Genomic DNA, 57,671 nt, shown 5'->3' with positions numbered 1-57,671 from the left:
TGCCGAAATTTTGCTGCGTTGCCACGAGATGTTGCGTGATAAGCAGCACATTCGTGAACATTATCAAGCGCGCTTTAAACACATCTTGGTCGACGAATTTCAAGACACCAATAACATCCAATACGCGTGGCTGCGCATGATGGCTGGGCGCGATTGCCACGTGATGATCGTCGGTGATGATGATCAGTCCATTTATGGCTGGCGTGGTGCCAAAATTGAAAATCTCGAAAAATTCACGCAGGAATTTCCGAGCGTTAATACCATTCGTTTAGAGCAAAACTACCGTTCAACCAAAACCATTTTGCAAGCCTCGAACGCACTGATCGCGAACAACACCGAGCGAATGGGTAAAGAGCTCTGGACCGATGGCAGCGAAGGCGAGCCAATTTCTATCTATTCGGCCTACAACGATCTTGATGAGGCGCGTTTTACCGTCAATAAAATCAAAGAGTGGCGAGATAAAGGTGGCGCATTAGAGGATTGTGCGATGCTTTATCGCAACAACGCCCAATCTCGTGTTTTGGAAGAAGCCTTGATTCAAGCAGGCTTGCCCTATCGCATCTACGGCGGCATGCGCTTCTTCGAGCGCCAAGAGATCAAAGATGCGTTAAGTTACTTGCGTTTGATGTCTAACCGCAATGATGATTCGGCCTTTGAGCGAGTCGTAAATACGCCACCGCGTGGCTTGGGTGATAAAACGCTGGAAACCATTCGTTTTGCGGCGCGAGATCGCGGTTGTACCTTGTGGCAAGCGAGCCTTGTGCTGTTGGAAGAAAAAGTGCTCACAGGACGTGCGGCAAGCGCATTAAGCCGGTTTATTGAGCTGGTCAATGCCCTTGAAGATGATAGCGCTGAGATGCCGTTACACAGTCAAACCGACCATGTAATCAAAACATCAGGTTTGTTTGAGATGTATCAGCTTGAAAAGGGTGAAAAGTCTAAAGCCAGAATTGAAAACTTGGAAGAGCTAGTCACCGCAACACGCCAATTTGAAAAACCAGAAGAAGCGGATGAGATGAGCATGTTGACGGCCTTTTTAACCCACGCAGCGCTGGAAGCGGGCGAAGGGCAGGCTGACGAATTTGATGATGCCGTACAGTTAATGACACTGCACAGCGCGAAAGGGTTAGAGTTCCCGTTGGTGTTTATGGTTGGCGTTGAAGAGGGCATGTTCCCCAGCCAAATGTCGGCCGAAGAAGCGGGGCGATTGGAAGAGGAGCGCCGTTTGTGTTACGTCGGAATGACGCGCGCCATGCAAAAGCTCTACATTACTTACGCTGAAATTCGCCGTTTATACGGTCAGGATAAATACCATAAGCCGTCACGCTTTATCCGTGAGCTGCCAGAAAACTGCCTTGATGAAGTGCGTATGAAAGCGCAAGTGAGCCGACCAAGCAGTGCCGGGCGTTTTAGTCAAACAGCGGTCAAAGAGAACTTTAACGAGACGGGCTTTAGCTTGGGCGCACGCGTGAAACACCCTATTTTTGGTGAAGGCACCATCATTAATTTCGAAGGTAGTGGCCCGCAAAGTCGAGTGCAAGTCGCTTTTAACGGTGAAGGCATTAAATGGCTAGTGACTGCTTATGCCAAGCTAGAGAAACTATGATCTTCCTTGTACAAAGAAAGGGTACTTTTCTTTGCTGAGATGGTTGGATTGTTCTCCTCCCTCTTTGAGAGGGAGGCCGGGAGGGGTGTTTATGGCGTTGTTTAAGCCAAATACCTAACCTAGCCGTTCAAGATATGAAAGCTGGATAACTCATATGCTTATCCGATCCAAAAGAAAAACCCCGAGGGCTTGCGCCCTGCGGGGTTATAGTCTTACTTGCAGCAATCCAGCTACGAAAGTGCTCCATGCATCAAATCCATGATAGTGGCTGAATTCCGTCAGCTTAATCCGTTCTTCGCCTTCCTAGCGGTGTCCTTGGTGACTTCCTAGTCTGCTAACCATCCACGTTAGCGCGCTTCACTTGTTCCTTGAGCGGTGTCCTTTACATCATCCTGATGTTCAGTCCTTGCCTCGTCCAGAGGTGTCCATTGTCTTTCCTTAGTAGTAACCATCCTAGCTACTATTGCGTCCATTCAATGTCCAATTTGCTTTCCGTGCCGACCATTCATCCTGAGCAGTCGTCTCTTCATCCTGAAGATGACCAATCCGTGGTGCTTTCCTGTTCCGTGTCAGAATCCTTCCGACAAGGTTCATATTACCCATCTCTAATTTATCGGCAATGCTAGAGAAACGCTTTTTTCGCAAAGGGTTTCTCTAGTTGGTTGTTATTTTATTTAAAATCAATTAGTTAAGTTTTTTAGTGTTGATTTTCCTACTCAAAAAGCGATATTTGCTCACTCGTTTGTAAGAGATCTCGCACAAAAATGGGCGCGAATCGCTGCATCAATGGCTAAGGCTAAGCAGCGCTTGCAATAAAATAAGTCCACCGATGAGCGTAAAAATGATGCCACATACTGCATCAATATACACAGTGAGTGATTGCAAGCGTTTTTGTAGGCGGGCGGTGGAGAGCATCCACGCCAAGGTTGAGAACCACATAAAAGAGAGCCCCCAAAGAATCAGCAAGGCGATACCTTTACCTGAAAAGGACATCCCCACAGGCACTAAACTCGACATTAAGCTGATAAAAAAGACCAAAGCTTTTGGATTAAAAATATTGGTGATAAAACCGCGGGAAAAGGCTTGGCGTTGATTTTCGATCAGCTTGTAGCGCTCATTGTTGACTCCGACAGCTTGTGGCGATCGCCAGGTGGTGTAGATGGATTTGAGTGCGCCCAAGCCTAAATAGAATAAATACCCCCCGCCGGCCAGTTGCACCATCGCAAACAGTGCGGGTTGTTGATGCACCAAATAGCTTATCCCTGTGAGGCTAAGCAATGAGTGAATGACAATGCCACATGATAACCCTAGCGCAATAAAAACTCCGGTTCTGCGACCGTAACGGGTGGAATTTTGTACCACCAGTGCCACATCTGGGCCGGGGCTTAATAATGCCATAAAATGTACGCCAGCCAATGTGGCCAATATGGAAAGTTCGTTCATGTATTCTCCTCATGTTTTACGGTGAGTATGCGTGGAGAAAACGTGCTTGCCTTGTAAATTTCTGACAGTTTGGTTAGTAAAGTGTGCGATTGATGGCGGAGGGTGGCAGGCCAAAGGTTGCTTTGAACGCCTTACTGAAATGGGCTTGATCATAAAAACCGACTTGATAGGCGACTTCAGTGCTAGAGGTGCCGGTTTTCAACAATTTCATCGCTTGCTCTAAACGTAAACGCAATAACCACGCATAAGGTGTGATGCCCGTTTGCGCCTTGAAATGGCGCTGAAACTGAGTGGGTGAAAGCTGGCAAAGCTGAGCGAGTTGTTCAAGGCGGATTGGTTGGTCGAGTTGACTGAGTACCCACTCTTTCAGCGTGGCGAGGTTGCGCTGGCCGAGCGGTTTAACCTCCGGCAGTTTCAAGTGGCTATAGCGTTCAAGCAAAGGTGTGAACCCTTGGTAGGGTAAGCAATCTTTAGCGAGTTGACTGAGCTTATCCTGCTTCATGGTGTGATGAAGTTGCAGCAGTGAGCAAAAAAGTGGCGCGTCATCGACTATTAACTGCTCAAAACCCAGCACTTGTTCAATCTGCTTGGCTTCTAAGGTTTGCTGTAGCCAAGTAGGTTCAATAGCAAACACTTGCACTTGGTAGCCAGAGCCATTGTGCGCTTGCCCATCGTGCAGCTCATCTGGCGACATCAGAACTACGCCGCCCCGTTGTACCTGATGCCAAGCGCCTTGGTGGTAGAAGCGCTGCGTTCCTTGAGTGATAAGGCCAATATGAATATCAAGATGGTAGTGGCGATCAAACGCAAACTGACGATAGTCTGCATCAATCAGACCGATCGCAGGATAGGCCGTTTGGCTGTAGCTCACTTTATCCATAGAGACCAAAATTTAGGGTTGAATAATGCAAGCTTAGCCAGCCATGTCGCCACTGTCTTGTAAAAAATGATCACAGAGCACTTGATCGCTTTGACGAACGAGGGGGAATAAACAATCCTAATTAAACGGATGCCCGTTGAGCGCGTCGCGCGGTTCGTCCTGTTTTTAAACCATCAAAACTGAACAGCAACAATGCTGCCCAAATAAAGGCAAAGGTAATGGCTTTATCACTAGAGAAGGCTTCACCGTACACCAAGACAGCGAGCAAAAACATCAAGCTTGGGCCGATGTATTGGAAGAAACCCAGCGTTGAAAGTTTTAAACGCGTTGCTGCTCCTGTGAAACAAAGCAAAGGTAAGGTCGTGATGACGCCAGCTGCGATCAGCAGTAGGTTGAGGTTAAGCGGATTGAGCGCCATATCTGAAGTTGGCGAGCTGGCGATAAACAACAGATAAATCAACGCCGCGGGTAACATTACCAAGGTTTCGATAAACAAACCTGTTTGGGCATCAACCGCCACTTTTTTACGCAGTAAGCCATACAAGCCAAAAGTGGTCGCCAAAGCGATGGCGACCACAGGAATCGAACCAAACACAATTAACTGAATGGCCACACCAATGGTGGCTAGCGCTACCGCGACCCACTGCAGTTTGCGTAATCGCTCACCAAGAAAAAGCATGCCGAGCACCACATTGAGCAGTGGGTTAATGTAATAACCTAAACTGGCATCTAACATATGATTAGCATTGATCGCCCAGATGAAAATTAACCAGTTCACCGCAACCAGACAAGCGGTGGTCATTAGATAGATCATCTTTGATTTATGAGTAATCACACTGCGTACACTACGCCAGTTGCGGCCAAAATGAAGTAGTGCTGCTAACAAGAAAAACGACCACACTACGCGGTGAGTGAGGATCTCAAGTGCAGGAACATTGTTGATTGCTTTAAAATAGATCGGTGCGATGCCCCACATAGTGTAAGCACCAATAGCGAGTAAAACGCCTTGTCTGGAGCGTTGTTGTTCTTCTGCGGTCATGATGAATTCTCAAAGGAGTGAAGTGCTGAGCCAGCGAAACGATTCGACAGTATATACTGTTCCTCAAGTAAGTTGCAGCTTTGTTAATCGACCGCCTACTCGGGAGTTTGAGTGGCGAATAATGGCCGAGAATCAAGTGATTCGCTTTACCGCTACATTTTGCGGTTTTATTCACCATCGAACCCCACTACAATAAGACGCTTTGCGGTATAGCGGTTGCTCTACCCCTTTTGTTCACCCTTGGAAATTTCATGACCGCAACGTTAATGGCTCAACAAACCGATCCTCAACCTGAGACACCGCACAGTATTTTACAGACTGTGTTCGGTTATCAGTCGTTTCGTGTCGGCCAGCAAGAGGTGATTGACGCTTCGTTAGCGGGGCAAGATAGCTTAGTTATCATGCCAACGGGTGGGGGGAAATCGCTCTGTTATCAGATCCCTGCGTTAGTCAAAGAGGGCATCACTTTAGTCATCTCGCCGCTCATTTCGTTGATGAAAGACCAAGTGGATCAGCTCAAAGCCAACGGTGTCGCGGCTGAGTGTATTAATTCAAGTATGTCACGTGAGATGCTGATGTCGGTATATAACCGAATGAACGCGGGGCAACTGAAGCTGATTTACGCGTCGCCTGAGCGTGTTTTGATGTCCGATTTCATCGAACGCTTGCAGCAGTTGCCATTGGCGATGATTGCCGTGGATGAAGCACATTGTATTTCTCAATGGGGGCACGATTTTCGCCCTGAGTATGCGGCGTTAGGCCAACTTAAACAGCATTTTTCACACGTGCCTTTTATGGCACTGACGGCAACGGCCGATGACGCCACGCGCGTGGATATTTTGCACCGTTTGCAGTTGCAAGAACCGCATGTCTATCTGGGCAGCTTTGATCGCCCTAATATCCGCTATACCTTGGTCGAAAAGCACAAACCGGTTTCACAGGTGATCCGCTATCTTGATACGCAAAGAGGACATTGCGGCATCATTTACTGTGGCAGTCGCAAAAAAGTAGAAATGCTGACAGAGAAACTGTGCAACAACCATTTACGAGCAGCCAGTTACCATGCGGGTATGGACGCCGATGAGCGCGCTTATGTGCAAGAAGCATTTCAGCGTGATGACATTCAGATAGTGGTTGCTACCGTCGCATTTGGAATGGGGATTAATAAACCCAACGTGCGTTTTGTGGTGCATTTTGATATTCCGCGCAACATCGAATCTTACTATCAAGAGACCGGGCGCGCAGGGCGAGACGGTTTGCCAGCCGAAGCGATGATGCTCTATGATCCGGCCGACATCAGTTGGCTGCGTCGAATGTTAGATGAGAAGCCGGAAGGGCCACAAAAACAGGTGGAAAGCCATAAGTTGGGCGCGATGAGTGCTTTTGCTGAAGCACAAACTTGTCGCCGCCAAGTGTTGCTCAATTATTTTGGTGAATATCGAGACAAACCTTGCGGCAACTGCGATATCTGCCTTGATCCCCCCAAGCATTTCGATGCCACGCAAGATGCGCAAAAAGCATTATCGTGCGTTTATCGCGTCAACCAAAGTTTCGGTATTGGTTATGTGGTGGAAGTGATGCGCGGTATGCAAAATATCCGTATTCGTGAAAATGGCCACGACAAGCTCACAACTTACGGCATTGGTCGCGATCATAGCCATGATTATTGGGTGAGTATTTTCCGTCAGTTGATCCATAAAGGGTTGTTGCAGCAAAACATTACTCGCAATTCGACCTTGCAGTTGACGGAAGAGGCGCGACCGCTGCTGCGTGGAGAAATGCCATTAGAGTTAGCTATTCCACGCTTAGACACAGCCGCTCGTGCGGCGAAATCAGATAAGTTATCCAACAAAAACTACGACAAACCACTGTTTGCCAAATTGCGTAAATTGCGTAAATCGATTGCTGATGAAGATGGCCTGCCGCCTTACGTGGTCTTTAGCGATGCGACCCTAATTGATATGGCGGAAATATTGCCCACTTCGTACGGAGAAATGTTGGCCGTTAACGGCGTTGGGCAACGCAAGCTTGAAAAATACGCCGACCCATTTTTAGACCTGATTCAGGAGCACTTAACCCACCATGGCTGAGTTCGGTTTAGCACACAATTTACAAGATGAAGGGCGACTCGTCTTGAGTACACCGCGTTTTGATGTCGATACTTTTCCTGCACTAGGCGAGCGTTTGGTCAAGCAGCTTTCGGCTACAGTGATAGAAAAACAATGGGATGCGGACATTCACTCATGGTTGATTGATTTTGAAGGTTGCTTACTTTTTCTCAAAGCCGAGCATTACAGCGAGTCGGTTTGGCTTGAAGCACTTGCCATCAAAGAGAGCCAAGAAGAGTTGGCGTTTCTCGCGCAATTATTAGCGCGAGGTTTCTAAGCGTGTAGATCAACTCTGCATATCCGCCTTTTGGTCCTTCATTATTAAGCCGCCATTGCTTATGATGAGGCAAACATCAAGGAGGCTGGCGTGAAATTTGAGTCGATTCATCAAGAAGTTATCTCCGTTGAGCGTTTTACATGGCGCTGCTTACGCTATGCGGTGATCGCTGCGTTACTGCTGTTGACTGGCCTCATTCCCGGAGTGGTGGGTTTTGTCTACCTAGCTGATCTCCCGGCGGCGCAAGCGTGGTTGAATGCGCTTTCGATGGTCAGTGGTCTCGAGCTTCCCTACCCGATAATCAATCTGCATCTTGCGCCGAGCTTGCATCTCTTTTTAGCCTTTTACAGCTTATTTATTGAAACTGTCTTTTTCGTTTCATTGGCCACCCTATTTGCGCCGATCATTCATCGCGTTTTTCATCGCATGCACTGCATTGAAGAGAGCGATTAGTTCCGTTAAAAGATTTGACGAATATCAGATGAAATGTCTTGGATCAATTGACGCGCCGACTCGTCTCTTTGCTGTACAAGAGTAATAAACAACAGGTCGGTTAGAACGTTCTGCGCGGTGCGAGAGGCGATGGATGAGCTGCGATGTTCATTTTCATCGGCAATCGTATCAAAAGAGAGATCGGCTAATTCACGTAGTCGATTTTTCTTCGGAGAGGTGAGCGCGATAACGCTTGCTCCTTGCTGCTTGGCCGCTTCGGCGGCAATCAAAATCTCTTTTCTCTCTCCTGAAAATGAAATCACAATTTGAACATCTTGCGAACCCAGCGTGCGTGCGGTGGCGATTTGTACGTGGCTATCTTGTTCTGTGAGCGCTGTGATGCCTAATTTCAGGAGCTTAAAAGCCAAATCTTTTGCGGTGAGCGCAGAGCCGCCGATACCGATAATTTGCACGCGGTTGGCGAGGTTTATCCACTGTACCGCTTGGTTGAAGTGGGGAAATGAAAGCGCGTTGGTGGTGTGAAACATCGCTTCTGTTTTCGCTTGCACCAATTTTTGCGCGATCACCGCCAGTGGGTCGTCAGCCAGAATATTGCTGTGCAATGGCGTGGTCTGAAACGCCAATTTACGGCCAAGCTCTTCGGCCAGCGCTAACTTAAACTCACTGTAGCCCCTAAAGCCAATTTTCTGGGTAAATTTGACAATGCTCGATTGGCTGACTTTTGCGTGTTCGGCCAATGCTTGGCTGGTGGCGAGCGCGGCTTTTTCTGGATGAGCGATGATCCAATCGGCGATTTGTAATTCACTGCGAGAGAGTTGAGTGCGGCGGCTGACGATTTTATGCATCACAGACATGCGCGATCCTTGTATTTTTTAGAATAAATTATTCCAAATTTAAAATAACGAACATTAGTGTAGTGGCTTGTATTAACTGGCCTTTTGTTCGGAGGCTTAAAAGATATCGGTGCATTGTAGGCCATTATTCCATGTAATGACTGGTCAAAGAATAACCTTTGTTGTGATTTTTGTCACTAAAGTGGAATATTTTATTCCATAGAATCGCCCTCAGTTCCGAATTAAAACCAAGAAATAGACGATGAACCTAGACCTAACCCTGTTGGTTACCGAAAGCCGCAACCCTGCCAGTGCTGACATTGACACCCTTTCCACCTTAGAGATGCTGCAAGTCATTAACCATGAAGATCAACTGGTCGCGTTAGCGGTTGAAAAAACCTTACCGCAGATAGCGCAAGCGGTGGATGCCATTACCTTGGCATTTCAAGCGGGTGGACGTTTGATCTACATGGGAGCGGGAACCTCCGGTCGCTTGGGGATTTTAGATGCTAGCGAGTGCCCACCCACCTACGGCTCTGATCCTAAACAAGTGGTTGGGCTTATTGCGGGCGGACACCCAGCAATTCTTAAAGCGGTTGAAAATGCCGAAGACAATGTTGAGCTTGGGCAAAGCGATCTGAAAAATATTAATTTGACCCGCAACGATGTGGTGGTGGGTATCGCCGCCAGTGGTCGCACACCCTATGCGCTAGGCGGCATGGCTTACGCTAAATCACTGGGTGCAACGGTTGTGGCAGTAGTGTGCAACCCAGATTGCGCGATGCAGCACGCGGCTGACATTGCCATTGTGCCTGTGGTGGGCGCGGAAGTGGTCACGGGATCTTCACGTATGAAAGCGGGCACGGCGCAAAAACTGGTGCTTAACATGTTAACCAGCGGCGCGATGATTCGTTGCGGTAAAGTGTTTGGCAACCTTATGGTCGATGTCGAGGCAACCAATGCTAAGTTGATTCAGCGCCAAAATAACATTGTGGTCGAAGCGACAGGTTGCAGTAAAGAGGAAGCAGAACAAGCACTGAGCGCCTGCCATCGTCACTGTAAAACCGCCATTGTAATGATTCTTGCGGGGCTAAGCGCCGAGCAAGCGACGCAAAAACTGGCCAAGCATAATGGTTTTATTCGCGCGGCACTGAATGATCAATAACCCGACTGGATCTATCCAAGGATGTCCCAATGGCAAAAATAACCTCCAATATGATCGCCAAGCTGCTTAGTGCAGTCGGTGGTAGTGGCAATATCGGTAAGTGTGGTAACTGCATGACGCGCTTACGTTTAACATTAAATAATACGGCATTGGCCGATCAGGCTCTGCTGAAAACCCTTCCCGGCGTAATGGGCGTGGTGGAGAGTGACCAACAACTGCAGATCATTTTAGGCCCAGGCAAAGCGCAAACGGCGGCCGATATGATGAATGAGATGATCGCCAACGGTGACGGTGCTGAGACGGATGTGGCCGTAACTGCCGATCTATCCGCGATTGCTGCTGAGCAGAAAAAGCAGATGAAGAGCAAACAGACCAGCGGCGTACAACGTTTTTTAAGCAAATTTGCGACCATTTTTACGCCGCTGATCCCCGGTTTCATTGCTGCGGGTTTGTTGCTTGGTTTTGCCACTTTGCTGGAGCAAATGTTCGTTATCGATCAATCGCCTAGCCAGTTTATGCTCGATCTCATTACTTATATGAAAGTGTTTGGTAAAGGGCTATTTGCTTTCTTGAGTATTTTAATTGGTTATAACGCGCAGCAAGCTTTCGGTGGCTCGGGTGTTAATGGTGCCATTTTAGCTTCGCTGTTTGTGCTGGGGTATAACCCAGAGGCGACAACGGGTATCTACTCGGGTATGAGTGAATTCTTTGGCTTCGCCATTGACCCGCGCGGCAACATCATCGGGGTACTTTTAGCCTCTATTTTGGGCGCGCAAGTAGAACGTAAAGTGCGCCAATACATGCCTGATGATTTGGATATGATCTTAACCTCTGTGGTGACGTTACTCATCATGGGCGCGGTGACTTTCTTGGTGATCATGCCGATTGGTGGTGAGCTGTTTAAAGGCATGTCATGGTTGTTTTTGAACCTCAATGATAACCCGTTGGGCGCGGCGTTACTGTCGGGTTTGTTCTTAATTTCGGTGGTGTTTGGTATTCACCAAGGGTTTGTGCCAGTCTATTTTGCGCTGATGGATGTACAAGGGTTTAACTCTCTGTTTCCTATTTTGGCGATGGCGGGCGGCGGCCAAGTGGGCGCTTCGCTGGCACTCTATTTCAAAGCGAATAAGGATGCGTTGCTGCGCACGCAAGTGAAAGGGGCGATCATTCCCGGTATTTTGGGAATTGGCGAACCATTGATTTATGGCGTGACCTTGCCGCGGGTTAAACCGTTTGTCACCGCTTGCATTGGTGGGGCGGCGGGCGGTTTCTTTGTCGGCTTAGTTTCTTACCTTGGTTTGCCAGTAGGATTAAATACGGTGTTTGGCCCGTCAGGCATTGTCGCCATTCCATTGATGACTTCCGAGCAAGGAATTTTTGCTGGGATGATGGTGTTTGTTGGCGGTCTTTTAATTTCCTACACCGTTGGCTTTCTCGCGACCTACTTTTTTGGCTGCAAAGATGTCGATTTAAGCTAATTCACCCCCCCCTATGTATGGTATGCAAAATACCCAAACTCGGTCAAGTGAGGGTATTGGGTGAAATAGCGCGGCCTTTAGCACATCTTCTTTCTCTGTTGGATGTGTCTAAAGGCCTTTTATTTGGCCTAAAGAGCATCCACTACGCAAGTTCGCCTATAAACCCACCCGTTTGATGCGCCCATAGCTGAGCATAAACGCCTTGTTGTTGCAGCAACTCTTGGTGTGAGCCTTGTTCAATGATTCGTCCTTCATCCAGCACAATTAAGCGATCCATGGCGGCAATGGTTGATAAACGGTGCGCAATGGCGATCACGGTTTTGTTTTCCATCAGCGTTTCAAAATTTTCTTGAATAGCCGCTTCTACTTCTGAATCTAGGGCCGAGGTGGCTTCATCCATGATCAGAATCGGCGCATTTTTTAATAGCACTCTGGCAATCGCAATGCGTTGGCGTTGGCCGCCAGAGAGTTTGACACCGCGTTCTCCCACTTGAACATCGTAGCCAAGGTTGCCATTCTCATCCTGCAACTGCGCGATAAAATCATGAGCATGCGCTTGACGGCTTGCTTCTATCAGCGCTTCTTCCCCGGCATCTGGGTTGCCATAGAGAATGTTGTCGCGGATTGAGCGGTGCAACAGCGAAGTATCTTGCGTGATCATACCAATGTGTTGGCGCAGTGAATCTTGGCTGACCTGCGAAATATCTTGCCCATCAATGCAGATTTTGCCGCCATTCAAATCGTAAAATCGCAGCAGCAAGTTAACCAGTGTTGATTTACCCGCGCCCGAACGACCCACTAACCCCACTTTTTCGCCCGCTTTTAACTCAAAGTTAAGCGCCTCAAACACAGTGTTCTCTTGTCCATAGTGAAAGTGAACGTTATGGAAGCTGATTTGCCCTTGCGTTACTTGCAGCGGCGGCGCATTGGCTACATCCGTTATGGTCACTGGTTGCGACAAGGTATTCATTCCATCCACCACAGTACCTATATTTTCAAATAGTGCGCTCACTTCCCACATGATCCATTTCGACATGCCTTGTACGCGCAGCGCAATGCTAATCGCAATCGCAATGACACCGACAGTCACTGAGGCATCGAGCCACAAATTGATTGATAAAGCGGCGATAGAAAACAGCAGTAAATAGTTGATGGCGTCAACACTCCACAACAGGCACGTCACCATGCGCATCTGTTGGTACACGGTGTTCAAAAACCGTTTCATGCTGCTTTTGGCGTACTGCATTTCTCGTTGCGAATGGGAAAACAGTTTCACGGTGGCAATGTTGGTGTAACTGTCGACTATGCTGCCCGTCATAGTTGAGCGAGCATCGGCTTGATCGGTCGCCACTTTTTTCATCTTGGGAATGAAATACAATTGAATGATGATGTAGGCCACGAGCCAAATCAGAATCGGGATCATCAAGATGCGGTCAGATTCGCCCATCATCCAAATCATCGAGACGAAGTAGACCGCGATGTAAACCAGTACATCGACCAGTTTCATTACTGTTTCTCGCACGGCGAGGGAGCTTTGCATCACTTTGGTGGCAATTCGCCCCGCGAAATCGCGTTGGAAAAAACTGACGCTCTGTTTGAGTAAGTAGCGGTGGATCATCCAACGCATCGACATCGGGTAATTACCCAGTAGCGTTTGGTGCATGATCATGGAGTGGAAGAAAGCCAGCAGCGGCATAATGACCACCACCAGCGCGGCCATTACCCACAAGCGGTCACTCTGATCAGCCCAGAATGTGGCACGTTGTTGGCTGCCAAGCATATCAACCAATTCACCCATATAGCGAATGAGGGTGACTTCGGCAATCGCCACACAAGCACTGAGCAGTGACATGACCAATAACGGTACTTCAAAACCCCGCGTGTAATGACGGCAGAAGGCTAATAAGGAGTTAGGCGGTTGTTGCGGCTCTTCTTTAGGAAACGCCGTCGTGAGATTTTCAAACCATTGAAACATAGGTGATCAACTTATGGTGATGTGCGAGTGAGATTCATTCTTATTTTTATCTGTTAAATATTGAATTTATCAGTAAAATGACAGGCAATAATAATGATAATAAAAACGTTTCTCAAACTAATTAAAGCAGGAGGTATCCTTTAATGGATCTCATTCGCCCAAGCTTGCTGGGGACAGCAATTCACAACATATTAAAAATCAGCGCATTACCTTGTCTGTTCATGGTTTCGGCTACGGCACAAGCTGAGCAAACACCGCCACCAGTTTTAGACACGATCGTGGTGACGGCATCGGCATTGAAAGTCGATACCCCGACACAAGAAACTGCAAAGTCGGTCACTGTCATTGAACGTGATGAACTGGACCAGCATAACGTACAAAAACTGGATGAAGCATTGCGCTATACGCCGGGATACACCTCACCTTATGGCGCGGATAACGACGCCGAATGGATGTTTGTGCGTGGTTTTGAACCGAGTGTCTATCTCGATGGTAACCGTCTTTATAAAGAAGGTTTCTTTGCTTGGACGGTTGAACCCTTTGGTTTAGAGCAAGTTGAATTGGTGAAAGGCCCATCTTCTGTGCTGTATGGTGAGTCCATGCCGGGCGGTATTGCCAACGTGGTGCAGAAAAAGCCGACTGATGGCGCGCAGCATTCCGTATCTCTGTCGGTGGGGAATAAAAATTACCAGCAGTTGGGTGTCGATATTGCCGATTGGGCCAACCAAGATGGCAGCCAGCGCTACCGCCTCGTGGCGATGGTTAATCAAAAAGAGGGTGAACTGGATGGCATTGAGAGCCAGCGCGTTTATGTTGCGCCAAGCTACGCTATCGATTTATCAGATCAAACCACGCTAACGCTGATGGCCACTTTCTTGAAAGATAACGGCGTGCCACAAAACGGTTTCTTCCCAAGCGATGGCACATTAGTGGCGCTGCCCAATGGCGAGACGATTGCGCCTAACCGCAACTTTGGCGAGCCGGATCACGATGATTTCGATAAAACACAACTGTCGTTCGGCTACCAACTCTCTCATCAACTGAACGACACTTGGAGCCTCAAGCAAAACTTCAACTACGCCTATGTTGATCTGTACCTACGAAGCTCTTCGGCCTATCAAAATGCTTGGCAAGACAGCGACCCATACACATTGGCACGTTATACCTTGATCAATGATGGCGATGCACACAGCGTAACCTTAGATAACAACGCCCAAGCACAATGGCAAAGTAGCCAATTTGAACATCGCTTACTGACCGGGTTTGACATTCAGTATCACCAAAATAAATGGCTGGGTAATGGCACTGGTTCACAGGTGGGCGTGATCAACAGCCTTAATCCGACCTACGGCAATGTGCCTGATCTCTCAAGCAGCTTGTATGACAATGAGATTGTCAAACAGCAACTGGGTGTGTACGCGCAATATCAAACGAAATGGCAACAGAAATGGGTGCTGAATTTAGGTGGCCGCTACGACAAAATTGATGTTGAAAGCAAAGGTTTGAATAAAGATGAGCTTGATGATGGCCAACTGTCATTAAACAGCGGTTTGATCTATTTAGCCGATAACGGTTTGTCACCTTATGTGAGCTACTCAGAATCTTTCTATGTGATCAGCAGCTTAGATTTCACCACCAACAAACTCTACAAACCCGTTGAGAGCAACCAAACCGAGGTGGGTGTGAAATACATGCCAAGCTGGCTCGATGGCTATGTCAATCTGGCGTGGTTTGATATCGACCAGAAAAACGCAACCGCCTCTACCGTCGGCAGCAATGGCGCGTTAACCACCAGTCAATCGGGCACAAAAACCAATACGCAAGGGTTCGAAGTGGAAGCTCGCATGGCTGTGACAGAGAATCTGATGCTGAATGCCAGCTACACCTATCTCGATGCTCATACGGGTGAAGGAACGAGCCAGAAGCGCAAGTCGATGATTCCGCGCCACTTAGCGACAGGTTGGGCGAGCTATGATTTTGCAGGCCTTGGGATTGAGGGGCTGACGTTGGGCTCTGGCGTGCGTTATACCGGAACGTCTGTGGATGCCTCGCTCGATAAAAAGGTGCCTGCTTATATGCTGTGGGATGCAATGGCAAGCTACGCCATCAATACACAGTGGGATGTGCAGGTTAACCTCAATAATATTTTGGATGACGAGTCCCTTGCTGGTTGTGATTTCGGAACCTGCTATTACGGCGAATCACGTCGTATGGTGGCAAGCGTGAATTACCGCTGGTAAGCCAGCATGAACTCACCTTCGCTGAAGGTGAGTTTGACGGTTTTTGAACATTCCCGCGCCGGCGGGGATGTGTGTTTTAGGTGGTTCGATTTTTGGGGGAGAGTGATGTTTACCTTATCAAATGTTCAAGTGGTGCGCGGTGGACGAAGCATTTTATCCATTGAATCACTGAATATTCCCACCACAGAGTTAACTGTGGTACTCGGCCATAATGGCTCTGGTAAATCCACGCTGGTGAGTTTGATTTCTGGTCAGCAAGCACCTGACCGTGGCGACGTGTTACTTAACCAGCAGCCGATTGCCGAGCTCAGCGCCAGAGCGCTGGCTAAAGCGGTGGCGTTTTTGCCACAAAAATTGCCAACTTCAGCGGGGTTAACGGTACGAGAGTTAGTGCGCCTTGGGCGTTTTCCGTGGCGTGGTCCTTTTGGTCGCTGGCAAAATCAGGATGAAGTGATCATCGATCAAGCGATCGCCCAAACCGGCGTCACTGAATTTGCCTATACCTTGGCAGATGAATTGTCTGGCGGTGAAAGGCAACGCGCTTGGGTGGCGATGCTGTTGGCGCAGCAGTCTCCGGTGCTGATTTTAGATGAGCCAACTTCAGCGTTAGATGTGCAGCACCAATATCAGTTAATGGCTCTGCTTGCGCAATTAAACCAAACACAAGGCTGCGGAATTATCGTTATTTTGCATGATCTGAACCTTGCGCTGCGTTACGCGACCCACATTGTCGCGCTCAAGCAGGGCAAGGTTGCTTTTGAAGGCGATGCCTCTTTATTGGCCGATGAAGCACGTTTATCGGCGCTTTATCAAACGCCGATCCAACTGCTGGATCACCCAATGTCCAATTCAGATTCTCACACGCATAAGGTCGCGATTGTATGTGCTTAAACCTTGTAAAGCGCTGGCTGATTGCTGGCTTACTCTCTGTTTTTTCGAGTGTCGCTTTTAGCGCGCCATTGACCGTACACGACAGCCGCGGAGAGCAAACTCTACAGCAGCTGCCACAACGTGTGGTGGTGCTCAATTGGGATTTACTTGAGCAAGTGATTGAACTGGGTATCACACCGGTTGGCGCGCCAGAGCTTGCCAGTTATCAAGATTGGGTTGTCAAACCGCAAGTGCCGCAAGGGGTAGAAGATATCGGCACGCGCGTTGAACCTAATTTGGAAAAAATTGCTGCACTGCAACCAGATCTCATTCTCGCCGCTGCGCCGCAGCAAGATTTAATCACACCGTTAGAGCGCATTGCTCCGGTGCTCTATTTCTCTAATTTTCAAGCCAGTGATGACAGTGGCGCAGTCGCGATTGACCATTTTCGCCAATTAGCGCAGCTCTTTGGCAAGCAAGCGTTCGCCGAGCAAAAACTGACCACAATGACGGAACGTTTTGCGCAGTTAAGAGCACAAATTGACATCGCATTTTCTCATCAAACACCCGCAGTGGTGGCGATGCGTTTTGCTAATCCAACCTCGGTGTTCCTTTACGGTGAAAACTCCACCACTCATTATGTGTTAAAGCAATTGGGCTTGCATGAAGCGTTGCCTCAGCCCGCCAAAGAGTGGGGGATTGTGCAACATCGGTTAACGGATCTGCAGTATGTTGAGCAAGGTTATGTGCTCTATTTTTTGCCATTTGCCCAGCAAGCACAGCTAAAAAAATCAATGCTTTGGCAAGCGATGCCGTTTGTGCGTCAAGCGCGAGTGAACTCGGTTGAGAGTGTCTGGAACTACGGCGGCGCGATGTCACTACAATACATTGCAGAAGCGCTGACACGCAGTTTGCTTGAGGTTGCGCCTAAGTCATGAACGGAAAAGTGTTTCTCGCACTGAGTAGTGCGCTGCTGCTTGCGGCGATGCTCAGTGTGCAAATTGGCAATGGCGTTGATCTAGTCACGCAATGGCAACTGTTGTGCGCGCAACGTGAAGCGAGCTCTTTTGCTGAGTTCAATTTCCTATATGGTCAATTGCCCCGTTTGGTGATGACGCTGCTGGTGGGCGCGATGTTGGGTTTGGTCGGCAGTGTGATGCAACAACTGACGCAGAATAATCTCACTTCACCATTGACGCTGGGCACCTCATCTGGAGCTTGGCTGGCGCTGATTATTCTCAACATTGGTTTTCCAAGCCTAGTTGCCAGTTACAGCGCGTTGGCGGCAATGAGTGGTGCTTTGCTCGCATTTGCGTTGATCGTGGTGATTGCGGGTGTGCGTAACATGACGGGCTTGCCGTTGATTGTGGCAGGCATGGTGGTGAACCTGCTACTTGGCGCGATTGCGACGGCACTGATTCTACTCAATGAACAATACGCCAAAAACGTCTTCATGTGGGGCGCGGGCGATCTGGCGCAAAATGGCTGGGATTGGGTGCAGTGGTTGCTGCCGCGGTTATCGGTCTCCTTATTGATTTTACTGTTTGCGCCAAGGGTTCTGACGTTATTGCGTTTAGGTCATCAAGGTGCTGCGGCTCGTGGTCTGCCTGTCATTCCTGCATTTTTAATCTTAATGGTGCTCGGGATTTGGTTGGTTTCAGCCTCGATTACCGCGGTGGGCGTCATCAGTTTTATCGGGCTACTCACACCAAACATCGCCCGTGCTATGGGGGCAAGAACGCCCAAACAAGAGCTCTATTCGAGCTTACTGCTTGGCGCGTTACTGCTTTTATTAACCGATATGCTCGCAATGTGGTTGAGCCTATGGACTACGCAAGTCATCGCCAGCGGTATCACAGCCGCGGCGATTGGCGCGCCCGCATTGATCTGGTTTAGTCGCCGTCAGCTCAAGGCGCAAGATACATTGACTATCTCACTGCCTCAGTCGCGCGCATCATTAAGCCGTGTCGCACTATTGGGGTTGTTGCTAATGATGCTGGCAGCACTTGGGTTGCATACGTTGTTTCAAATGAACGAACTCAGTTGGCAATTGGCGCTGCCAAGCAGCTATCAGTGGTCATTACGCTGGCCGCGCATGCTCACCGCATTGTGTGCCGGTATTGGTCTTGCACTAGCAGGTAGCATTTTGCAACGTTTGATATACAACCCGTTAGCCAGCCCAGATATTTTAGGGGTCTCGTCAGGGGCGACGTTTGCGTTGGTGTTTGCCAATCTCTTTTTAGGTCAAAGCTTGTTAGCCGCTCATTGGGTGACAGCATTGTTGGGTAGTTTGCTGGTGTTGGCGGCATTAGTTGTGCTGGGTAAGCGCCATCAATACGCCGCGTCGAGTTTGATTTTAACCGGGATAGCCATCACCGCATTGCTTGAATCCTTAGTGCAATTTTGCTTGGCTAAAGGGTCAGAAGACAGTTATCGAATTTTACAGTGGTTGGCAGGCTCAACCTATCGCGTTACGCCTGACCAAGCGCTGTTGCTGGCCGTTTTGGTGCTGTTGCTGGCCGCGGCCACCATCGCGCTGTCGCGTTGGCTGACTTTAATCTCCATTGGTCGTCGTTTTGCCAGTGCGCGCGGCGTTAATGCGCAAAGCACCAGTTTGATTTTATTGACCATTGTGGCGCTGTTATGTGCGCTGGTGACGGCGACGATGGGGCCAGTGTCGTTTGTGGGTTTGATTGCGCCACACATGGCGATGATGCTAGGCGCGCAGCAAAGTAAAACCCAACTGCTGGTGGCAAGTTTAGTCGGTGCATCATTAATGTTGTGGGCGGATTGGCTCGGACAGGTGATCGTTTATCCGATGCAAATTGCGGCTGGCACGCTGGTGGCGATTCTCGGTGGGAGCTATTTCTTGCTGTTACTGTTGGTCAACCGTTCAAAATAAGCTCAGTCTATTTATCATTGGCATCGATAGTGTTAACGAATAGCCCTGTGTATACAGGGCTTGCGGCTATTTTTTGGTGATTTTATCTAAATAACCCATCGCAAAGGCCGATAAGACAAAGGTAATGTGCAGCAGTAAGTACCACTTGATTTTTTCACTGTCGATATTTTCAGTGTTCATGAAGACTTTCAGCAAATGAATTGAGGAGATGGCGACAATCGATGCCGAAACCTTATTTTTCAACGATCCTGTGTCTAATTTTCCGAGCCAGCCGAGCTTATCATCCTCTTCGGCGATATCAATTTTAGAGACAAAATTCTCATAGCCTGAAAACATCACCATCACAATCAACCCACCAACCAATGAAATATCAATCAAAGAAAGTGTCACTAAAATCAGGCTGACTTCATCGGTGCTCAAGATGTTAGGTAACAGATGAAACACTTCTTGGAAAAATTTAATGCCTAATGCCAGCAGCACTAAACTTAACCCCAAATAGATAGGGGCCATAATCCAGCGCGCTGAATAGAGTAGTTTTTCGACGATATTTTCCATAATTATTCCGTTTATGATCTCCACGAAGTATGTGGAATAAGGGGTGATAATACTGTGTTTTCTTGTGATTTGGCTACGTTATTGCACAAAGTTTTTGTAGAGCAATATAAGCCAGCTAAGCTGATATTCAAGGGGGCGTGGTGCGCGTTTGATCACTATGGCATGATGTTGAAAATATTGTACGGTTTTGTATGGAATTGTCTTGATGTATTTATAAGTTCAATAAATGGGTGATAATAAGCGCTCAATTCGAATGAGTGTCGTCCCATACATACTGAGAATCTTAATTTGCGTAATATTCTATTTTTTCACCCATTGAGCTTATTATTGCTGCTTGTCATATCGGCCAGTTCGCTATCGACGGAGTTACCTAAAAGTCATCGCATTCACGAAGGTCAGCTTGAAAACGGCTTAAGGTACCAATTAGTCCATAACACGACACCTGCTCATGCTGTCATTATGCGTATGCGCATTGCGGGTGGTTCTTTAGTCGAGTCAGATCAAGAACAAGGCTTGATGCATCTTTTAGAACACATGGCGTTTAAAGGTTCGGACTCTGTAGCCGAAGGGGAGATGATTCGCCAACTTGAACGCTTAGGATTAAGTTTTGGATCCGATACCAATGCGGTGACTCAATTCAATCAAACCGTGTATGAGTTCAATATTGCTCAAGGAGACTCACAAAAAGTAGCAACTGGTTTGTGGCTTATGAGAGAGATTGCGGATCGCCTTAAGCTTGAGCCAAAGGCGTTGGAGCAAGAAAAACCGGTTGTTGTGGCGGAATGGAAAGAGAGAAATTCCGCTGATGTTGAGAATTATCGTCAACAGCTGAGCTTCTTATATCCGAGGAGCCCTTTGTCAAAACGTTTGCCAATTGGTGATCTCGATGTAGTAAAACATGCTAGCTCAGAGCAGTTACGTTCACTCTATCAACGCTTTTATACGCCAGAACGTACCACGATCATTGTGGTGGGAGACCTTGATGTTGCTCAGGCCGAAGAGCAGATCAAACGACTTTTTTCTAACTGGGTACCTCACCGGGATGCGGTACCGCTACGGGCTGACCATTTGATGTTGCCTGCAGTAAGGACGCACTTGCAAGCCGATGTTTTCTTTGATGCTCGCTTACCGACCCAAATTTCGCTTGGTGTGATTGCACCACAAGAGCGACAAGCAGATAGCGTTGAAAGTCGCCATGAAATGATCCTTGAATCAATATTGTCGAACTTACTCTACCAACGGTTACTTCCCCATCTGATAGACCAAGAGGGGATAACGAATGCTTTTGTTCATATTGAACAAGATTTCGGTATCGCATCACGGATGGAATTGTCACTGGTAACCTTGCCCGAGCAGTGGCAGCATGGGCTGACATTACTTGAACAGACGGTGCGACAAGCGATTCGATACGGCTTTAATCAGAACGAAATTGATCAAGCGATCAAGGCAATGCATGCTGATTATCAGCAAAGAGAAGCAAGTAGCGATACCTTGCATAGTTTTTCGATTGCGCAAGGCCTAGTGACAAGTGATGCTCAGCAATTTGTCCCGATTGAACCGACGTTCGCGCTTGCTCTTTTTGAAGCTTATCAACCTCAAATCACCGCAGCTCGATTGCACGACCTGCTTACAGAGCGTTGGCAAGGTAAGCCGTGGATTTATCTTTCTGGGCCATACAAGGTTGAGAAAATCAATCAAACGCTACTCGATGTATATGAACAAAGCCAAAAACAGCCAGTAGAGCCTTATCAAATATCATCGGTCGAGGCATTTGCCTACCGTGAATTTGGTGAGGCGGGCACGCTCGTTCACGACAAGCGAGATCCCGAAACGGGGATTCGGATGTTGAAATTTGCCAATGGCGTTAAGCTCAACATCAAGCCAACCGAGTTAGAGAAAAACGTCATCTACCTCAATCTTGCATTAGGTTTTGGCGAATATCCGTTACCTAGAAAAGAGGGCATTCAGGCACTGTTTAATGATGGCTTTGTTGCTGGTGGGTTAGAGCAGCATTCGTTTCAGCAGTTAATTCATCTCTTTTCTGCTGCCAATGTGACGACGGGGTTCAATGTCGGAACGCTTGGTTTTGCGAGTCAGGATTTCACCAATCAAGCGTCGCTTGACCAACAGTTAGCACTGCAAACGGCATTTTTAACGAGCCCGGGCTGGCGAGAAGAGGGGATGAACCAATTTCGTCAACGAGTACTGGCAGCGAGTAACAGCCAGAACACGACGCCAGAAGAGGCATTTTGGACGGTGTTACCTGAATTATTGCACCCTGACGACCCACGATTTCGTAGCCATGACGAGGAACTGTTAAAGCGTCATTTTTCAGAATTAGTTCCAGTGTTTGCCTCGGCGGTAGATAAAGGCCTTTTAGAAATAGCCATTGTGGGTGATCTTGACGAAGAGAAAACGATTCGATCGGTTGCTAAAACACTGGGCGCTTTGCCGCGTCATCCAGAAAAAGAGCTGCAAGTTGAGCGCGTTGAGTTTCCACCAGTGCCTGCATCACATATTGTTGAGCATCAAGGTTCAGCCAATGCCGCGGCATTGGCTTGGCTGTGGCCAACGACTGATAAGGTGAATGCCGAACACTACGCAAAACTGATGCTGCTTGAAGAGGTTCTCAGTATTTTGTTGACGGAAGAAGTGAGAGAAAAGGCTGGCGCGAGTTACTCACCTTACCCATTTAGCAGCAATGATTTTCTTCCCACAGGATTTGGTTATTTGGGGCTGTTCAGTGTGACAGACACAACGCAACTTAAATTAGTGGAAGAGAGTTTCGATGCGGTATTGTCTCGAGTGAAAGCTGATCATGGCATTGATGCTGATATGTTGCAACGAGCGAAACAACCGCTTCTACAATGGTTAGATAGCCTGCCAGAAAAGAATGTATTTTGGCTTGATGTCGCATCGTTAACTCAAACTTATCCGCATCGCTATAGTCGTTGGCAGGAGGTTCGTCACGCCATCAATCAGGTGAGTACGAATGATCTGCGTCATGTTGCTAATCAATATTTACAAGCAGACAAACGACTGAGTGTTAAAATATTACCCAGCACTACCTCTGCAATCTCAAAATAAAATGAGCCTCCTATTGGGGGCTCATTTTTATGATGAAACTTATCACTTTGTTATATTTTTCTTGGACTAATGTCACTTATTTAAATATGGATAATATAATATTTATTTTTACATTTAATTAGAATAAAAAATCAGGTTTTTTCATGTTTTTAATTTATCTTAAAATGTAATCAATATAATTTAATGCATTCATGCTGATTATTTAGATTTTAAATAAATATTGATTGTCATTCCAAAAATTATTTTAAGCGAAAATTGTTGATGTTAATTATTAACGGTGGTGCTAATAAATATACTGAATATTATAAATTTAATATGAGGGTATAAAATAATGTTTAATCAAAAAAACACGCCAGTCTCAATGGCCGACAAAAACTATTACCGGGTCTTAGGCCTAACCATGCTTTTTTCGGGTCTATTGCTAAACCCAATATCTCAGGCTATTGCTGTTGAGTTTAGCGCGGATGCGGTAGCTGAGTCAGAGGGGCAGTGGTGGAGCACTTACACCTTAGCGATTAAAAATACAGGAGCAGAGTCAGCGGATATGCGCGATGCGGTAATCGAATTTGTATTACCCGTTGCGATTAACGATATAGGTTGGCAATCATCGGCGCTATCCCATCCTACGTGGAGTCTATCTCATACCGCTCAAGCGGGCGGTATTCTCCATTCAGTGGCGCTTAAATTCCCTGAAGGTGCTTGGGTTGACAGCGTTCTGAATTCCTCAGAATCACTCTCCTTGACGATCGCTTTTGCTGGTTCATTGGAAAACCTGAGTGCTTTTGAAGATTCTGTTATTGTGAAAATGGAAGGGGGCATCACACCACCGCCCGATTTTTCACTAGATATTCTTTCTCCAGCGCCAAATTCAGTGGTATACACGGGCACAGACGTTAGCATTATGGCTCGTGTTGATGGTGAGAGTGCCGGTAAGCTTGAGTTTTGGGCTAACCAAGACAAAATTGCTCAACAACCATTGAAGCAAGGTGTCACCGAGTATCAGCAAGTGTGGCAACCGAAAGAAATAGGAGCCGCTTCCATTTCAGTTATCGCGTTCAATGAGGAAGGCGATAAGCTCTCTGAGCAAAGCGTGCCTGTTTCTGTCGAGTCAGAATCGACGGCGCCTAATCCTCCGGTCGTTGAGTTCATTTCCCCAGAAGCGGGATCATCCCACCCACAAGGTACAAGTTTGACGATCTCTGCTGAAGTGACCGATGCTGATAATGATCTGGCTACCGTTAAATTTTTTGCTAATGACACCGAAGTTTGCAGTATCGATGCCAAAACAGAGCAAGTGTTCTCTTGTGACTGGACCCCTCAAACGGCCGGAAGCGCTGCATTACGTGTTGAAGCGCAAGATGATGAACGGCATGTAACACAAAAAAATCTGACGATTACGGTTACTGATGTGAGTGGTAGTTGCGGTGACGTTGCTCAGTACCAAGATGGCGTGAGCTATCAAGTGGGAGATGAGGTAACCAATATTGGCCATATCTACGCATGTAAAATCGCAGGTTGGTGTGGTAACCCAGTATGGACACCGGGTACTGGGCATCCAAATTATCCAGATGCATGGAAAGATGCATGGAATGACGTTGGTGAGTGCGATCCTAACCCTGTTCCTGAAGTGCATGTTCAATCGCCAGAAAATGGACAAAAAATAGCACCCAATCAGCCATTTGAGGTGGTCGTTGAGGCGAGCGACGATACCCAAGTGGCGCGTGTCGATGTTCAATTGAATGGCGAAGTCGTTGCAACATCCACCTCTTCTTCGGGCGATCTCTATACCATCACTGTGCCTGCTCAAGTTGAAGGACAATACACACTTACGGTTGCCGCGTATGACGATCAAGGCGCAAGTGCTCAAACTGCACCGATTTCGATTGCCATTACTGATAAAGATCTGCTGGTGTCACTCTCTTCCCCTGTAGACGGTTCAAGCTTCTTTGAAGGCCGAGCGATCTCAATCAAAGCGGATGCTAAGAGCTATGAAGGCGAGGTGGCGTCCGTGACGTTTATTGCCAACGGTAAGGTGCTGAATCAAGACACCGAAGCACCTTATGAATATGAGTGGATTGGAGCGCAAGCAGGCAACTACGCTATTTACGCAAAGGCGCTCAACAGTGCCAATCAAGAGCAAATGTCATCCCCATCCAATATTACAGTGAAAGAGAGTACCGGTGGTGGTGGCCTTGCCGATAACCCAGACCGTGCCATTAGTTATCTCACTTCTTGGGGATTAAATGATTATGAAAAACTGTTTAATTCTGAAGGTGACGGTTATTTATTATCGTTTGGTAAATGGGATGCTAGCGGTAACATTACGATTTCTGATGACATGGTAACCCCACCAAGTTACAACCCAGATTGGATGCCATCTCAGTACTTAGCGTGGTCAACCTTAAAACACGATAATAGCAATGTCACCATGATGGTCGCGTTTGGTGGTCAAACCTATGAAAGTATTTGGTCTGCGATTGGTAGCGATGCAAATCGGGAGGCGGTGGCCAATGGCCTCGTTGAATTGGTCAACAAACCTTTCCCTGTCTATAAGAAGAACCTAAAACCAGAAGAGGTAGTGGGTGACTGCCTTGCGACGGGTGGTGATGGCCAATGTGATTACAGCAAGTACCAATTAGCGGGTTATGTGCAAATCGATGGTCTTGACTTCGACTTCGAGAAAGCAGCGCGCATTACCGATAAAGAGAACCAAGACCTAACCGCATTGATTAAACTGATACGCCAAAAAGTGGGAGACAATAAAGTGTTGTCGCTGACCACATACCATGTCGGTGCTGATCCTGTGGCATGCATGGATTCAAGTGTGTTTGAAAATTGTTCTTACGTTGAGCCATCAGGTCGCTCGTCTCACCATGGTGAAGTGATCGATCTGTTACAAGCAACCAAGAACGATTTCGACTTCTTCAACGTCATGACCTATGACGCCGGCCAAAACTTCCTCTATGATGTCGCGATGGCCAATTACGCTCAATACATTGGAGATAAGTCGAAAATTGTTTTGGGCAATACGATCAATAGCCAGTGGGGGCCAAACGGCAATTTTGTGGAGAGCCGTGAAAACAACCTCAACCGTGCCAAGTGGCAAAAAGAGAATGGTTACGGTGGTTTCTTTATCTGGGCGTTGGGTTCAAATAATCAAAGTCTGAGCATGGAACAGCAAGTCGAGTACTTCAACGAAATGATCAGTGTCAGTAAGTAGCCTGCATGGTTACTTTGTGAGTTAACTAGATAACGGAAGGCCATGGTGCCTTCCGTGTTTTTATCCATCGTCATCAACTTAATCTGAATCGCCGAAGCTGAAAAACTATTCGATGTTTTGGATCTGCTCTCTCATTTGCTCAATCAGAACCTTAAGTTCAACGCCGGAGGCCGTGATGTCGGTGCTGATTGATTTCGAGGCTAACGTGTTCGATTCGCGGTTAAATTCTTGCATCATGAAATCGAGCTTACGGCCGCATGAACCGCCTTTTTTGAGCACATTACGTGCTTCTTTGACGTGAGAATCGAGGCGGTCTAACTCTTCGGCAACGTCTGATTTTTGTGCAAGTAAAATCAGCTCTTGCTCGACGCGTGTCGCATCAAGCTCAATCTTTGCTTCTTCAAACTTAGTCAGTAGACGTTCACGTTGCCATTGCAGGATTTCTGGCATGCGTGCGCGCACTTTTACCACTTCTTCACTGATCGCCGTCAGGCGTTGTTCGATTAACGCCTTCATGTTGTCACCTTCACGGCCACGTGCGTCAATGAATTCAATGATTGCATCATCAAAGCCTGCTAATAAGGCTTTATTAATGCTGTCCATGTCTTGTTCTGGCGTTTCCATTACGCCGGGCCACTGCATGATTTGAAACGGATTAATGCGGCTTAGCTCGCCTGTCATGTGCATTACTTGGTTGGCGGCTTTAATCACTTGATTGGCGAGTGCTTCATTGATATTCAGCTCACTTTTAGCCGCAGGGTTTGCTTCATAACGTAAGTGACATTCTACTTTGCCGCGCGCTAAACGTTGGCGAAAGCGTTCACGCAGTACAGGCTCAAGACCACGAAATTGTTCCGGCAGGCGGAAGTAGGTTTCAAGATAACGTTGGTTTACCGAGCGAATTTCCCATACCGCAGTACCCCAATCACCTTTAACTTCTTTACGCGCGTACGCGGTCATGCTGTAAATCATTGATTTGTCCTTTGCTCACGAAGATGAAATATCAAACGAGAGGTATGTTAGCACTAGCTTCACGCGTGTACTAGGTTCACGCCAATGCAAAGGGTGACCAACCTAGCGTCAAGGCGGCTAATCCGCTATAATATCGCCCCAATCGATTCCGTCTCACCCGATAAAAGGTAGATGCACTATGCGTCCAAATGACCGCGCGGCCGATCAAATTCGCCCAATTAAAATCACTCGCAACTACACTGCTTATGCTGAAGGGTCAGTATTGGTGGAATTTGGTAATACCAAAGTATTGTGTAATGCCACTGTCGAAGAGGGTGTTCCTCGCTGGTTGAAAGGTCAGGGCAAAGGTTGGGTTACTGCCGAATACGGCATGCTGCCACGTGCAACCCATTCACGGACTCGTCGTGAAGCGACCAACGGTAAACAAGGTGGCCGCACCATGGAGATTCAACGTCTCATCGCTCGCAGCTTACGTGCTGTGGTGGATTTAGAGGCAATGCCAGAGGTGATGATCACGGTTGACTGTGACGTTATTCAAGCGGACGGCGGTACTCGCACTGCATCAATTACGGGCGCAAGTGTGGCACTGGCGGATGCGTTTGCTCATCTGGTTGCTAGCGGTAAATTGAAGAAGAATCCAATGAAAGGCCATGTTGCTGCTGTCTCAGTTGGCATCTTGGGTGAAAACATTTTATGTGATTTGGAATACGTGGAAGATTCTGCCGCCGACACTGATATGAATGTGGTGATGACTGAAAACGGTAAGATGATTGAAATTCAAGGTACCGCAGAGGGTGAACCGTTTAGCCATGAAGAGCTGATGGATTTACTGGCCGTTGCCAAGAAAGGCATCGCTGATATTGTTGAAGCGCAGAAAGCATCGTTATTAGATTGATCAAGTAGCTCCCAGTTGGGGGCTATTTTTTTGCCCGTTTTATTCATTGTATTGTTGTACGTGATGACCCCACCCTAACCCTCCCCTATAAGGGGAGGGAATAAAGGAAGTGTTCCTAATATTGCCCTTGAGTGGAGGGAATTCATCATCTTACTACCTCCCCTTTTAGGGGAGGCAAGCATTATCTTAGTACCTCTCTTTTTCGGGGAGGTGAGCATTATCTTAGTACCTCTCTTTTTTCGGGGAGGTGAGCACCACTTTAGTACCTCCCCCTTTTAGGGGGAGGCTAGGAGGGGGTTGTTCTTGTTGAGAAAGCGAAATAAACCAAAGTGTATGAGTTAAGAGAGAGAAAATCATGAAAGCATACCAGCGTGAATTTATTGAATTTGCACTAGAAAAAGAAGTCTTGAAGTTTGGCGAGTTTACTTTGAAGTCTGGCCGAAAAAGCCCTTATTTCTTTAACGCTGGCTTGTTTAATACTGGCCGTGATTTAGCGCGCTTAGGGCGTTTTTATGCCGCTGCTTTAGTCGATTCTGGGATTGAGTTTGATGTGCTATTTGGACCTGCGTACAAAGGGATCCCCATTGCGACTACAACTGCAGTAGCGTTGGCTGATCATCATGATGTTGATACGCCGTATTGCTTTAACCGTAAAGAAGCGAAAGACCACGGTGAAGGCGGTAACTTGGTCGGTAGCGCATTAGAAGGGCGCATTATGCTGGTGGATGATGTCATTACAGCTGGTACTGCCATTCGTGAGTCGATGGAAATCATTCAAGCTAACGGTGCGGATCTTGCTGGTGTTTTGGTAGCAATTGACCGCCAAGAAAAAGGCAAAGGAGAGCTTTCTGCAATTCAAGAAGTCGAGCGTGATTTTGGTTGCGCGATCATCTCAATTGTTAGCCTGACCGATCTGGTTACTTACCTTGAAGAGAAAGGGGCAGATGCTAAGCACCTTGAGGCGGTAAAAGCGTATCGTGCTCAGTACGGAATTTAAGCATCAACTTATTTGCGAATCGTAAAGCCACTTATTGAAAAGTAAAAGCCCCGAGTTTGTCGCTCGGGGCTTGTTTGTTATGAGTTTAGTTATTCTAGCGATTAACTTTGATCGCCATGGTGCGAGTTATCGTAAATTTCCGAGCCATCACGCTGCGTTTTCAACAGTGATAAATTCCACATGTACTGTTCTGGGCGTGGTGTGACTAAATCTTCAATCGCCTTATTCATAGCGCGTGCATCTTGCTCTTCATCGCCCGTTGGAAAGTTTTCTAATGCAGGCAAAATATGCACTTCGTACTTACAGGTTTTATCGTTATAAGCAGGCAAAATTGGCACGACTTTCGCCTTTGATAGGCGCGCCATTTTACCAAAACCTTTTAACGTGGCTTTTTCAGTGCCAAAGAATGGAACAAAGACCGAGTTGGCCGGGCCAAAGTCTTCATCGGGCAGCCAGTAGCCTAAGTATCCATCTTTAATTGAACGTACAAACGGTTTTACCCCTGCATCACGTGCAAAAATACGCCCGCCATATTGCATGCGTTGGACGTGCATTAACCAATCACCGATAGGATTGCGCTGTGGCTTCATGATGGTGGTTACTTTATAGCCTTTTGCAGCAAGCATTACCGCAGGGTAATCGACCGCCCAAGCGTGAGGGGCGAGGATGATCACGTTCTCGCCAGCATCTAACAATGGCAATAAGTTCTCTTCACCAATCATGATGCCGCGTTGCTGATTGTGTTTCGTGGAACGAACCAAAAACTCCGAATAACCGAGCATGTATTGTGCTGCTTTGACAAAGGTTTCTTCCAAAATAGCCTGGCGTTCTTGCGGGGATTTTTCAGGAAAGCATTTTTCCAGATTCACTCGCGTGCGGCGTACAACACGGCCGTTTTTACGTACCGCAAAGGTGGATAATTTGCGTGCTAGCCTATCTCGCCATACGGGTGGCATAAAGGCGAACAGAGCGGCAAAGAAGATCCCAATCCAAGTTCCCCAATGTTTTGGGTGTAAAAAAGACCATTGGAATGTGGGGTTGTGCAAGTGTTTGTCTGTGCTGTTTTCGTTGTTGCTCATTGAAAGCAAAACCTTTTTCTAGTTATAAATAGCGAGAGTTAGTTAACGTTTCATCTGGCAAAGATTTAAAACGCTTATGCAGCCACATCCACTGTTCTGGTGCGCGTAGAATCACTTCTTCAACGTATTTATTCATGTAAGCGGCGGCGGCGGTCATGTCATCTTTTGGATAGTCGCCATCAATGGTTTTATCGGCGATGATTTCGTATTTTCCGTTGGCGTTTCGAAACCCTGAACCGGGGACAATCGCACATTGGCTAGTATAAGCCAGAATACTGGTGCCTGTGGTGGTACACGCTTCTTTGACCGCAAAGAAGGGAACAAACACCGATTTGTTATGGCCGTAATCTTGATCGGGTAGATAAAATAGGCGTTCGCCCTTTTTGAGTACGCGGATCATCTGTTTAATGTCGGTGCGGTAGATTAGTTTATTGCCATTGCGTGTGCGACCACGGTATTGGATAAATTCATACGCTGGGTTGCTGTGTGGGCGGTAAACGCCATAGCCTTCAAGGCCTATTACACCAAAAGCGCGTGCTGTAATTTCTAAATTTAACGCATGTACGCAACACAGCAGTGCGCCACGTTTTTCTTGTTTGAGTTGCAAAAGGGCACTGACATCTTTCACATCAAGCAGGCGAGCAAAACGCCAAGTCGGCCAAAACCAAGTAATTCCGGTTTCTATCAGCGCCATGCCAGTGTTTTTAAAGTTTTCGTTAACAATTTGCTCAATCTCACCTGCACTTTTCTCTGGAAAAGATAGCTGTAGATTACGCGTGGCAATGTGTACTCGCTTGTTAGCAAAGCGCATTCCAAACGCGCCCATGCTGCGTCCTATTTTTAGTAACGCAGAATAAGGAAGCAGGTTGACCATTAAAGCGAGTAGCCCAAAGCTAAGCCACACGCCCCAATATTTAGGGTGCAGTAGCGAGAGGGAAAACTCAGGTTTACCGTATTTTTCTTTGCTCATTACTCTTGATTCTTTCACTGATGATGATTCTTTGTCACGACGGTGGTGGTTTGTTTTTACTGAATCTGAGCGCTTAATAATGCCCAATACTCTTCAAAATTTGCCGTCGGTTGGTATTTAAAGTCAGATCGCACAAAGCGATTTAGGCTTCCTTCCACTTGGCCAAGCAGTTGAGCGGCTAAAATGCTTTCGTCGACGGGGAAGGATTTACCTTCACGCAGTTTACGTTCGCGAAGGATCTGACGTAGTGACGTTTCTATGCGTTCGAACAGTTGGTTGATCCGTTCACGCAGTCGCTCATTTTCAAACATTAGAGCATGGCCGGATAAAATTCGTGTCAAGCCCGGGTTACGTTCCGAAAAAGCCAAGATAAGCTGTAGCACTAAGCGGATGCGGTTGAGTGTATCTTTCTCTTCATCCAAAATGCGATTAATCCGCGACATTAAAGACTCTTCAATAAACTCAATCAAGCCTTCAAACATCCGTGCTTTACTCGGGAAATGACGGTACAAAGCCGCTTCAGAAACGCCCACTTGTTTGGCTAGCTTTGCTGTGGTGATGCGTGATGCACCATCGTTAGATTCCAGCATTTCAGCGAGTGCTTGTAGAATCTCTTCACGACGATTGATTTTCTTATTGACGGCCATGACCCGATTTCCTTTTAGTTACCACATGCTTGTGAGCAAATATTTATACCCTTCAGATGGTTTGGGTATTGTCCATTAAGCGCAGTAGTTTAACGGACAGTTTTCGGACTGCGTAGCGTAAAAATGAAAATGATTGAACTGGGTGGTGATTTTACCACCCAATAAACGCTATGAACCCTAAAAGAAGCTTAGAACGTCTGTTTGTAGCCTACAGTTGACTCGCGATCAGTTGCATCAGCGCGTGAGCTAATGCAGATTTTGAACTCAAAGGTAATGCTTGCTCTCCGCCTTGCCAATAAACGGTCAGCGCATTGTCGTTACTATTAAAGCCTTGGCCCGCAACAGAAACATCATTGGCGCAGATCATATCCAGTTTTTTGTTGAGCAGTTTAGCGCGGGCATATTTTTCAACTTGCTGCGTTTCAGCCGCAAAGCCTACCGTGAACGGGCGGTTTTCTTTCAGTGCAGCTACGCTGGCGACGATGTCGGGATTTTTGACCATGGTGATGAGCATGTGATCGCTCGCATCGGTTTTTTTGATCTTTTGATCGGCGACGATCTCAGGGCGATAGTCGGCTACGGCGGCGCAACTGATGAACACATCATGTGATTGCGCTTGCGCCATCACTTGCTGATGCATATCGCAGGCACTTTCCACATCAATACGTTGTACTTGTGGCGGTGTGAGCAAATTGACCGGGCCACTGATCAGAGTCACTTTCGCGCCCAATTGAGCGGCGGCCTGCGCAATCGCATACCCCATTTTGCCTGAACTGTGGTTACTGATATAGCGGACTGGATCGAGTGCTTCACGGGTTGGGCCTGCGCTAATCAACAGTGACTTACCGGCGAGCAGTGTGTTGTTTGCCACCTCTGTTTGGAAAAAAAACTCGCAGCGCTCAACCAATTGCATTGGCTCAAGCATGCGGCCTGGGCCAACATCGCCACACGCCTGTTCACCAGCTGCAGGGCCCCAAATCATCATGCTTCGACGTTTAAGCGTGGCAATATTCTCTTGTGTGGCGATATTGCGATACATCTGCTGATTCATTGCCGGCGAGACGGCCACTGGCGCATTGGTGGCTAAAATCAAAGTGGTGAGTAAATCATTACCCATCCCTGCGGCGACGCGCGCGATGAGATCCGCAGTCGCGGGAGCCAGTAGGACTAAGTCTGCCCATTTGGCAAGTTCAATATGGCCCATAGACGCTTCGGCGGCTGGGTCTAATAAGCTATCTGAAACTGGCCTGCCAGAGACGGCTTGCATGGTCAGTGGCGTTATAAACTCTTTTGCAGCGTGGGTCATCACCACTTGTACTTGAGCGCCTCGTTCAATCAAGCGACGCGTTAGCTCAGCACATTTATACGCAGCAATACCGCCGCTAATGCCGAGCAGAATCTTTTTTCCTGCCAGTGTTTGCATTGTCTTTTCCTCAAAAATTCTGCGCATTATGTTAGCACAACTCTCGCATCGAGTGACCTTATGATCCGCTCAATCCTTTCATATTGGACGAGTGTTTCTGCGTCTTTCATCACTTATCAATTACAAAAAACCATGAATTAAGCCTAAATAAAGAGAAGAAAAGTTGCAGGCTTGGCTATTTCTCTATGTTGTCTGAGTACCTTTAGCCCTAGGAGTGCTTAATGAGCCTCAAATCACTGCCCATAGAATCAATGCCACGCGAAAAATTGCTTGCTCGCGGTCCTCAGGCATTATCTGATGCTGAACTGCTGGCGATTTTTCTTCGTACTGGTACTCAAGGAATGAATGTGCTCGCTCTCTCGGATCTGCTGCTGCGCGAGTTTGGATCACTTAGAGCGCTTTTTTCGGCCAACCAGCAAGAGTTTTGCCGCCATAAAGGGTTGGGCGAAGCCAAATACGTTCAATTGCAGGCGGTGCTTGAAATGACGCAGCGCTATTTGGCCGAAACGCTCAAACGAGGTGGCGCTTTGACTAGCCCAGAGCAAACCAAGCTTTATTTATCGAGTGTGCTACGCGATCGCCATCGAGAAGCCTTCTATATTCTGTTTTTGGATAATCAACACCGAGTGATCAGCGATGAAGTGCTGTTTGAGGGGACGATTGACGCGGCCAGCGTTTACCCTCGTGAGGTGGTTAAAAGAGCACTCCACCATAATGCAGCGACATTAATATTGGCCCATAATCATCCGTCAGGCGTTGCTGAGCCTAGCCAAGCCGATCGCAGAATCACACGTCGATTAACCGATGCACTAGCGTTAGTGGACATCCGTATTTTGGACCATTTTGTGGTGGGCGATGGCGAGGTAATTTCTTTTGCAGAAAGAGGGTGGATTTGAATCACATTTTAGGTTGTGACTTAAGATTATTCTGGTATGATTCGCGCACTAAATTATCAACCTAAATCAGCTCTGCTTAAAAAAAGATCGCCAAATCCGTAAAAAGGATCTGTTCGGGTCTTGAGCAATGCATGTCAAGTTAGTATAATACGCGACCTTTGATAGCCTTGTATGGATTTTCCATAACGGTTTTTAACCTCAAACTTCTTAATACATCGAGAACGAGGTTCGGCCACCAAGGTTGATATCGAGCTGAAACGATTTGGAGAAGACATTCATGTCCCGAGTATGCCAAGTAACTGGTAAGCGTCCAATAACGGGTAACAACCGTTCACACGCACGAAATGCTACTAAGCGTCGTTTTCTGCCGAACCTACAAACTCATCGTTTCTGGGTAGAGAGCGAAAAACGTTTTGTTAAACTACGTCTAACTGCTAAAGGCATGCGTATCATCGATAAGAAAGGCATTGATGCTGTTCTTGTTGATATCCGTGCACGTGGCGAAAACGTTTAAGAGGAATTGAGCAATGGCTAAAGGCATTCGTGAGAAAATTCGACTAATATCTTCTGCAGGTACTGGTCACTTCTACACAACTGACAAGAACAAACGCAACATGCCAGGCAAATTTGAGATCAAGAAATTTGATCCAGTAGTTCGCCAGCACGTTCTTTACAAAGAAGGCAAAATCAAGTAATTGATTTTACGCTTTGTAAGCATTGAAAGACCCAGCTTTGGCTGGGTTTTTTATTATCTGGAATTTGTACCCTGCAATGTCAGCTCTCACTATAATGTGCTAAGTTACTCAAAGATCAACTCTTAGGGATCACTTATGCGTATCAATCGCCGCCGTTGGAATAATATTCTTATCTTGGCTGTTATTGCTTTTATTGCCATTTTGAATTTACCCACAGTCATCAAAACTTATCTTATTGAACCGCCTGCTAGCCCTTATCCTTATGTGATTAATCCAAATGCACAGCTGCAAGCACTGCATTTTACTGACTGGTCACTTGAACTGAATCAAAACCGTTGGCGATCAAGCAAAGCAATTTCAGTTGCTCCTGAAATATTGGCACAACGCTGGCAGAGTTTAGTTGGTACAGAAGTAGATGATGCCACTTACGAGTCGCTTGCGTCTCTACTACGCAACCCACAAACCGTGGAGGTGTGGTATCAGGATCGCGAAGAGCCGCAAAGGATCACCTACTACCAAACCCCCCAGTTTTGGTTATTGAAAAATTGGCAAGAGAAATGGGTGGCACTTTCGGTAGAAGAAGCTTTTCTTTTTCCGAACTGAGTCATTATTTCTCTTTGAGCGTTGAACAAACCAAGAACGAATAACCAATACCCTATAATGACGAACGACGAATGAAGAATTGAGATGTATCATGCCTGAGTTACCCGAAGTTGAAGTAAGTAAAATGGGGATTAGCCCGCATCTAGTTGGACAAACGATCCAACAACTGACATTCCGCACGCCCAAATTACGTTGGGCCATCCCTCAAGAGCTGAAACAGTTAGAAGGGCAAGTGATCCGCAATATATCCCGCCGGGCCAAATATTTACTGATAGAGACCGATATTGGCAGTGCGATTGTTCACTTGGGAATGTCAGGTTCATTGCGAGTATTGGAGTGTGATTTTCCGGCAGGTAAGCATGATCACGTTGATCTGCGATTAACCAATGGCAAGGTACTGCGCTACCACGATCCACGTCGATTTGGCGCTTGGCTATGGTGCGAACAAGGAGAAAGCCACTCGGTGTTGAGTAATATCGGTCCTGAGCCATTAACCGATGATTTTGATGCAGATTACATTGCGCAAAAAGCGAACAACAAACGTATCGCCGTTAAGCAATTTATTATGGAAAATAAAGTGGTGGTTGGCGTAGGCAATATCTACGCGAGTGAATCACTGTTTAATGCGCGAATTCTCCCCACTCGGCCCGCTCATTCGCTGACACTGCCTGAGTGGAATTGCCTCGTGCGAGAAATTAAATCAGTCTTAGCAACGGCGATTCAACAAGGTGGCACAACCTTAAAAGATTTTGCACAAGCGGATGGCAAACCGGGCTATTTTGCTCAAGAGCTTAATGTGTATGGCAAAGCGCAGCAGCCTTGCCCAGCGTGTGGGCAAGCGATTGAAGCGCTGAAAATTGGTCAGCGTAACACCTTTTTCTGCTCTGCTTGCCAAAAATAAGGTACGTCCTAAAGGCTATATTTTCTTGCCATGCAAGGCGTTAGCGACAATGTCAGGAACAAATTGATCAACTTCTCCACCATGAATCGCCACTTCTCGCACAATGGTGGAGGAGATAAACGCATGCTCCTCTGATGGCGTAAGAAACACACTTTCCAGCCCTGGCATCAAACGGCGGTACATGTTGGTCAAACCAAATTCATACTCGAAGTCAACCGTAGTACGCAAACCGCGGATCAGCACATTGGCTTTTTCATCACGCGCAAAATCGACCATTAACCCAGCAAATCCTTTGGCAGTGACATTCTCTAAATGTTGAGTGACGGCGCTGGCAAAGGCGACCCGTTCTTGCAGAGTAAACATGGTGTTTTTGCTTGGGCTGGCGGCGACGGCGATGATAACTTCATCAAACATATTGGCGGCGCGTTCGATCAGATCCAAATGACCATTGGTGATGGGGTCAAAAGTGCCGGGATAAATCACACGCGAAATTCTTTTTTGGCTCACATTGGAAGGCTCATATTGGTTAACTGGCACTGATATTAACAAAAAGACTCAAAATTACCTATTGAACTCGGTATGATGTAGCCCGCATTAAACTGTGACACTTAGCGAGTGAGAGAAGAGACGATGAACAATTTGTTGGTGATCCGTAACGATAAAATTGGTGATTTCATGCTGGCTTGGCCAAGTTTTGCGATGCTAAAAGCCTCGTTGCCAGATTGCCATATTACCGCGTTAGTCCCCAGCTATACCGTCGCGCTGGCCGAGCTTTGCCCGTGGATTGATGCGGTGATGGTCGACCCAACGGAACACGCGTCCTCTGCGCAGAAAAAACAATGTATTCAAGCGATTAAACAGCAACACTTTGATGCCTCGATCAACCTCTTCTCGACCACTTACAATGCACTATTAGTTTGGAAATCTCGTATTCCTTATCGTTTAGCGCCGGCGACTAAATTCGCTCAAATTTTTTACAACAAACGAATTAAGCAAAAACGCTCTCAATCAGCCAAACCAGAATATGAGTATAACTTAGATTTGGTACGCGCTTTTTTGCATGATACTGGCAAAGAGGTTGTCGAACCGAGCGCACCTTATCTGCAATTTGATCAAGCGAAGCTTGTTGAACAAAAAAGCAAACTGGCTGCGCAACTTCATCTCGATACCAGTAAACCGTGGGTGTTTGTTCATGCCGGAAGCGGCGGTTCAGCGAATAATTTGTCGCTAGAGCAATACACGCAGTTAGTGATGGGGATTGATAGTAAGCAAGAAATTATCCTCACCGCCGGGCCGGGAGAAGAGGCGAAAGCCGCGCAGTTAAAAGCTTTGATTGAAGAAAAGGGCGGGCGAGCGGCACTGTATGATAAAAATGAAGGGCTTGTTGATTTCTCACGCTCGATTGCTTGCGCTGATATTTTTATCGCAGGTTCAACTGGGCCTTTGCATATTGCCGCTGCGATTGATGTGCCCACAGTTGGCTTTTTCCCCGCCAAACGTTCAGCCACGCCACTGCGTTGGCGACCATTGAATTCACAAGGTCGCCATATCGCTTTTTGTCCACCACAAGCAAAAGACAAAGAAACTCAGGCCGATATGAGCCGCATTGATATTAATGCGGTGTTAGCCGAACTTAACCCTTGGGTGGCTCAGTACTGGTTCTAACCCATAAATCGGCGTATTTAACAAAGGTGGAATGCGCCGATAATAAAGAAAGCAAGAAGCCTTGCTTACCATCTAAAAAGCCTGCTTTTAAAACGTACATTTTCAAAAAGCAGCCAAACGCATGCAAAATACCTTGGCTAATACTGCTTTTCTTACCACGTTTTTCTCGTTGCTCTGCCCATGCCTTGGCATAACCTGCTGATTTAACTAAATAATGATGAATATCGTTATAGGTGTAGTGAATCGCATCACCTACAAGATTCTCGACTTTCATGCCATCTGCGACTTCGACTTTTTCATGCACCAAAGCCTCGTTATATTGCGTTAATTGAGTCGGGTAGAGGCGCAACACGCGATCAGGATACCAACCGCAGTGGCGAATATAGCGGCCAAAAACCCAACTTAAACGGGCAAATTGATACAGTGTATTGGGTTTATTAGCCGCGACCGCTTGCTGAATGCTATCTTTTAACTCTTTGGTCACGCGTTCATCGGCATCTAGCCACAACACATAATCAGACTTGACATACGACTGCGCTAAGCGGCGCTGTGGGCCAAACCCAGGCCACTGCGAATTAACAAAAAACTTGTGAGTATAACGGCGCGCAATCTCTTCGGTATTATCACTGCTACCTGAATCTAAGACGATGATTTCATCTACCCATTGGTGAACGGTTTCCAAGCAAGCTTGCAGATGTTGCGCTTCATTTTTAACGATCAGCGCAACGGCTAAAGTAGGTTTGCTCACATTCATTCCTCGGATATTGGGTTTAGCTGAAAATCAGCCGTTATCTTATCAAACATTTGGATAACATGGCTTGCTTGAATGCGCTGCATCGCTTGTTCATCTTTGACGCGAGTACGCCAACTGACTTGCTCTTTCGTTTTTCCTGTTTCGGCAAACAGTGCTTCTTCATAAGCCGACACCACATAATCACGATATTGATAAGGCCCTGTGCGCTGCGGATTATGGTGGGCGTACAAGCCGATAACGGGAGTATTCATTGCATTGGCCATGTGCGCTGGGCCTGTATCTGGCGCTATCACTAAATCGGCTAAGTCGAGCAGTGCCAACATCTCTTTAAGCCGGCTTTTACCAACGACATTGAGTACTGGCTGAGTCAGTTTACTCGCTATTTCGGCTGCTAGATCGACTTCAATTTGCGCAGGGCTACCGGCCAAAATGATATGCCAACCAAGTTGTTGAGCATGCGTTATCACTTCTACATAACCTTCAGCGGTCCAATTTTTATAAGCCTTACTCGCGGCAGGAACCACGACTAAATTACGCTTTGAATGTGCAAGTTGCTGCTTGGCCCATTGATGATCGGAATCTGAATAAGTAAGTGACCACTTAGGTTCTAGCTCTTTTACTCCAAGGCATTCAGCAAACGCGAGTAAGCCATCTAATACATGAGGCGCTTGAGGCGATATCACTTTTACATTGGTAAATAGGTGCTGGAAATCTTGGCTGCGGGCGGCATCAAAACCGAGTTTATATTTAGCTTTAATACCCAGAGTGGCAATACTGGCACGAAAGGCATACTGCATATGCAAAAGCGCATCGAAGGATTGCCCTTTAAGCTCTGCCCACAGTTTTTGATATGCTTTCCATCCCTGCGTTTTGTCGAATATAACCACGTTTACATTAATAACCACGTTTACATTAGGAAAATCAGTGAGTAACTGCGCTTCCAGTTTTCCAGTGATCCACGTGATATGAGTTTCAGGCCATTGGTGTTGAATTGCTTGCACGGCGGCCACTGCATTGCACACATCGCCAATCGCCGACAGACGCAACACACAAATTGAGCGTGGAGCAGAAGAAAAGAGAGCCATAAGTGACATCGATATAGAGAAAGTTAGTAAGAATTATGCAGATAGCGTCGATAAATGTAAAATGCCAAACAAGCACGATGAAGCACATTCAATCTCGTCATTAAAAAGTGAAACGATGAAAACGCTGAAAAAAGAGAATCAAACAATTTGGTATGACGAGCATTTACTAGTTGAAGATCCGCTCCGCTGTTTTAACCCTGAGTTTTGGCAGCAGGCTGGTAGCGTCACAGGTTGTGCTACTGGGCGCGGTACGACATGGTTTGTAAAAGCTGAAAAAATAGAAGCAGCACTACGCCACTATAAGCGTGGTGGATTGTTCGGTAAGTTAGTGAGTGATCACTACTTTTTTTCCGGTTGGAAGAAAACGCGCAGTTTCCAAGAATTCGAATTGCTCAATACTCTGAGAGAGTCTGGGGTAAATGTTCCACGCCCGATTGCCGCGCGAGCAGTAAAGCGCACTTTTTGTTATCAGGCAGATTTACTCAGCGAAAAAATCCCGAATGCCCGCGATCTGGTGTCTATTTTACAAGAACGTCCATTACCGACTGAAATGTATGAGAAAATCGGCCTAGAAATTCGCAAAATGCATGATGCGCAAGTCAATCACACCGATCTCAATATCCATAACATCTTGATTGATGACCAAGAGAAGGTATGGATTATTGATTTTGATAAGTGTTGCCAGCAACAAGGCGAGAGCTGGAAGAAAGGAAATTTAGATAGATTGAAGCGATCGTTTGAGAAAGAAGTTGTTAAAAGTAGTATCATCACAAAGTATGGTAGTGTTGATATTCTGTGTAATACAGCACGGCAATAGAATAATCACATTGAGTAAAAAAATGTTAAAAGCTTCCGTTATTATATCAATGTATAAAGATGTCGAGGCGTTGAACTCGATATTATATGCACTTAGTAAACAGTCTATTTCTGAATTTGAGGTAATTATCGCAGAAGATGGAGATGATCCTCAAGTCGCCGAATTCTTGAATTCGGTACCTTACAGTAATCTTCAACTTGTACATATTACTCAAGATGACCTCGGATGGCGTAAGATGACGGCTGTAAATAAAGCTGTTGCAAAGGCGAAATCTGACTATGTCATTTTCTTGGATGGTGACTGTATTCCGCACTTCAAACATATCGAGATCCATTTAGAGCAAAGAAGTAAAGGAAGTGTACTGATTGGCCGTCGGGTGTTTTTAGGTGAAAGGTATTCTAAATTAGTCCGTCAAGAACCCAAAAATATTGGTCCTCTACAAAACCCACTCATTTATTTAAGTAAAATAGTTTCTTTGCATAAAGATAAAATTCGTAATTATGAGGTTGGTTTTATCAATCCTTTATTGCATATGATCTATAAGAAGAAATATCTTAATTTGGTTGGTTGTAATTTTTCATGTTTTGCCACTGATTTTAAGTTAGTCAATGGGTACAATGAAGAATTACCTGGTGTTGGTGCTGAAGATGATGATTTAAGCCACCGAATGATAGCTATAGGATTAGAGATGAGAAATATAAAATTCCTGTCTCCTGTGTATCACTTGGATCATCCCACGCGTCGCTCACTTGCTGATGTCAATAAAAAAATCACCAAAGAGAATATGGATAAAGGGATATATTACTGCAAGAAGGGTATAGACCAGTATTTATAAATTTAAGTGGTAAGAGCAAATTAGTTTTTACCACTTTTACTACTTTTACTTATAATTGAAAGTAATCTAAAGCTTCTTTTATAAAGTCTTTCACGCATTGCTCTGAGCGTCGATGTTCATTCTCAACATGTTCTTTTACTAAGGATTGAGTATCTTTGGCCCACCGAAGTTGTTCCTCATCAAAGCCATAAGCTATACCATAACGATCCGTTATATTTGGGTACCATTGCTCAATAGTTGTGTTTGAATCAGGTACAACAATAGATTCACATCCACATAAATTTGCGAAAATAGAGTAAGCAGTATAATCGTCATAGCTAATAAAGCGTTTAGCTTGTTTAAATAAGTGTGCCACTTCCTCATGGCTTAATGAATCGATGAGAATCGATTCTTCAGAGTGTACTTTGGGTTTATGCTTTCCTTTACGAATGGCGTGGCAAGTCAGAGTTCTCTCTTGATATGGTTGAACGCCTTCCTCATTGTACAAATCCGTTGGATAATAGATAACTTTTAGCTCTTGTTCTGATGTCTTCGAATTAGGTAGTGAAAAATCTTTGATAGCTGAATTAAATTTAAAAATTAACTCATTTTTACCATATTTAGCTTGTCCACTAAAATGAGTAGGTTGGTGAAGTAACCATCTAACTACATTTTTTGCATTTAATGGATTACCAGAAGTAATTTCAGGGTAAACAACAATCACCTGTGACAAGTCTATTTCTTGTAGAGATTCGAGAACAGGAGTTGACCACTGCGATTTATTGGTATATTGCTTTACCTTTTTATTATGTTTAAGTTTCAGCTTCATACCGGCTATAGAATACTTGCTAACGGCTAGATTTAAACTGTTAGGTACTAAAAAAGCTTCATGTTCCGTAGTCGTATTGATAAGGTGCACTAAGCGATGTAACACCACAACACCGCCATTTTTACTATCAAAGTTTTGCGAATAAACTAATATTTTCATTTATCTTTTCTCAAACTAATTTGTCGAAAAAATCACACGCGGCTCGAATTACTCTATAGATTTCTTCTTCTTTTAGGTTAAAAAATAGAGGTAGTCTCACAAGCTTTTCGCTTTCTTGTGTGGTGTACTCATCTTCGCCATAAAAATAACTAAACTGTTTGCCAGCTAAGGTGCTATGTAGTGGTAGGTAGTGAAATACAGCAAGAATGCTTTGATTCTTCATGTGATTGATGAATTGATCCCTTACATCAACATTGCTTAGTTTTATATAAAACATATGAGCATTATGTTGACAACCTCTAGGGACAGAAGGAAGTTTGATTAATCCGTCAGCTTGGTATTTAGAAAAGGCATTTAGATAGCTATTCCAAATATTTAGGCGAGTGTGGTTAATTTCCTTAGCTTGTTCTATCTGAGCATAAAGGTAGGCGGCTTGTATTTCGCTCGGTAACATACTACTACCGACATCAACCCATGTGTACTTATCTACCATACCTTTGAAGAATAAGCTGCGATTTGTTCCTTTTTCTCGTAAAATTTCTGCGCGTTGAATAAAACGTTGGTCATTGATAAGTAGTGCACCACCTTCTCCACCGGATGTGTAATTTTTGGTCTCATGAAAGCTCAAAGTTGCCATGTGACCGATCGCACCTAAAGACTGTCCTTTATAAGTAGACATCATGCCTTGGGCTGCATCTTCAATTACAAATAACTTGTACTTATTAGCTACTGCCATAATGGTATCCATTTCACAACTGACTCCGGCATAATGAACTGGTACTATGGCTTTGGTATTTGTTGTAATGGCGGCTTCAATTTTTGTCTCATCAATGTTCATTGTATCTGGACGAATATCGACAAATACAATTTTGGCACCACGTAAGACAAAAGCATTGGCAGTGCTAACGAAAGTGAAGCTTGGCATAATTACTTCGTCACCAGGCTGGATGTCAATAAGCAGAGCGGCAAGTTCAAGCGCGTGAGTGCAAGACGGCGTCAGTAAAGCTTTTTTAGAGTGAGTATGCTCTTCAAGCCATTGTTCACATTGTTTTGCAAATGGTCCATCTCCAGACAATTTAGGGCTAGAGATTGCTTGAGCAATATAAGTTAGTTCATTGCCTGTGACAGGAGGCTTGTTGAATGGAATGAAGTTCATAAAGTTAGTATCACTTAATTTTATACTGTGAATGAAGAAAAGAGCAATGCTAATAATCAGTAGCTAGGTGATGAGTTTTATAAATTCGAACCCAAATATTCCTGTTCAAGAGTTAAAAGATCTCTTCGTCTATTTTTAATCTTCTTTGCTGGAGACCCAAAGTAAATTGACCACTCTTGAGTATTTTTTGTTACCATAGACTGAGCTCCTATAGCTGTCCCTTCGGCTAGTTCAATTCCGGGTAAGATTATAGAACAAGCACCGACGATAGAATGCTTATGGATAGTAACTTTTTTCTTGGTTTCATGTTTGAATTTTGTTGGGACTGTTGGGTTCGTCATAGTTTTACCACTGTAGTCATCACTTTGGCTAAAGACGTGGCAACCATATGCTAGGCCTGAGAAGTCTTTAAGTTCCACTCCTTTTTCTCCGCCTGCTATGTTACAAAAAACAGCAATGTGGACATTTTTACCTAAGATAATATTGCCTGATAAAACACAAAAATCGTCAACTCGAGAGTTATCCCCGATTACTATTTGTTCGGCATTATATATTGCTGCTTTATCACTAATTTTTACGTTATTACCAAGACTTTTAAAGCCTAAAGCCATTAACTGATCTTCTGTAAGAAATGCCATAATGGAACCTTTTAATTGTTGATAATATTAAGAGAAAAGTAATAACTGTATTGTCTTATTAATAGCATTTGAGTTTTCTTTAAATACAGTAAAAGCATTATTGCCAGCTATTGATAGTTTGGTTTTGTCTGAAAAAAACTCAATCAATTTCATATGAAGGCAGTGCTTGTTCTTCACAAATTGTAAAGCATTACTTCCAAAAAGTTTATCACCGATTATTTGAAAATTATAATAACTAGGGCCAGTGAGTAATGGTTTACCAAGAGCTGCCGGCTCAAGTATATTATGCCCTCCAACTTTGTCTCCTAGCAAGCTTCCACCCATAAAACAAATGTCAGCAGCTCCCATTAGTACTAGCATTTCTCCCATTGTATCACCTAGGTACACCTGCACTTCTGGATCAAGTTCAGCCTCTGTTTCAGTTCGTCGCACACTAATAAATTGTGTTTTAGACAACTCAAAAACAGCATTAAATCGCTCTGGATGGCGTGGGACAAGAATAAGCAATGCGTTAGGGTGCTCTTTAAGTACTTCAGCATGGGCTGCTAATACCTGTTCATCCTCACCTTTATGGGTGCTTGCCGCAATCCAAATTGGACGATTTCTCCCCAGATTAGATCTTAACTGCTGGCCTTTTTGTATGGTTGTTTGGTCTATATCTATATCAAACTTAATTGATCCGGTGACAAAAATTTTTTCTTTTGCTACACCCAATCGAATAAAGCGCTGTGCATCGTCGGGATATTGACATAGTACTCGAGTTAAATTTTTCGCTAGCATGTTAAATATTGGCTGAACTTTTGCGTACCGTTGGCATGAACGCTCAGATAAACGAGCATTAATAACAGTGATAGGAATACCCGATCTTGCGACAGTATGTAGCGTATTCGGCCATAATTCCGTTTCCATGATCAGCATCTGGCTCGGTTTTATACGCTTGATGAAAGCGTGCACGGCAAAAGAGAAGTCAAATGGCATATAGCGATGTTCGGCAATGCCTTGTAATTTAGCCGCTTGTTCTGCACCAGTAGGCGTTGTGGTGGTAATAACAATCGGCTGATCAGGATATTGTGATTTGAGTTTTTTTATCAGTGGAGAAACGGAAAGTGTTTCTCCAACCGATACCGCATGGATCCAAATCGGTGATTTATTAGTTTCAAGTGGCGGTGTGAAACCAAAATGTTCTTTCCAGCGAGCACCCACGGATGGCTTGCCATCTCGTTTTCTGTACAGACTCCACATCAAAAATGGAGAAACAATAGTAAGTAGGAGCGTATACAGCCAACGAATGAGCACAATGACCTCGTTTACTTCTTGATTAGATCTTCAGGTTTCTGGTGAGTCCATTTACCACGAGGCTTGTCTAAATATTGAAAATACTCATTGGTAAATGTGCCTTGGATACAAACATGACGGCGACGACGATATTGAATGGATTCATCTTTTAAAACATCATTGAATACCGCAGGCCCTGTTGTCCCGTAAACTCCTTTTTTAACATCATAGTTCTGGATGTTATACACAATCGTATCTATCACTTTCTGGAAATGAGGGTTTTGTGGCGATGTCGCTAAAAAATAATTAGTAATTTCGGTCCCATTTTTGATCTTGATATATAACGCGTCATTGATACCTTTTAGTAGTCGACTAAGCGGCCAAACCAATGTGGCATCAATATCCATATAGACACCGCCTTGTTGATATAAAGTTGTCACACGCCATAAATCGGCTTGAGCAGCACCATCGGTCAGCTTCATATACGCATCATAAATTTCTTGTGATGCATTTTCGCGTAAATATTCTTCTCGTGCTTCGGTGCTGACATAGCGATAATCATAGCTTAGTGACATTAGACGATTGAATAGATAATTCAAATAGATAGGCAGACTACTACGGTTTGAATAGTTGGTTTGCCAAATAACTTTAGATATACCGCTGCTATTTTTTGTTTGAATTTTGGCTGGAGAATATTCAGGAATAGTGAATCGTACTTTAGGAAAAACAAAGTGGAATGGGTATGAAAGCACTTTAAAAATATTACCAATCAACTTGATGGTGCGGTTTGCAATCATAATAGGGAAGTTATTCATACTGTCTCTTTATTTTGTTCTAATGCAGTAGCCATCTCTGCAATAATTTGTTCGTTACTAGGAATCTCACCGTTCGCATTCATGACAATGCGGTGATCACCTTCTAATGGAGTGTATCTAAATGGCACGGTTGAGTAGAAAATACCAACGGTCGGTGTATGAGTTGACACCGCAATATTTCTCACTCCCGTATCAGGAGCCACCACTAAGCGCGCCTTGGCAATGTATTCGACTAGTTCATCTAATGACAGACAAGGCTGAATCGTGAAATTATGGTTAACTTCCAAATGACGAAGAAAATCACCTTTTTCAAAATCATTTTTTCCTTCTAGATAGACATGTTGATGGTTTGGAAAAGTTGTAATTGCGAGCTCAATGAAACTCTTCATTTGTTCTTGAGTCAGAATTTTTGATTGAGTTGATGCGCCATTAAAATAGAGAATGTTAGGTTTGCTTTGCTCTTTATCGTAGAGTTCCAGGTGACTTGGGTACCCAAAATCTAATGGTCTTTGTGGGTTATGTCCGAGCATTTTCAGCATATCGAGCATGCATTCAAGCTCTGGCTGAAAATCAGATCGAAATACCGCAATATTGTACAGACTTCCACATAGGTAAGGTTTATATGGGAAGCCAAATTTTAGTTTTGCTTTACTGAGCAACGTCATCCAATAAGAACGGCTTGTGCCGGCTACATCAAAGATGATGTCTTGTTCTTCTAATTGCGTAAATTGCTGGATCTTCTGCTTCCAGTTCAGTTCATGTTTGCGGTGTCGACCAATCATAAAAATGGTTTCATCAGCGAGATCTGAAGGTGCTCCATACTGATAGCTAGAGTCTCCAACTAACGTGATTTTCGCGTTAGGAAAAAACTTTCTCGCTTCAATAATAAAGGGGCGGACAATGACCTGATCACCTAATGCAGCGTGACGAAAAATCGCAATCTTTTTCACCTTCTCTGGTGAAAACTCATGAGTTAAGTATTTTTTTGCTTGCTTGGATGCATAAGCACCGCGTTCAAACCAAAGATGTTGCATCAAGTTTATCCAATAAATTTGTTTACGGCAGCCATTACCAAGTCTGGTGATAGCTTGTTCAAACAGTCAAGGTGCTTAAGTGGACACTCGCGTTTAAAGCAAGGGCGGCATTCTATGTCAGTGTGTATAATTTCGACATTATCTGCCAATGGTGGTGTGTATTTTGGTGAGCTTGAGCCATATATTGCAACAATATTACACCCAACAGCGGCTGATACATGCATCAGCCCAGAATCGTTGCAGACGACAGTATGGCAAGCTGCAAGTAAATCAACTGCCTCAATTAAGGATGTCTCACCGGCTAGATCAAAGCATGAATTTTGTAATTCCTTCGGAAGCGCATTGCGGATAGCGCTTGTCACCACTTTATCTTTGGCTGAACCAAATAACCAAATTTGTTGGCCTTTTTCAATCAAAGCTTTCGCAACTTCAGCATAGTATTTATCTGGCCATCTTTTAGCTGGGCCAAATTCTGCTCCTGGGCATAAACCGATAATCGGTTTTAGGGTCGATAAGCCTAACCTTGACATTACATACTGTTGAGCTGTGGTATCAATTGAGAGAGAGGGACGAGGGCAGGTTTCTAGCTGAACTTCGCTAAGCATGTTTTCCTTAGCATAAGCAAGAGCAACATAACGCTCCACCATAAACTGAAAAACTTTACGATTTGGGCGAAGATCATTGAGCAAACCATAACGAAATTCACCTTTCCAGCCCGTACGATATGGAATGCCTGCAAACAGAGGAATTAAAGCTGATTTAGCTGAATTAGCTAAAACGTATGCGTGCGTATAGTCATTGCGCTTTAATTCTTTAGCCAGAGCCCAACGGCCAGCAAGGTTGAATGCGCCATGCCCTATTGGCATTTCAATCGCACAGTTGATCTCTGGCATTCGTTCTAAAATCGGTTTACACCAAGCGGGGGCTAGAACATCAATCGTCGCTACGGGGTAGTTTTGCTTCAATGTGGTGTAGAGGCTTTGCGACATTACCATGTCGCCAACCCAAGAAGGGCCGATAATCAGAATCTTCATGTCCTGCTGCTCATCAGTTTGGCTATTGAACGGCATTGTACTTTTCTATACGAATAAGAGCAAAGAAGGTTGCAAGCATAAAGCCATAGAATGCGCTGATTAAGTTAGCTTGCAGTGGTGCTTCTGTTAAGCAAAAGAGCATAAACCCAGCTACAAATACCGCACCTGTGTAACCCCAGAGGCTACTGGTTTTCCTGTAGTGTTGAGTAAAGACCGCAAAAGGCACTACAAGCATCATAATAATGGCAACTATACCTAATATTCCATTACTCGCCAGCATTTCGAAATATTGGCTATGGGCATGGCCGCGATTAAGATCCCGCGTATATTCATTTACTTTACCTTCTGCATAAAGCTGCTTATTGAGAGTTTCCCGTTCATCATAAGGCAAACCAATAAGTGGACTTTGCATAAATGCTTCAGTTGCAGCCCTCCACAAGAAGAGGCGAGTACCTACTGATTCAGATGCTTTTACATCCCCAGAGAAAATATGGGATACTTCATTGCTTGTAAAGTCGATTCGTTGTTTTACTGCATCGGAATACCAGTAAGCGCCTAACGACAGTGCGATAAATCCTACAATTAAAACTGATGTCAAATTTAAGCTTAATTTCTTCCAATTTAGTACGGCACACAATATTAGAAGTAGTGGAATAGCAAATATGGCACCACGAGTTAAAGTTAATACTGTTGAAATAATTGAGGCCATAAATGCGATCAATAACAAGTGTTTATATTTAGACTTTATACTTAAGCACAGGGCGAGAAAAGCTAATGAACAGGCTAAATAACCAAAATTGATACTAAAGAGAAAACCGTCGACACGGGGCATATGGAGTATAACGAACTGATAAAGAGCAAGAACCAGCGCACCAAAAGAACCAGCTATGACGCCAATAGATAACCATTCATAGGCTTGTGCCGAGCGGAGGATGAAAGCTTTTCTGAACATTAAATAAATAGGAATACATAACAATAAACGACTACCGCCTTGAAAGTACCTGAAGGTACTACCATCGGCTATTGTGATTGGTAAATTGGCAAAGAAATAGGCACCAAGACAACAAGTGATCAGTAAGTCATATTTATTAAAATAACAATGAGTTCTATTCTTAACTAGGTAGTGAATTGAGAATATAACGATAAAGGCGACAATGACAACACTAAAATTATTAGTCGATAGAAGGAGTGCTGGAACTAAGAATAATGATGATAGCGCAAAATTATTCATGTTAATAAGTTTGTTCATTCGTGATTCCATTCTTATTATTTCGCCGATTTTCTGAATGTATAATTACCGCGCACTTTACGCCATAGGCCAAATACATCGGTTTTAGGGAAAATAGCAATACGTCGAATTTGATATGGGTCTTGATGCATTAATAATGGGCCGCTGTTGGTTGCAACCGCAAATTGATAGCCACATTGATGCACGATCTGTTTTGAGAGCGCATCATGATCGCCATAGGGGTATGCAAAAGAAACTAGTTGTTCGCCTAGTAGCTCTTCGAGTTCAAGCTTATTACGTGAGATCTCTTTACGCTGTTCAGATTCACTGAGTTTGCTGAGAAATGGATGAGTCATTGTATGGCCGCCAATTTCAACTAGCCCTGAATCGTGTAATGCTTTGACTTGCTGACGAGACATTAAAGGCACTGGTTTTTCTGGGTTGCTCGGTACTTCAACATCCCAACGGTTAAAATCCTCCCCCGTTACTACATAGACAACCGCTTTAAAACCGTATTTTCGTAATAGCGGCAACATCAATTCGTAGTTATCTTGATAGCCGTCATCAACCGTTAAGATGATATAGCGCCTGCCTGATTCAAGGCGGTGAATAAGCCCTTTATCCGCTAAATCTTTAAAGGTTAGCGTTTCAAACCCCATTTTTTTTAGCAGGTTGAAGTGCTTTCCAAGCATGTCAATATGCAGATAGGTACCATGTACGCCCTTTTCACTTTCATCCTTAATAAAGCGATGATACATAATAATCGGCATCTCTTTACGCAGCTTTTCAACATAAACCGTTTGATAAATATCTTCTATTTGATCGACCACATTGGTTAAGCTGTAGCTGTTGTGGATTATCTCACTGACTTGTGGTGAACAGTGCGGCGTTTTTAACCCTTGTTCTACATATTGACTAACTTTTGAAAAATCAATATCGAGATCTTTAGGCCCGATGTCACCGAAGTTGCTTGCCATGGCTGCAGCGATATTATTGTCATCGACAATACCAATTGCATTTGCTTCCCCGATTGCCAGTGTAGGCCGTCCACACAGCAAAGATTCCATTGCCACTCTGCCAGCCCCAATGATTAAGTCTGATTGAGCAAGTATCGAGACGACATCTTGTGAATAACCAAGAAAGTGAACGTCAGAAGTAAACTTATTAAAACGCGCTTCAATTTTAGATCCAGATATGACCTGAATGTGGTATTTCGCTGAGTCTAAACACTCATCGAGCAACCGATAGCAAAGCTCCCCTTTGGGGCCGGTTAACCTACCAATAATACTGATAACAGGTTTGCTATTTTGAGGAGCGTTTTGCCAAGCGAACTCTTGAGTTTCAATACCATTTCGACTAACAATTAGCGAATTTTGTGGAACATCCAATTCAGTAATGAGTTGTTGTTCAATGGCTTCACAAACCGGTAGGGCTTTGTCGCCCATTGCGTGAAATTTCTTGCGAGATGCGTGCACTGGCTGACGACCATGTACTGTGGTGACCATAGGCGTATTTGTTAATTTGCAAGCAATGTGACAACTCCAGCTGGAGGCGCGAGAGTGTGCATGCACTAGCTGGATATGGTGTTTCTTAATCAGATAAATAAGATAACCCACATGCCAAAAGCGGCGAGGAATACTGCGTTTATTAAAACGAAGTTTATAAAATAGACCTTGGTGAGGCTTTGTTAGCGTATCGGAAACATAAAATATCTGATGTCCACGCTTTGCCAGTACATCGCCAACGGTTGTGGCATAAACCTCTGCCCCAGTGACCTCAAGTTGAGATAAGGCCATTAATATGTTCATCAATACTCCACGAGTTAGCAGCCAGTGCTTTTCATATGTCTAAGAAACATGATCAATTTTTCATTTCTCCCCTTCCAATGGTTACTCCATATTAGTCTTCCAGTCATAGGAGAGCAGCCTTTTAGGGAGATATGTTTACTAGTTCCTCCCCTTTTAGGGGGAGGTTAGGAGGGGGTGATTACAGCCATCACTACTTATTAATCAACGCCATATACTCAGCCACACCTTCAGCCACCGTCTTAAATTGATGCTGGCAACCTGCGGCGCGCAATTTCGTCAGATCAGCCTCAGTAAACTCTTGGTAAGCACCTTTCAAGTGATCTGGGAATGGAATGGTTTCAACCTCACCTTTACCATGGTGCTTGATAACGGCTTTGGCCACTTCTTGGAAAGATTCAGCATTGCCAGTACCCAAGTTATAAATACCGGATACTCCGCTGTTCATAAACCATAAATTCACAGCCGCAACGTCGCCCACATAAACGAAATCACGCTGGAAGGTTTCACTACCTGCAAACAGTTTCGGGTTTTCACCCGCATTCATTTGATTATTTAAATGAAAAGCAACAGAAGCCATTGAGCCTTTGTGCTGTTCGCGCGGGCCATAGACATTGAAATAACGAAAACCGGTAATTTGGGAAAGGGTCTCACCGTGTGCTTGTGCTTCTTGCCAAATGCGGCGCACATAGTTATCAAATTGCTGCTTGGAATAGCCGTATACATTCAGCGCACCTTCATACTTTTTTTCTTCGATGAAGGTATCGGTATCGCCATAGGTTGCGGCTGATGAAGCATACAAAAATGGAATGTCGCGCTCTAAGCAGTAGTGCAGTAGCTCTTTAGAATATTCATAGTTATTAAGCATCACATACTTGCCATCCCATTCGGTGGTGGCAGAGCAAGCGCCTTCATGGAATACCGCTTCAATAGGGCCGAAATCCTCACCAGACATGATCTGCACCAAGAAATCGTCTCGGTCCATGTAATCGGCAATGTCCAGATCAACTAGGTTTTTGAATTTACGTCCATTTTTTAAGTTATCGACAACAAGAATATCAGTAATGCCTTGTTCATTTAGCGCTTTGATAATGTTGCTACCAATCATGCCAGCGCCACCAGTTACGATGATCATACAAAATTCCTATGGTTATAATACGAACAATTATGCGCATTATAGCGGCTTAGCTAGTGGCTGTAATCACAAAATCTAACCTAGGCTAGCGACAGTCTCGCGCTATGTATTGTTTTGATGTAGTATTTCTGCCCAATAGCCCTTCCTGATTTTATAAAGGAAGAGTCCACTTAAGAGAGAGCCGCTTGTAGGAGTTAGACCTAAGGGCGGTAGCGTGCCTAAAACGTAGAATATTAATACTATTCTGGGTGAAAATATGAAAATTTTAGTTACTGGTGGTGCTGGTTTTATCGGCTCTGCAGTTGTTCGCCATATTATTCAAAACACACAAGATAGTGTGATAAATGTTGATAAGTTGACCTATGCGGGGAACTTGGAATCATTACAAGATATTGAAAGTAGTAGCCGTTATACTTTTGAACCAGTCGATATCTGTAACCGTTCAGAATTAGATCGTGTTTTTTCTGTGCATCAACCAGATGCGATTATGCACCTGGCTGCTGAATCGCATGTTGATCGCTCTATTGATGGTCCGGCCGCCTTTATCGAAACCAATATTATTGGTACATACACGCTACTCGAAGCGGCGCGTCACTATTGGAATAGGTTGGTCAGTGAGCGCAAAGTGTCTTTTCGCTTCCACCATATATCAACTGATGAAGTGTATGGTGATTTGGAAGGTACAGATGACCTCTTTATCGAAGAGACTCCATATTCACCTTCTTCACCTTATTCTGCATCAAAAGCTTCCAGTGACCACTTAGTACGCGCTTGGTTACGTACCTATGGTTTTCCTACCATAGTGACTAACTGCTCTAACAATTATGGACCATACCACTTTCCTGAAAAGCTGATCCCATTAATGATTCTGAACGCTCTGGACGGTAAACCACTTCCTGTCTATGGCGATGGAATGCAAATTCGCGATTGGTTGTTTGTCGAAGATCACGCTCGAGCGCTTTATAAAGTGGTGACAGAAGGCCAAGTGGGTGAAACCTACAACATTGGTGGTCATAACGAAAAAGCTAACATTGAAGTGGTGAACACACTCTGTGCATTACTTGAAGACTTAGTTCCGAATAAACCTGCCGGCATTACCCATTACGCAGACCTTATTACTTACGTTAAAGACCGCCCTGGACATGATGTGCGTTACGCGATTGATGCCTCTAAAATCGAGCAAGAGCTAGGCTGGAAACCAGAAGAGACGTTTGAATCAGGTATTCGTAAAACCGTGGAATGGTATTTGAGTAACCGTGAATGGTGGAGCCGAGTATTAGATGGTTCGTACAGCCGTGAGCGTTTAGGCTCAGGACAATAACACTCAATTCAGTTGGCGATTTCATGAAAGGCATTATCTTAGCGGGTGGCTCTGGCACTCGTCTTTACCCGATTACTCGTGGTGTATCAAAACAACTTCTTCCCATTTACGACAAGCCGATGATCTACTATCCGCTTTCGACATTAATGTTGGCGGGGATTCGCGATATTCTGATTATCACCACTCTTGAAGATAACGAAAGCTTTAAACGTTTATTGGGGGATGGCAGTGACTTCGGTATTCATCTGCAATACGAGATTCAACCAAGCCCAGATGGCCTCGCACAAGCTTTTCTGATCGGTGAAGAGTTTATTGGCAATGATTCTGTCTGCTTGGTGTTAGGTGATAACATTTTCTATGGTCAGTCATTTAGTAAAACGCTGAAGAACGCGGCTTCACGTGATCACGGCGCGACCGTGTTTGGTTATCAAGTCAAAGACCCTGAGCGCTTTGGTGTGGTGGAGTTTGATGAGCAGATGCGCGCTATCTCGATTGAAGAAAAGCCTCTTAAGCCCAAGTCAAACTATGCCGTCACTGGGCTATATTTTTATGACAACCGAGTAGTGGAGCTTGCCAAGCAGGTCAAACCGTCAGCGCGTGGTGAATTAGAAATCACCACGCTTAACGAGATGTACTTAAACGATGGTTCACTCAATGTGGAGCTGCTTGGTCGTGGGTTTGCTTGGTTAGATACGGGTACCCATGAAAGCCTGCATGAAGCCTCTTCTTTTGTTGAAACCGTACAGCATATTCAAGGCTTGAAGATAGCGTGTTTAGAAGAGATTGCGTGGCGAAATGGCTGGCTCTCTTCAGGGCAACTCCTTGAGTGCGCCAAACCTATGTTCAAAAATGACTATGGTCAATATTTGGCGGGATTAGCTAAAGAGGAATTCCATTCATGATACGTGTTTTAGTGACGGGTAGTCATGGACAAGTAGGCTATTGCTTAACCCAGCAACTCAATGCCATGGTCGATGTTGAGTTTTTAGCGGTAGATCGTGAGCAACTGGATATTACCAATCCGTGTCACGTCAATTCGGTGGTAAACGAGTTCAAACCAAACATCATCATCAATGCTGCGGCGCATACAGCGGTTGACAGAGCGGAGCAAGAGGTTGAACTTTCCTATGCGATTAACCGTGATGGCCCTCATTACCTTGCCCAAGCGGCGCATAACGTTGGAGCTGCGATACTGCATGTCTCTACTGACTATGTGTTTGCCGGTGATAAACCGAGCGCATATATAGAAACCGATCCTACCTCACCTCAAGGGGTTTATGGTAAAAGCAAATTAGCGGGAGAAATCGCGGTTGCACAAGCTTGCCCTCGGCACATTATCTTGCGCACGGCTTGGGTGTTTGGTGAGCATGGCAATAACTTTGTGAAAACCATGCTCCGTTTGGCACAAACCCGTGATGTATTAGGCGTTGTGTCAGACCAGTATGGTGGCCCGACCTATGCGGGAGATATTGCTAACGCACTACTGATGATGGCGAAAGCGATAGTTGCCGGTCAGTCTACCGCCTTTGGCGTATATCATTTTTCAGGGTCACCCCATGTCAGTTGGTATGACTTTGCTTGTGCTATTTTTGATAAAGCCCGTGAACAAGGATTATTAAATAAACCCTTGCAAGTCAATGCAATAACCACCCAAGAGTACCCGACTCCGGCGAAGAGGCCTGCTAACTCCAAGTTAGAGACCCAGAAAATTAATCAGCACTTTGGTGTGATGGCCAGTGATTGGCAGGCTGCATTGAACCATCTCATAGATTATAAGAGTGTATAAAATGAAAGTGATAGCGACAGACATTCCTGATGTCAAAATCATTGAGCCGACCGTGTTTGGTGATGAGCGTGGTTTTTTTATGGAAACGTGGAATCAAAAGCGCTTTGAAGAACTGGTAACAGGTAAGCCAACTCAATTTGTGCAAGACAACCACTCAAAATCCAAAAAAGGGATTTTACGTGGCTTACATTACCAAACAGAAAACACTCAAGGAAAGTTAGTCAGAGTTATATCTGGTGAAGTGTTTGATGTTGCGGTGGATATTCGTAAAGACTCATCAACGTTTGGACAATGGGTCGGTGTATATCTATCTGCCGAAAACAAGCGACAACTTTGGATTCCTGAAGGGTTTGCGCATGGTTTTTATGTGATCAGTGATGACGCGGAGTTTGTTTATAAATGTACTGATTATTATAATCCTAGAGTTGAACACTCTATATTCTGGAACGATTCAGAGGTTCAGATAGAGTGGCCTATAGCTGAATCTGGCCTCATGATTATGTCAGAAAAAGATAAAAATGGTGTTCTGTTTAAGGATGCGTTGTATTTATAATATAAAAAGTTGGGTAGTATAAAAATTATCTATTTGATTATTTGCACAATAAAAATTTATAATTGAAACTTGAGGAAAATATGTTTATTCCTGTCATTATGGCTGGTGGCTCAGGCTCAAGGCTTTGGCCTCTCTCTCGCTCTGCTTTTCCTAAGCAGTTTTTGTCACTCGACAATCAACATTCACTTACAATGCTGCAATCAACTATAGAGCGTTTGAATGGTTTACAAACAGCAGAACCCATCATCATTTCCAATGAAGATCACCGTTTTATCGTTGCTGAACAAATCCGTAGTTATGGGAAAAAGTCGCGAATTATTCTTGAGCCGGCAGGTAGAAACACGGCTCCAGCCATAGCTTTAGCTGCTTTGACCGCAATACAGCAGGGCGATGATCCTATACTGCTTGTTTTAGCTGCCGATCACTTTGTAAAAAACAAAGCAGCATTCCAAGCGGCAATTATTCAGGCTGCGCATCAAGCAGAGTCTGGTAAACTCGCTACTTTTGGTATTGTTCCTACGGCTCCTGAAACAGGATATGGCTATATTCATCGTGGTGAAGAAGTGACATCCGGGATTTATGGAATCAATGCCTTTGTCGAAAAGCCTCAACTGGAAGTTGCTGAACAATATTTGTCCACTGGTGAGTACTATTGGAACAGTGGCTGTTTTATGTTTAAAGCCTCGGTTTTCCTAAATGAACTGAAGCAGCATTCGCCAGATATTTACCGACAATGTGAATTGGCAATGGAAGGTATAACTCATGACTTTGACTTTATCCGAGTTGGAGTCGATGCATTCCTAAAGTGTCCTGATGATTCTGTCGACTATGCAGTAATGGAGCACACTAAGCTCGGTGTAGTTGTTCCTATGGATGCAGGTTGGAGTGATGTGGGTTCTTGGTCTGCTTTGTGGGAAGTATCTGACAAAGATGAACACGGTAATGTATGTCAAGGTGATGCAATCTTAAGTGGTACTTCTGACTGCTACATCTATGCGCCAAATAAATTAGTAGCTGCTGTTGGTTTGAAAGATATCGTAGTAGTAGAGACTAAAGACGCTGTGCTAGTTGCAGACATAAATCAGGTACAAGAAGTAAAGAAAATTGTCGAGCATCTGAAAGCAGAGAACCGTGCTGAGTATAGAGAGCACCGTGAAAGTTATCGCCCTTGGGGTAAATCAGATGCGATAGATAAAGGTGAGCGCTATAAAGTAAACCGCATTACGGTTGAACCAGGTAAAAAACAGTCACTACAGATGCATTTTCATAGAGCTGAACACTGGGTGGTTGTGTCTGGTACGGCAAAAGTAACTTTTGATAATTCATTGAAAGTCATTACCGAAAACCAATCATTGTATATTCCAGTTGGAATGAACCACATGATTGAAAACCCGGGGAAAATCCCACTAGAACTGATTGAAATTCAATCTGGTTCATACCTAAACGAAGATGATGTAGTACGTTTCGAGGATAAATAATCATGAAAGAATTAACATGTTTTAAAGCTTATGATATTCGTGGGCAATTAGGTACTGAACTCGATAATGATATTGCATACC

General features: G+C 45.1%; 52 protein-coding genes (2 of these 52 cut by a window edge). 28 read left to right on the top strand and 24 right to left on the bottom strand.

The window, feature by feature from the left end:
* Positions 1 to 1,606, top strand: partial view of a DNA helicase II gene (uvrD, locus tag AACT23_RS15610; protein ID WP_013855687.1) — the 3' portion only. 569 nt of this gene lie to the left of the window's left edge; the window shows 1,606 of its 2,175 coding nt (coding positions 570-2,175); its start codon lies beyond the left edge, outside the window; the stop codon is at positions 1,604 to 1,606.
* 783 nt (positions 1,607 to 2,389) lie between these two features.
* On the opposite strand, the gene AACT23_RS15605 is transcribed toward uvrD, so the two are convergent.
* From AACT23_RS15605 to rarD, 3 genes are all read right to left on the bottom strand, one after another.
* Entirely contained in the window at positions 2,390 to 3,049 is a 660-nt protein-coding gene (locus AACT23_RS15605; protein ID WP_017050604.1) for a LysE family translocator, read from the bottom strand.
* A gap of 73 nt (positions 3,050 to 3,122) precedes the next feature.
* Positions 3,123 to 3,929 carry an AraC family transcriptional regulator gene (locus AACT23_RS15600; protein WP_026028188.1) on the bottom strand — a complete coding sequence of 269 codons (807 nt, stop codon included), beginning with the start codon at positions 3,927 to 3,929 and terminating at the stop codon, positions 3,123 to 3,125.
* Positions 3,930 to 4,050: 121 nt separating this feature from the next.
* Complete coding sequence (gene rarD, locus AACT23_RS15595; protein ID WP_013855691.1) at positions 4,051 to 4,968, bottom strand: EamA family transporter RarD; 918 nt, start codon at positions 4,966 to 4,968, stop codon at positions 4,051 to 4,053.
* 251 nt (positions 4,969 to 5,219) lie between these two features.
* On the opposite strand from rarD, the gene recQ reads away from it, so the two are divergent.
* From recQ to AACT23_RS15580, 3 genes are all read left to right on the top strand, one after another.
* Positions 5,220 to 7,058: an ATP-dependent DNA helicase RecQ gene (gene recQ, locus AACT23_RS15590; protein ID WP_094127894.1), complete on the top strand. Its 1,839-nt coding sequence runs from the start codon at positions 5,220 to 5,222 to the stop codon at positions 7,056 to 7,058.
* Positions 7,051 to 7,353 carry a DUF3630 family protein gene (locus tag AACT23_RS15585; RefSeq protein ID WP_013855693.1) on the top strand — a complete coding sequence of 101 codons (303 nt, stop codon included), beginning with the start codon at positions 7,051 to 7,053 and terminating at the stop codon, positions 7,351 to 7,353. The genes recQ and AACT23_RS15585 overlap by 8 nt, the downstream gene beginning before the upstream one ends.
* A 90-nt stretch (positions 7,354 to 7,443) precedes the next feature.
* Positions 7,444 to 7,806 carry a hypothetical protein gene (locus AACT23_RS15580; RefSeq protein ID WP_176428642.1) on the top strand — a complete coding sequence of 121 codons (363 nt, stop codon included), beginning with the start codon at positions 7,444 to 7,446 and terminating at the stop codon, positions 7,804 to 7,806.
* A gap of 5 nt (positions 7,807 to 7,811) precedes the next feature.
* On the opposite strand, the gene AACT23_RS15575 is transcribed toward AACT23_RS15580, so the two are convergent.
* Positions 7,812 to 8,660, bottom strand: coding sequence for a MurR/RpiR family transcriptional regulator (locus tag AACT23_RS15575; protein WP_094127888.1), 849 nt, complete (start codon positions 8,658 to 8,660; stop codon positions 7,812 to 7,814).
* Positions 8,661 to 8,901: 241 nt separating this feature from the next.
* Here AACT23_RS15575 and murQ point away from each other — a divergent pair, with 241 nt between their 5' ends.
* Positions 8,902 to 9,804 (top strand): N-acetylmuramic acid 6-phosphate etherase, encoded by a 903-nt coding sequence (gene murQ, locus AACT23_RS15570; RefSeq protein WP_017045936.1) that lies wholly within the window; start codon positions 8,902 to 8,904, stop codon positions 9,802 to 9,804.
* A gap of 29 nt (positions 9,805 to 9,833) precedes the next feature.
* On the top strand, positions 9,834 to 11,282 hold the full coding sequence (gene murP / locus AACT23_RS15565; RefSeq protein ID WP_088721413.1) for a PTS N-acetylmuramic acid transporter subunit IIBC: 1,449 nt from the start codon (positions 9,834 to 9,836) through the stop codon (positions 11,280 to 11,282).
* Positions 11,283 to 11,424: 142 nt separating this feature from the next.
* Here the strand turns inward: murP and AACT23_RS15560 are convergent, their stop codons facing one another.
* Positions 11,425 to 13,257: an ABC transporter ATP-binding protein gene (locus AACT23_RS15560; RefSeq protein ID WP_094127886.1), complete on the bottom strand. Its 1,833-nt coding sequence runs from the start codon at positions 13,255 to 13,257 to the stop codon at positions 11,425 to 11,427.
* 143 nt (positions 13,258 to 13,400) lie between these two features.
* Here AACT23_RS15560 and AACT23_RS15555 point away from each other — a divergent pair, with 143 nt between their 5' ends.
* From AACT23_RS15555 to fhuB, 4 genes are all read left to right on the top strand, one after another.
* Positions 13,401 to 15,497: a TonB-dependent siderophore receptor gene (locus AACT23_RS15555; RefSeq protein WP_094127883.1), complete on the top strand. Its 2,097-nt coding sequence runs from the start codon at positions 13,401 to 13,403 to the stop codon at positions 15,495 to 15,497.
* A gap of 105 nt (positions 15,498 to 15,602) precedes the next feature.
* Complete coding sequence (locus AACT23_RS15550) at positions 15,603 to 16,388, top strand: ABC transporter ATP-binding protein (RefSeq protein ID WP_026028190.1); 786 nt, start codon at positions 15,603 to 15,605, stop codon at positions 16,386 to 16,388.
* The gene (locus tag AACT23_RS15545; RefSeq protein ID WP_094127880.1) at positions 16,379 to 17,305 is read left to right on the top strand and encodes an iron-siderophore ABC transporter substrate-binding protein; all 927 of its coding nucleotides are present in this window, start codon (positions 16,379 to 16,381) and stop codon (positions 17,303 to 17,305) included. Before AACT23_RS15550 ends, AACT23_RS15545 begins: the two co-directional genes overlap by 10 nt.
* Entirely contained in the window at positions 17,302 to 19,269 is a 1,968-nt protein-coding gene (gene fhuB, locus AACT23_RS15540) for a Fe(3+)-hydroxamate ABC transporter permease FhuB (protein WP_094127877.1), read from the top strand. The genes AACT23_RS15545 and fhuB overlap by 4 nt, the downstream gene beginning before the upstream one ends.
* Before the next feature lie 66 nt (positions 19,270 to 19,335).
* Here the strand turns inward: fhuB and AACT23_RS15535 are convergent, their stop codons facing one another.
* Positions 19,336 to 19,824, bottom strand: a complete 489-nt coding sequence (locus tag AACT23_RS15535) for a TIGR00645 family protein (protein ID WP_017045929.1) — start codon at positions 19,822 to 19,824, stop codon at positions 19,336 to 19,338.
* Positions 19,825 to 20,112: 288 nt separating this feature from the next.
* Here AACT23_RS15535 and AACT23_RS15530 point away from each other — a divergent pair, with 288 nt between their 5' ends.
* Entirely contained in the window at positions 20,113 to 22,911 is a 2,799-nt protein-coding gene (locus tag AACT23_RS15530; RefSeq protein ID WP_094127874.1) for a M16 family metallopeptidase, read from the top strand.
* A gap of 331 nt (positions 22,912 to 23,242) precedes the next feature.
* A complete protein-coding gene (locus tag AACT23_RS15525; protein ID WP_094127871.1) occupies positions 23,243 to 26,131 on the top strand; it encodes an Ig-like domain-containing protein in 2,889 nt (962 codons plus the stop codon).
* A 105-nt stretch (positions 26,132 to 26,236) separates the two neighbouring features.
* Here AACT23_RS15525 and AACT23_RS15520 read toward each other — a convergent pair whose 3' ends face one another.
* Positions 26,237 to 27,103, bottom strand: a complete 867-nt coding sequence (locus AACT23_RS15520) for a YicC/YloC family endoribonuclease (RefSeq protein WP_013855720.1) — start codon at positions 27,101 to 27,103, stop codon at positions 26,237 to 26,239.
* Positions 27,104 to 27,281: 178 nt separating this feature from the next.
* Between AACT23_RS15520 and rph the strand changes: the two genes are divergently transcribed.
* Both rph and pyrE read left to right on the top strand, forming a co-directional pair.
* Entirely contained in the window at positions 27,282 to 27,998 is a 717-nt protein-coding gene (gene rph, locus AACT23_RS15515; RefSeq protein WP_017042236.1) for a ribonuclease PH, read from the top strand.
* A 355-nt stretch (positions 27,999 to 28,353) separates the two neighbouring features.
* A complete protein-coding gene (pyrE, locus tag AACT23_RS15510) occupies positions 28,354 to 28,995 on the top strand; it encodes an orotate phosphoribosyltransferase (RefSeq protein WP_013855722.1) in 642 nt (213 codons plus the stop codon).
* 101 nt (positions 28,996 to 29,096) lie between these two features.
* Here pyrE and lpxM read toward each other — a convergent pair whose 3' ends face one another.
* From lpxM to coaBC, 4 genes are all read right to left on the bottom strand, one after another.
* Positions 29,097 to 30,074 carry a lauroyl-Kdo(2)-lipid IV(A) myristoyltransferase gene (gene lpxM / locus AACT23_RS15505; protein ID WP_029189937.1) on the bottom strand — a complete coding sequence of 326 codons (978 nt, stop codon included), beginning with the start codon at positions 30,072 to 30,074 and terminating at the stop codon, positions 29,097 to 29,099.
* Positions 30,075 to 30,096: 22 nt separating this feature from the next.
* The gene (lpxL, locus tag AACT23_RS15500) at positions 30,097 to 31,044 is read right to left on the bottom strand and encodes an LpxL/LpxP family Kdo(2)-lipid IV(A) lauroyl/palmitoleoyl acyltransferase (protein ID WP_019281201.1); all 948 of its coding nucleotides are present in this window, start codon (positions 31,042 to 31,044) and stop codon (positions 30,097 to 30,099) included.
* Positions 31,045 to 31,100: 56 nt separating this feature from the next.
* Positions 31,101 to 31,691, bottom strand: coding sequence for a nucleoid occlusion factor SlmA (slmA, locus tag AACT23_RS15495; RefSeq protein ID WP_013855724.1), 591 nt, complete (start codon positions 31,689 to 31,691; stop codon positions 31,101 to 31,103).
* A 208-nt stretch (positions 31,692 to 31,899) separates the two neighbouring features.
* Complete coding sequence (gene coaBC / locus AACT23_RS15490; RefSeq protein WP_069573315.1) at positions 31,900 to 33,114, bottom strand: bifunctional phosphopantothenoylcysteine decarboxylase/phosphopantothenate--cysteine ligase CoaBC; 1,215 nt, start codon at positions 33,112 to 33,114, stop codon at positions 31,900 to 31,902.
* Positions 33,115 to 33,335: 221 nt separating this feature from the next.
* On the opposite strand from coaBC, the gene radC reads away from it, so the two are divergent.
* The 5 genes from radC to mutM all read left to right on the top strand — a co-directional run bounded on the left by radC (position 33,336) and on the right by mutM (position 36,209).
* Positions 33,336 to 34,010 carry a RadC family protein gene (radC, locus tag AACT23_RS15485; protein ID WP_094127867.1) on the top strand — a complete coding sequence of 225 codons (675 nt, stop codon included), beginning with the start codon at positions 33,336 to 33,338 and terminating at the stop codon, positions 34,008 to 34,010.
* A 277-nt stretch (positions 34,011 to 34,287) separates the two neighbouring features.
* Positions 34,288 to 34,524, top strand: a complete 237-nt coding sequence (rpmB, locus tag AACT23_RS15480; RefSeq protein ID WP_004397476.1) for a 50S ribosomal protein L28 — start codon at positions 34,288 to 34,290, stop codon at positions 34,522 to 34,524.
* 13 nt (positions 34,525 to 34,537) lie between these two features.
* Entirely contained in the window at positions 34,538 to 34,705 is a 168-nt protein-coding gene (gene rpmG, locus AACT23_RS15475) for a 50S ribosomal protein L33 (protein WP_010318992.1), read from the top strand.
* Positions 34,706 to 34,840: 135 nt separating this feature from the next.
* Positions 34,841 to 35,308 (top strand): hypothetical protein, encoded by a 468-nt coding sequence (locus tag AACT23_RS15470; protein WP_013855728.1) that lies wholly within the window; start codon positions 34,841 to 34,843, stop codon positions 35,306 to 35,308.
* Positions 35,309 to 35,399: 91 nt separating this feature from the next.
* The gene (mutM, locus tag AACT23_RS15465; RefSeq protein WP_094127864.1) at positions 35,400 to 36,209 is read left to right on the top strand and encodes a bifunctional DNA-formamidopyrimidine glycosylase/DNA-(apurinic or apyrimidinic site) lyase; all 810 of its coding nucleotides are present in this window, start codon (positions 35,400 to 35,402) and stop codon (positions 36,207 to 36,209) included.
* A gap of 15 nt (positions 36,210 to 36,224) precedes the next feature.
* On the opposite strand, the gene coaD is transcribed toward mutM, so the two are convergent.
* Complete coding sequence (gene coaD / locus AACT23_RS15460) at positions 36,225 to 36,716, bottom strand: pantetheine-phosphate adenylyltransferase (RefSeq protein ID WP_026028196.1); 492 nt, start codon at positions 36,714 to 36,716, stop codon at positions 36,225 to 36,227.
* Positions 36,717 to 36,839: 123 nt separating this feature from the next.
* On the opposite strand from coaD, the gene AACT23_RS15455 reads away from it, so the two are divergent.
* Entirely contained in the window at positions 36,840 to 37,874 is a 1,035-nt protein-coding gene (locus AACT23_RS15455; protein WP_094127861.1) for a glycosyltransferase family 9 protein, read from the top strand.
* Here AACT23_RS15455 and AACT23_RS15450 read toward each other — a convergent pair.
* The gene (locus AACT23_RS15450; RefSeq protein ID WP_094127858.1) at positions 37,843 to 38,628 is read right to left on the bottom strand and encodes a glycosyltransferase family 2 protein; all 786 of its coding nucleotides are present in this window, start codon (positions 38,626 to 38,628) and stop codon (positions 37,843 to 37,845) included. The two genes, AACT23_RS15455 and AACT23_RS15450, sit on opposite strands and share 32 nt — an antisense overlap.
* Positions 38,625 to 39,713, bottom strand: a complete 1,089-nt coding sequence (locus tag AACT23_RS15445; protein WP_094127855.1) for a glycosyltransferase family 9 protein — start codon at positions 39,711 to 39,713, stop codon at positions 38,625 to 38,627. Before AACT23_RS15445 ends, AACT23_RS15450 begins: the two co-directional genes overlap by 4 nt.
* Before the next feature lie 61 nt (positions 39,714 to 39,774).
* On the opposite strand from AACT23_RS15445, the gene AACT23_RS15440 reads away from it, so the two are divergent.
* Entirely contained in the window at positions 39,775 to 40,530 is a 756-nt protein-coding gene (locus AACT23_RS15440; protein WP_094127852.1) for a 3-deoxy-D-manno-octulosonic acid kinase, read from the top strand.
* 22 nt (positions 40,531 to 40,552) lie between these two features.
* Positions 40,553 to 41,365 (top strand): glycosyltransferase, encoded by an 813-nt coding sequence (locus AACT23_RS15435; protein ID WP_029189939.1) that lies wholly within the window; start codon positions 40,553 to 40,555, stop codon positions 41,363 to 41,365.
* A 49-nt stretch (positions 41,366 to 41,414) separates the two neighbouring features.
* Here AACT23_RS15435 and AACT23_RS15430 read toward each other — a convergent pair whose 3' ends face one another.
* From AACT23_RS15430 to rfaD, 10 genes are all read right to left on the bottom strand, one after another.
* Positions 41,415 to 42,332 carry a WavQ gene (locus AACT23_RS15430; RefSeq protein WP_094127849.1) on the bottom strand — a complete coding sequence of 306 codons (918 nt, stop codon included), beginning with the start codon at positions 42,330 to 42,332 and terminating at the stop codon, positions 41,415 to 41,417.
* 10 nt (positions 42,333 to 42,342) lie between these two features.
* Positions 42,343 to 43,488, bottom strand: coding sequence for a dTDP-4-amino-4,6-dideoxygalactose transaminase (rffA, locus tag AACT23_RS15425; protein ID WP_094127846.1), 1,146 nt, complete (start codon positions 43,486 to 43,488; stop codon positions 42,343 to 42,345).
* A gap of 77 nt (positions 43,489 to 43,565) precedes the next feature.
* A complete protein-coding gene (locus AACT23_RS15420; RefSeq protein WP_013855737.1) occupies positions 43,566 to 44,126 on the bottom strand; it encodes an acyltransferase in 561 nt (186 codons plus the stop codon).
* A gap of 27 nt (positions 44,127 to 44,153) precedes the next feature.
* Positions 44,154 to 45,422, bottom strand: coding sequence for a lipid IV(A) 3-deoxy-D-manno-octulosonic acid transferase (gene waaA / locus AACT23_RS15415; protein WP_094127843.1), 1,269 nt, complete (start codon positions 45,420 to 45,422; stop codon positions 44,154 to 44,156).
* An 11-nt stretch (positions 45,423 to 45,433) separates the two neighbouring features.
* On the bottom strand, positions 45,434 to 46,216 hold the full coding sequence (locus AACT23_RS15410) for a glycosyltransferase family 32 protein (protein ID WP_094127840.1): 783 nt from the start codon (positions 46,214 to 46,216) through the stop codon (positions 45,434 to 45,436).
* Positions 46,213 to 47,250, bottom strand: a complete 1,038-nt coding sequence (locus AACT23_RS15405) for a glycosyltransferase family 9 protein (protein ID WP_176428641.1) — start codon at positions 47,248 to 47,250, stop codon at positions 46,213 to 46,215. Before AACT23_RS15405 ends, AACT23_RS15410 begins: the two co-directional genes overlap by 4 nt.
* Before the next feature lie 5 nt (positions 47,251 to 47,255).
* A complete protein-coding gene (gene waaF / locus AACT23_RS15400) occupies positions 47,256 to 48,284 on the bottom strand; it encodes a lipopolysaccharide heptosyltransferase II (RefSeq protein WP_176428640.1) in 1,029 nt (342 codons plus the stop codon).
* A 22-nt stretch (positions 48,285 to 48,306) separates the two neighbouring features.
* A complete protein-coding gene (locus AACT23_RS15395) occupies positions 48,307 to 49,545 on the bottom strand; it encodes an O-antigen ligase family protein (protein WP_013855742.1) in 1,239 nt (412 codons plus the stop codon).
* Between the two features lie 5 nt (positions 49,546 to 49,550).
* Positions 49,551 to 51,320: a polysaccharide deacetylase family protein gene (locus AACT23_RS15390; protein ID WP_094127831.1), complete on the bottom strand. Its 1,770-nt coding sequence runs from the start codon at positions 51,318 to 51,320 to the stop codon at positions 49,551 to 49,553.
* Between the two features lie 190 nt (positions 51,321 to 51,510).
* A complete protein-coding gene (gene rfaD / locus AACT23_RS15385; RefSeq protein ID WP_094127828.1) occupies positions 51,511 to 52,452 on the bottom strand; it encodes an ADP-glyceromanno-heptose 6-epimerase in 942 nt (313 codons plus the stop codon).
* Positions 52,453 to 52,708: 256 nt separating this feature from the next.
* On the opposite strand from rfaD, the gene rfbB reads away from it, so the two are divergent.
* The 6 genes from rfbB to cpsG all read left to right on the top strand — a co-directional run.
* Positions 52,709 to 53,773, top strand: coding sequence for a dTDP-glucose 4,6-dehydratase (rfbB, locus tag AACT23_RS15380; protein WP_094127824.1), 1,065 nt, complete (start codon positions 52,709 to 52,711; stop codon positions 53,771 to 53,773).
* Between the two features lie 23 nt (positions 53,774 to 53,796).
* Complete coding sequence (gene rfbA / locus AACT23_RS15375) at positions 53,797 to 54,675, top strand: glucose-1-phosphate thymidylyltransferase RfbA (protein WP_094127821.1); 879 nt, start codon at positions 53,797 to 53,799, stop codon at positions 54,673 to 54,675.
* On the top strand, positions 54,672 to 55,559 hold the full coding sequence (gene rfbD / locus AACT23_RS15370; RefSeq protein ID WP_094127818.1) for a dTDP-4-dehydrorhamnose reductase: 888 nt from the start codon (positions 54,672 to 54,674) through the stop codon (positions 55,557 to 55,559). The genes rfbA and rfbD overlap by 4 nt, the downstream gene beginning before the upstream one ends.
* A gap of 1 nt (position 55,560) precedes the next feature.
* Positions 55,561 to 56,112 (top strand): dTDP-4-dehydrorhamnose 3,5-epimerase, encoded by a 552-nt coding sequence (gene rfbC, locus AACT23_RS15365; protein ID WP_094127815.1) that lies wholly within the window; start codon positions 55,561 to 55,563, stop codon positions 56,110 to 56,112.
* An 80-nt stretch (positions 56,113 to 56,192) separates the two neighbouring features.
* Positions 56,193 to 57,590, top strand: a complete 1,398-nt coding sequence (locus AACT23_RS15360) for a mannose-1-phosphate guanylyltransferase/mannose-6-phosphate isomerase (protein ID WP_094127812.1) — start codon at positions 56,193 to 56,195, stop codon at positions 57,588 to 57,590.
* Positions 57,591 to 57,592: 2 nt separating this feature from the next.
* Positions 57,593 to 57,671, top strand: partial view of a phosphomannomutase CpsG gene (gene cpsG / locus AACT23_RS15355; protein WP_094127809.1) — the 5' portion only. 1,307 nt of this gene lie beyond the right edge of the window; the window shows 79 of its 1,386 coding nt (coding positions 1-79); it begins with the start codon at positions 57,593 to 57,595; its stop codon lies beyond the right edge, outside the window.

Source organism: Vibrio sp. V09_P4A23P171 (genome assembly GCF_963875615.1).
Taxonomy (GTDB): Bacteria; Pseudomonadota; Gammaproteobacteria; order Enterobacterales; family Vibrionaceae; genus Vibrio; species Vibrio anguillarum.
The sequence above is the reverse complement of the archived record's forward strand: the minus strand, read 5'-3'. Positions and strand labels throughout refer to the sequence as shown.

Coding starts and splice junctions, on each gene's coding strand:
- AACT23_RS15605 (WP_017050604.1), bottom strand. CDS start 3,049: ATGAACGAACTTTCCATATTGGCCACATTGGCTGGCGTACATTTTATG.
- AACT23_RS15600 (WP_026028188.1), bottom strand. CDS start 3,929: ATGGATAAAGTGAGCTACAGCCAAACGGCCTATCCTGCGATCGGTCTG.
- rarD (WP_013855691.1), bottom strand. CDS start 4,968: ATGACCGCAGAAGAACAACAACGCTCCAGACAAGGCGTTTTACTCGCT.
- recQ (WP_094127894.1), top strand. CDS start 5,220: ATGACCGCAACGTTAATGGCTCAACAAACCGATCCTCAACCTGAGACA.
- AACT23_RS15585 (WP_013855693.1), top strand. CDS start 7,051: ATGGCTGAGTTCGGTTTAGCACACAATTTACAAGATGAAGGGCGACTC.
- AACT23_RS15575 (WP_094127888.1), bottom strand. CDS start 8,660: ATGTCTGTGATGCATAAAATCGTCAGCCGCCGCACTCAACTCTCTCGC.
- murQ (WP_017045936.1), top strand. CDS start 8,902: ATGAACCTAGACCTAACCCTGTTGGTTACCGAAAGCCGCAACCCTGCC.
- murP (WP_088721413.1), top strand. CDS start 9,834: ATGGCAAAAATAACCTCCAATATGATCGCCAAGCTGCTTAGTGCAGTC.
- AACT23_RS15560 (WP_094127886.1), bottom strand. CDS start 13,257: ATGTTTCAATGGTTTGAAAATCTCACGACGGCGTTTCCTAAAGAAGAG.
- AACT23_RS15555 (WP_094127883.1), top strand. CDS start 13,401: ATGGATCTCATTCGCCCAAGCTTGCTGGGGACAGCAATTCACAACATA.
- AACT23_RS15550 (WP_026028190.1), top strand. CDS start 15,603: ATGTTTACCTTATCAAATGTTCAAGTGGTGCGCGGTGGACGAAGCATT.
- AACT23_RS15545 (WP_094127880.1), top strand. CDS start 16,379: ATGTGCTTAAACCTTGTAAAGCGCTGGCTGATTGCTGGCTTACTCTCT.
- fhuB (WP_094127877.1), top strand. CDS start 17,302: ATGAACGGAAAAGTGTTTCTCGCACTGAGTAGTGCGCTGCTGCTTGCG.
- AACT23_RS15535 (WP_017045929.1), bottom strand. CDS start 19,824: ATGGAAAATATCGTCGAAAAACTACTCTATTCAGCGCGCTGGATTATG.
- AACT23_RS15525 (WP_094127871.1), top strand. CDS start 23,243: ATGTTTAATCAAAAAAACACGCCAGTCTCAATGGCCGACAAAAACTAT.
- AACT23_RS15520 (WP_013855720.1), bottom strand. CDS start 27,103: ATGATTTACAGCATGACCGCGTACGCGCGTAAAGAAGTTAAAGGTGAT.
- rph (WP_017042236.1), top strand. CDS start 27,282: ATGCGTCCAAATGACCGCGCGGCCGATCAAATTCGCCCAATTAAAATC.
- pyrE (WP_013855722.1), top strand. CDS start 28,354: ATGAAAGCATACCAGCGTGAATTTATTGAATTTGCACTAGAAAAAGAA.
- lpxM (WP_029189937.1), bottom strand. CDS start 30,074: ATGAGCAACAACGAAAACAGCACAGACAAACACTTGCACAACCCCACA.
- lpxL (WP_019281201.1), bottom strand. CDS start 31,044: ATGAGCAAAGAAAAATACGGTAAACCTGAGTTTTCCCTCTCGCTACTG.
- slmA (WP_013855724.1), bottom strand. CDS start 31,691: ATGGCCGTCAATAAGAAAATCAATCGTCGTGAAGAGATTCTACAAGCA.
- coaBC (WP_069573315.1), bottom strand. CDS start 33,114: ATGCAAACACTGGCAGGAAAAAAGATTCTGCTCGGCATTAGCGGCGGT.
- radC (WP_094127867.1), top strand. CDS start 33,336: ATGAGCCTCAAATCACTGCCCATAGAATCAATGCCACGCGAAAAATTG.
- rpmB (WP_004397476.1), top strand. CDS start 34,288: ATGTCCCGAGTATGCCAAGTAACTGGTAAGCGTCCAATAACGGGTAAC.
- rpmG (WP_010318992.1), top strand. CDS start 34,538: ATGGCTAAAGGCATTCGTGAGAAAATTCGACTAATATCTTCTGCAGGT.
- AACT23_RS15470 (WP_013855728.1), top strand. CDS start 34,841: ATGCGTATCAATCGCCGCCGTTGGAATAATATTCTTATCTTGGCTGTT.
- mutM (WP_094127864.1), top strand. CDS start 35,400: ATGCCTGAGTTACCCGAAGTTGAAGTAAGTAAAATGGGGATTAGCCCG.
- AACT23_RS15455 (WP_094127861.1), top strand. CDS start 36,840: ATGAACAATTTGTTGGTGATCCGTAACGATAAAATTGGTGATTTCATG.
- AACT23_RS15450 (WP_094127858.1), bottom strand. CDS start 38,628: ATGAATGTGAGCAAACCTACTTTAGCCGTTGCGCTGATCGTTAAAAAT.
- AACT23_RS15445 (WP_094127855.1), bottom strand. CDS start 39,713: ATGGCTCTCTTTTCTTCTGCTCCACGCTCAATTTGTGTGTTGCGTCTG.
- AACT23_RS15440 (WP_094127852.1), top strand. CDS start 39,775: ATGCCAAACAAGCACGATGAAGCACATTCAATCTCGTCATTAAAAAGT.
- AACT23_RS15435 (WP_029189939.1), top strand. CDS start 40,553: ATGTTAAAAGCTTCCGTTATTATATCAATGTATAAAGATGTCGAGGCG.
- AACT23_RS15430 (WP_094127849.1), bottom strand. CDS start 42,332: ATGAAAATATTAGTTTATTCGCAAAACTTTGATAGTAAAAATGGCGGT.
- rffA (WP_094127846.1), bottom strand. CDS start 43,488: ATGAACTTCATTCCATTCAACAAGCCTCCTGTCACAGGCAATGAACTA.
- AACT23_RS15420 (WP_013855737.1), bottom strand. CDS start 44,126: ATGGCATTTCTTACAGAAGATCAGTTAATGGCTTTAGGCTTTAAAAGT.
- AACT23_RS15410 (WP_094127840.1), bottom strand. CDS start 46,216: ATGAATAACTTCCCTATTATGATTGCAAACCGCACCATCAAGTTGATT.
- AACT23_RS15405 (WP_176428641.1), bottom strand. CDS start 47,250: ATGCAACATCTTTGGTTTGAACGCGGTGCTTATGCATCCAAGCAAGCA.
- waaF (WP_176428640.1), bottom strand. CDS start 48,284: ATGAAGATTCTGATTATCGGCCCTTCTTGGGTTGGCGACATGGTAATG.
- AACT23_RS15395 (WP_013855742.1), bottom strand. CDS start 49,545: ATGGAATCACGAATGAACAAACTTATTAACATGAATAATTTTGCGCTA.
- AACT23_RS15390 (WP_094127831.1), bottom strand. CDS start 51,320: ATGAACATATTAATGGCCTTATCTCAACTTGAGGTCACTGGGGCAGAG.
- rfaD (WP_094127828.1), bottom strand. CDS start 52,452: ATGATCATCGTAACTGGTGGCGCTGGCATGATTGGTAGCAACATTATC.
- rfbB (WP_094127824.1), top strand. CDS start 52,709: ATGAAAATTTTAGTTACTGGTGGTGCTGGTTTTATCGGCTCTGCAGTT.
- rfbA (WP_094127821.1), top strand. CDS start 53,797: ATGAAAGGCATTATCTTAGCGGGTGGCTCTGGCACTCGTCTTTACCCG.
- rfbD (WP_094127818.1), top strand. CDS start 54,672: ATGATACGTGTTTTAGTGACGGGTAGTCATGGACAAGTAGGCTATTGC.
- rfbC (WP_094127815.1), top strand. CDS start 55,561: ATGAAAGTGATAGCGACAGACATTCCTGATGTCAAAATCATTGAGCCG.
- AACT23_RS15360 (WP_094127812.1), top strand. CDS start 56,193: ATGTTTATTCCTGTCATTATGGCTGGTGGCTCAGGCTCAAGGCTTTGG.